Source organism: Curtobacterium oceanosedimentum, assembly GCF_020297365.1.
Taxonomy (GTDB): domain Bacteria; phylum Actinomycetota; class Actinomycetes; order Actinomycetales; family Microbacteriaceae; genus Curtobacterium.
In genome coordinates this window covers 1-56800 of the sequence record NZ_JAIXIG010000009.1, presented here as the reverse complement: position 1 = coordinate 56800, position 56800 = coordinate 1, and the positions used below count along the sequence as shown (strand labels likewise).

Annotated in this window: 55 protein-coding genes and 1 tRNA gene (1 of these 56 cut by a window edge); 31 read left to right on the top strand and 25 right to left on the bottom strand. The window is 69.0% G+C overall.

Annotated elements, in window-relative coordinates; genetic code table 11:
* Positions 1 to 67, bottom strand: partial view of an SGNH/GDSL hydrolase family protein gene (locus tag LEL83_RS05840; protein ID WP_225558108.1) — the 5' end (the start) only. Its footprint begins 899 nt before the window's first position; the window shows 67 of its 966 coding nt (coding positions 1–67); it begins with the start codon at positions 65 to 67; the stop codon falls past the left edge of the window.
* Positions 68 to 210: 143 nt separating this feature from the next.
* On the opposite strand from LEL83_RS05840, the gene LEL83_RS05835 reads away from it, so the two are divergent.
* Positions 211 to 300, top strand: a tRNA-Ser gene (locus tag LEL83_RS05835).
* A gap of 308 nt (positions 301 to 608) precedes the next feature.
* Positions 609 to 3614 (top strand): SIR2 family NAD-dependent protein deacylase, encoded by a 3006-nt coding sequence (locus tag LEL83_RS05830; protein ID WP_225558107.1) that lies wholly within the window; start codon positions 609 to 611, stop codon positions 3612 to 3614.
* Positions 3615 to 4280: 666 nt separating this feature from the next.
* Here the strand turns inward: LEL83_RS05830 and LEL83_RS05825 are convergent.
* Entirely contained in the window at positions 4281 to 4925 is a 645-nt protein-coding gene (locus LEL83_RS05825) for a hypothetical protein (protein WP_225558106.1), read from the bottom strand.
* Between the two features lie 729 nt (positions 4926 to 5654).
* Positions 5655 to 5936 (bottom strand): hypothetical protein, encoded by a 282-nt coding sequence (locus LEL83_RS05820; protein ID WP_225558105.1) that lies wholly within the window; start codon positions 5934 to 5936, stop codon positions 5655 to 5657.
* A gap of 421 nt (positions 5937 to 6357) precedes the next feature.
* On the opposite strand from LEL83_RS05820, the gene LEL83_RS05815 reads away from it, so the two are divergent.
* From LEL83_RS05815 to LEL83_RS05805, 3 genes are read left to right on the top strand one after another with little or no spacing between them, the layout of a single operon-like run.
* The gene (locus tag LEL83_RS05815; protein ID WP_225558104.1) at positions 6358 to 6930 is read left to right on the top strand and encodes a hypothetical protein; all 573 of its coding nucleotides are present in this window, start codon (positions 6358 to 6360) and stop codon (positions 6928 to 6930) included.
* Between the two features lie 25 nt (positions 6931 to 6955).
* Positions 6956 to 7576 carry a zinc finger domain-containing protein gene (locus tag LEL83_RS05810; RefSeq protein ID WP_225558103.1) on the top strand — a complete coding sequence of 207 codons (621 nt, stop codon included), beginning with the start codon at positions 6956 to 6958 and terminating at the stop codon, positions 7574 to 7576.
* Positions 7573 to 7749, top strand: a complete 177-nt coding sequence (locus LEL83_RS05805) for a hypothetical protein (RefSeq protein ID WP_225558102.1) — start codon at positions 7573 to 7575, stop codon at positions 7747 to 7749. Before LEL83_RS05810 ends, LEL83_RS05805 begins: the two co-directional genes overlap by 4 nt.
* Before the next feature lie 882 nt (positions 7750 to 8631).
* Here LEL83_RS05805 and LEL83_RS05800 read toward each other — a convergent pair.
* The gene (locus LEL83_RS05800; RefSeq protein ID WP_225558101.1) at positions 8632 to 9102 is read right to left on the bottom strand and encodes a hypothetical protein; all 471 of its coding nucleotides are present in this window, start codon (positions 9100 to 9102) and stop codon (positions 8632 to 8634) included.
* Between the two features lie 1807 nt (positions 9103 to 10909).
* Between LEL83_RS05800 and LEL83_RS05795 the strand changes: the two genes are divergently transcribed.
* Entirely contained in the window at positions 10910 to 12001 is a 1092-nt protein-coding gene (locus LEL83_RS05795) for a tyrosine-type recombinase/integrase (protein WP_225558100.1), read from the top strand.
* Between the two features lie 588 nt (positions 12002 to 12589).
* Here the strand turns inward: LEL83_RS05795 and LEL83_RS05790 are convergent.
* A complete protein-coding gene (locus LEL83_RS05790; protein WP_225558099.1) occupies positions 12590 to 13294 on the bottom strand; it encodes a DUF6338 family protein in 705 nt (234 codons plus the stop codon).
* A gap of 41 nt (positions 13295 to 13335) precedes the next feature.
* On the opposite strand from LEL83_RS05790, the gene LEL83_RS05785 reads away from it, so the two are divergent.
* Both LEL83_RS05785 and LEL83_RS15870 read left to right on the top strand, forming a co-directional pair.
* Positions 13336 to 13542, top strand: coding sequence for a hypothetical protein (locus LEL83_RS05785; RefSeq protein ID WP_225558098.1), 207 nt, complete (start codon positions 13336 to 13338; stop codon positions 13540 to 13542).
* The gene (locus LEL83_RS15870; RefSeq protein ID WP_263867245.1) at positions 13539 to 13670 is read left to right on the top strand and encodes a hypothetical protein; all 132 of its coding nucleotides are present in this window, start codon (positions 13539 to 13541) and stop codon (positions 13668 to 13670) included. Before LEL83_RS05785 ends, LEL83_RS15870 begins: the two co-directional genes overlap by 4 nt.
* Before the next feature lie 322 nt (positions 13671 to 13992).
* Here LEL83_RS15870 and LEL83_RS05780 read toward each other — a convergent pair whose 3' ends face one another.
* The gene (locus LEL83_RS05780; protein WP_225558097.1) at positions 13993 to 14256 is read right to left on the bottom strand and encodes a hypothetical protein; all 264 of its coding nucleotides are present in this window, start codon (positions 14254 to 14256) and stop codon (positions 13993 to 13995) included.
* Between the two features lie 124 nt (positions 14257 to 14380).
* On the opposite strand from LEL83_RS05780, the gene LEL83_RS05775 reads away from it, so the two are divergent.
* Positions 14381 to 15289 (top strand): S66 peptidase family protein, encoded by a 909-nt coding sequence (locus LEL83_RS05775; RefSeq protein ID WP_225558096.1) that lies wholly within the window; start codon positions 14381 to 14383, stop codon positions 15287 to 15289.
* 130 nt (positions 15290 to 15419) lie between these two features.
* The gene (locus tag LEL83_RS05770) at positions 15420 to 15893 is read left to right on the top strand and encodes a DUF6416 domain-containing protein (protein WP_225558095.1); all 474 of its coding nucleotides are present in this window, start codon (positions 15420 to 15422) and stop codon (positions 15891 to 15893) included.
* A gap of 130 nt (positions 15894 to 16023) precedes the next feature.
* Here LEL83_RS05770 and LEL83_RS05765 read toward each other — a convergent pair whose 3' ends face one another.
* The gene (locus LEL83_RS05765) at positions 16024 to 16431 is read right to left on the bottom strand and encodes a hypothetical protein (RefSeq protein WP_225558094.1); all 408 of its coding nucleotides are present in this window, start codon (positions 16429 to 16431) and stop codon (positions 16024 to 16026) included.
* Between the two features lie 304 nt (positions 16432 to 16735).
* On the opposite strand from LEL83_RS05765, the gene LEL83_RS05760 reads away from it, so the two are divergent.
* From LEL83_RS05760 to LEL83_RS05725, 8 genes are all read left to right on the top strand, one after another.
* Complete coding sequence (locus tag LEL83_RS05760; protein ID WP_225558093.1) at positions 16736 to 16873, top strand: hypothetical protein; 138 nt, start codon at positions 16736 to 16738, stop codon at positions 16871 to 16873.
* A 543-nt stretch (positions 16874 to 17416) separates the two neighbouring features.
* Positions 17417 to 17632 carry a hypothetical protein gene (locus tag LEL83_RS05755; RefSeq protein ID WP_225558092.1) on the top strand — a complete coding sequence of 72 codons (216 nt, stop codon included), beginning with the start codon at positions 17417 to 17419 and terminating at the stop codon, positions 17630 to 17632.
* Positions 17633 to 18362: 730 nt separating this feature from the next.
* A complete protein-coding gene (locus LEL83_RS05750; RefSeq protein ID WP_225558091.1) occupies positions 18363 to 19046 on the top strand; it encodes a hypothetical protein in 684 nt (227 codons plus the stop codon).
* 85 nt (positions 19047 to 19131) lie between these two features.
* Entirely contained in the window at positions 19132 to 20298 is a 1167-nt protein-coding gene (gene wecB / locus LEL83_RS05745) for a non-hydrolyzing UDP-N-acetylglucosamine 2-epimerase (RefSeq protein ID WP_225558090.1), read from the top strand.
* The gene (locus LEL83_RS05740; protein WP_225558089.1) at positions 20295 to 21503 is read left to right on the top strand and encodes an MFS transporter; all 1209 of its coding nucleotides are present in this window, start codon (positions 20295 to 20297) and stop codon (positions 21501 to 21503) included. The genes wecB and LEL83_RS05740 overlap by 4 nt, the downstream gene beginning before the upstream one ends.
* A gap of 17 nt (positions 21504 to 21520) precedes the next feature.
* Positions 21521 to 22789: an FG-GAP repeat domain-containing protein gene (locus LEL83_RS05735; protein ID WP_225558088.1), complete on the top strand. Its 1269-nt coding sequence runs from the start codon at positions 21521 to 21523 to the stop codon at positions 22787 to 22789.
* A 3-nt stretch (positions 22790 to 22792) separates the two neighbouring features.
* On the top strand, positions 22793 to 24523 hold the full coding sequence (locus tag LEL83_RS05730) for an FAD-binding oxidoreductase (RefSeq protein ID WP_225558087.1): 1731 nt from the start codon (positions 22793 to 22795) through the stop codon (positions 24521 to 24523).
* On the top strand, positions 24520 to 25689 hold the full coding sequence (locus LEL83_RS05725; protein ID WP_225558086.1) for an acyltransferase family protein: 1170 nt from the start codon (positions 24520 to 24522) through the stop codon (positions 25687 to 25689). The genes LEL83_RS05730 and LEL83_RS05725 overlap by 4 nt, the downstream gene beginning before the upstream one ends.
* Positions 25690 to 25748: 59 nt before the next feature.
* On the opposite strand, the gene LEL83_RS05720 is transcribed toward LEL83_RS05725, so the two are convergent.
* A complete protein-coding gene (locus LEL83_RS05720) occupies positions 25749 to 26633 on the bottom strand; it encodes a helix-turn-helix transcriptional regulator (RefSeq protein ID WP_225558085.1) in 885 nt (294 codons plus the stop codon).
* A gap of 218 nt (positions 26634 to 26851) precedes the next feature.
* On the opposite strand from LEL83_RS05720, the gene LEL83_RS05715 reads away from it, so the two are divergent.
* Together LEL83_RS05715 and LEL83_RS05710 are read left to right on the top strand one after the other, a co-directional pair.
* Entirely contained in the window at positions 26852 to 28237 is a 1386-nt protein-coding gene (locus tag LEL83_RS05715) for an MFS transporter (protein WP_225558150.1), read from the top strand.
* Positions 28238 to 28589: 352 nt separating this feature from the next.
* A complete protein-coding gene (locus LEL83_RS05710; protein ID WP_225558084.1) occupies positions 28590 to 29336 on the top strand; it encodes a 3-keto-5-aminohexanoate cleavage protein in 747 nt (248 codons plus the stop codon).
* 65 nt (positions 29337 to 29401) lie between these two features.
* On the opposite strand, the gene LEL83_RS05705 is transcribed toward LEL83_RS05710, so the two are convergent.
* The gene (locus LEL83_RS05705; protein WP_225558083.1) at positions 29402 to 30913 is read right to left on the bottom strand and encodes a glycosyltransferase family 39 protein; all 1512 of its coding nucleotides are present in this window, start codon (positions 30911 to 30913) and stop codon (positions 29402 to 29404) included.
* A gap of 68 nt (positions 30914 to 30981) precedes the next feature.
* Here LEL83_RS05705 and LEL83_RS05700 point away from each other — a divergent pair, with 68 nt between their 5' ends.
* Entirely contained in the window at positions 30982 to 32718 is a 1737-nt protein-coding gene (locus tag LEL83_RS05700; protein ID WP_225558082.1) for an AMP-binding protein, read from the top strand.
* A 114-nt stretch (positions 32719 to 32832) separates the two neighbouring features.
* Here LEL83_RS05700 and LEL83_RS05695 read toward each other — a convergent pair whose 3' ends face one another.
* The 5 genes from LEL83_RS05695 to msrA form a co-directional block, all read right to left on the bottom strand.
* Positions 32833 to 33240, bottom strand: a complete 408-nt coding sequence (locus LEL83_RS05695; RefSeq protein WP_225558081.1) for a hypothetical protein — start codon at positions 33238 to 33240, stop codon at positions 32833 to 32835.
* A 49-nt stretch (positions 33241 to 33289) separates the two neighbouring features.
* Entirely contained in the window at positions 33290 to 33817 is a 528-nt protein-coding gene (locus LEL83_RS05690) for a DUF6611 family protein (protein WP_225558080.1), read from the bottom strand.
* Positions 33814 to 34395, bottom strand: a complete 582-nt coding sequence (locus LEL83_RS05685; protein WP_225558079.1) for a hypothetical protein — start codon at positions 34393 to 34395, stop codon at positions 33814 to 33816. The genes LEL83_RS05690 and LEL83_RS05685 overlap by 4 nt, the downstream gene beginning before the upstream one ends.
* A 117-nt stretch (positions 34396 to 34512) precedes the next feature.
* Positions 34513 to 35421 (bottom strand): polyphosphate kinase 2, encoded by a 909-nt coding sequence (gene ppk2, locus LEL83_RS05680; protein ID WP_198657367.1) that lies wholly within the window; start codon positions 35419 to 35421, stop codon positions 34513 to 34515.
* A 135-nt stretch (positions 35422 to 35556) separates the two neighbouring features.
* The gene (gene msrA, locus LEL83_RS05675; protein ID WP_198657368.1) at positions 35557 to 36078 is read right to left on the bottom strand and encodes a peptide-methionine (S)-S-oxide reductase MsrA; all 522 of its coding nucleotides are present in this window, start codon (positions 36076 to 36078) and stop codon (positions 35557 to 35559) included.
* 319 nt (positions 36079 to 36397) lie between these two features.
* On the opposite strand from msrA, the gene LEL83_RS05670 reads away from it, so the two are divergent.
* Both LEL83_RS05670 and LEL83_RS05665 read left to right on the top strand, forming a co-directional pair.
* On the top strand, positions 36398 to 36613 hold the full coding sequence (locus tag LEL83_RS05670; protein ID WP_225558078.1) for a hypothetical protein: 216 nt from the start codon (positions 36398 to 36400) through the stop codon (positions 36611 to 36613).
* Positions 36614 to 36779: 166 nt separating this feature from the next.
* On the top strand, positions 36780 to 37367 hold the full coding sequence (locus LEL83_RS05665; protein WP_225558077.1) for a HEAT repeat domain-containing protein: 588 nt from the start codon (positions 36780 to 36782) through the stop codon (positions 37365 to 37367).
* Between the two features lie 71 nt (positions 37368 to 37438).
* Here LEL83_RS05665 and LEL83_RS05660 read toward each other — a convergent pair whose 3' ends face one another.
* The 3 genes from LEL83_RS05660 to LEL83_RS05650 form a co-directional block, all read right to left on the bottom strand.
* Positions 37439 to 38260, bottom strand: coding sequence for an aldo/keto reductase (locus LEL83_RS05660; protein WP_225558076.1), 822 nt, complete (start codon positions 38258 to 38260; stop codon positions 37439 to 37441).
* 190 nt (positions 38261 to 38450) lie between these two features.
* Positions 38451 to 38912, bottom strand: coding sequence for a DUF4383 domain-containing protein (locus LEL83_RS05655; protein WP_225558075.1), 462 nt, complete (start codon positions 38910 to 38912; stop codon positions 38451 to 38453).
* Positions 38913 to 38991: 79 nt separating this feature from the next.
* Positions 38992 to 39612, bottom strand: a complete 621-nt coding sequence (locus tag LEL83_RS05650) for a TetR family transcriptional regulator (RefSeq protein ID WP_225558074.1) — start codon at positions 39610 to 39612, stop codon at positions 38992 to 38994.
* A gap of 89 nt (positions 39613 to 39701) precedes the next feature.
* Here LEL83_RS05650 and LEL83_RS05645 point away from each other — a divergent pair, with 89 nt between their 5' ends.
* Both LEL83_RS05645 and LEL83_RS05640 read left to right on the top strand, forming a co-directional pair.
* Complete coding sequence (locus LEL83_RS05645) at positions 39702 to 40316, top strand: GNAT family N-acetyltransferase (RefSeq protein ID WP_225558073.1); 615 nt, start codon at positions 39702 to 39704, stop codon at positions 40314 to 40316.
* A gap of 85 nt (positions 40317 to 40401) precedes the next feature.
* The gene (locus LEL83_RS05640) at positions 40402 to 40758 is read left to right on the top strand and encodes a VOC family protein (protein WP_225558072.1); all 357 of its coding nucleotides are present in this window, start codon (positions 40402 to 40404) and stop codon (positions 40756 to 40758) included.
* Between the two features lie 92 nt (positions 40759 to 40850).
* Here LEL83_RS05640 and LEL83_RS05635 read toward each other — a convergent pair whose 3' ends face one another.
* The 4 genes from LEL83_RS05635 to aztB are packed head-to-tail and all read right to left on the bottom strand — an operon-like array spanning position 40851 to position 45044.
* Complete coding sequence (locus tag LEL83_RS05635) at positions 40851 to 42032, bottom strand: hypothetical protein (protein ID WP_225558071.1); 1182 nt, start codon at positions 42030 to 42032, stop codon at positions 40851 to 40853.
* Positions 42033 to 42058: 26 nt separating this feature from the next.
* Positions 42059 to 42964: a metal ABC transporter solute-binding protein, Zn/Mn family gene (locus tag LEL83_RS05630; protein WP_372454441.1), complete on the bottom strand. Its 906-nt coding sequence runs from the start codon at positions 42962 to 42964 to the stop codon at positions 42059 to 42061.
* Positions 42961 to 44154 (bottom strand): ABC transporter, encoded by a 1194-nt coding sequence (locus tag LEL83_RS05625; RefSeq protein ID WP_225558070.1) that lies wholly within the window; start codon positions 44152 to 44154, stop codon positions 42961 to 42963. Before LEL83_RS05625 ends, LEL83_RS05630 begins: the two co-directional genes overlap by 4 nt.
* Complete coding sequence (gene aztB / locus LEL83_RS05620) at positions 44151 to 45044, bottom strand: zinc ABC transporter permease AztB (protein WP_225558069.1); 894 nt, start codon at positions 45042 to 45044, stop codon at positions 44151 to 44153. The genes LEL83_RS05625 and aztB overlap by 4 nt, the downstream gene beginning before the upstream one ends.
* A 50-nt stretch (positions 45045 to 45094) precedes the next feature.
* Between aztB and LEL83_RS05615 the strand changes: the two genes are divergently transcribed.
* Positions 45095 to 45730, top strand: coding sequence for an ATP-binding cassette domain-containing protein (locus tag LEL83_RS05615; RefSeq protein ID WP_225558068.1), 636 nt, complete (start codon positions 45095 to 45097; stop codon positions 45728 to 45730).
* 18 nt (positions 45731 to 45748) lie between these two features.
* Here the strand turns inward: LEL83_RS05615 and LEL83_RS05610 are convergent, their stop codons facing one another.
* The 3 genes from LEL83_RS05610 to LEL83_RS05600 are packed head-to-tail and all read right to left on the bottom strand — an operon-like array spanning position 45749 to position 49183.
* Entirely contained in the window at positions 45749 to 46486 is a 738-nt protein-coding gene (locus LEL83_RS05610) for a copper homeostasis protein CutC (protein WP_225558067.1), read from the bottom strand.
* Positions 46483 to 48006, bottom strand: coding sequence for a M81 family metallopeptidase (locus LEL83_RS05605; RefSeq protein ID WP_225558066.1), 1524 nt, complete (start codon positions 48004 to 48006; stop codon positions 46483 to 46485). Before LEL83_RS05605 ends, LEL83_RS05610 begins: the two co-directional genes overlap by 4 nt.
* Positions 47999 to 49183 carry an ROK family protein gene (locus LEL83_RS05600; protein ID WP_225558065.1) on the bottom strand — a complete coding sequence of 395 codons (1185 nt, stop codon included), beginning with the start codon at positions 49181 to 49183 and terminating at the stop codon, positions 47999 to 48001. The genes LEL83_RS05605 and LEL83_RS05600 overlap by 8 nt, the downstream gene beginning before the upstream one ends.
* Before the next feature lie 227 nt (positions 49184 to 49410).
* Here LEL83_RS05600 and LEL83_RS05595 point away from each other — a divergent pair, with 227 nt between their 5' ends.
* The 5 genes from LEL83_RS05595 to LEL83_RS05575 all read left to right on the top strand — a co-directional run bounded on the left by LEL83_RS05595 (position 49411) and on the right by LEL83_RS05575 (position 55806).
* Positions 49411 to 51204, top strand: a complete 1794-nt coding sequence (locus tag LEL83_RS05595) for a peptide ABC transporter substrate-binding protein (RefSeq protein ID WP_225558064.1) — start codon at positions 49411 to 49413, stop codon at positions 51202 to 51204.
* 90 nt (positions 51205 to 51294) lie between these two features.
* A complete protein-coding gene (locus tag LEL83_RS05590; protein WP_198657380.1) occupies positions 51295 to 52254 on the top strand; it encodes an ABC transporter permease in 960 nt (319 codons plus the stop codon).
* Positions 52251 to 53144 (top strand): ABC transporter permease, encoded by an 894-nt coding sequence (locus LEL83_RS05585; protein ID WP_198657381.1) that lies wholly within the window; start codon positions 52251 to 52253, stop codon positions 53142 to 53144. The genes LEL83_RS05590 and LEL83_RS05585 overlap by 4 nt, the downstream gene beginning before the upstream one ends.
* The gene (locus LEL83_RS05580; protein WP_225558063.1) at positions 53144 to 54886 is read left to right on the top strand and encodes a dipeptide ABC transporter ATP-binding protein; all 1743 of its coding nucleotides are present in this window, start codon (positions 53144 to 53146) and stop codon (positions 54884 to 54886) included. The genes LEL83_RS05585 and LEL83_RS05580 overlap by 1 nt, the downstream gene beginning before the upstream one ends.
* Positions 54883 to 55806: an ROK family protein gene (locus LEL83_RS05575; protein WP_225558062.1), complete on the top strand. Its 924-nt coding sequence runs from the start codon at positions 54883 to 54885 to the stop codon at positions 55804 to 55806. Before LEL83_RS05580 ends, LEL83_RS05575 begins: the two co-directional genes overlap by 4 nt.
* Positions 55807 to 55896: 90 nt before the next feature.
* On the opposite strand, the gene LEL83_RS05570 is transcribed toward LEL83_RS05575, so the two are convergent.
* Positions 55897 to 56613 carry a type 1 periplasmic-binding domain-containing protein gene (locus LEL83_RS05570; RefSeq protein WP_225558061.1) on the bottom strand — a complete coding sequence of 239 codons (717 nt, stop codon included), beginning with the start codon at positions 56611 to 56613 and terminating at the stop codon, positions 55897 to 55899.
* Positions 56614 to 56800: the final 187 nt, after the last annotated feature.

The following is a 56800-nucleotide window of genomic DNA, read 5'->3' as shown; positions in this document are numbered from 1 at the left end:
CCGCGCCGACGACGCCGAGGCTGCCGACGACCGAGGTGAGGAGGGCGATGAGCGTGCGTGATCTCATGCCCTGGACGGTACGCCGCGCGGTCGTGGCGGCGGCGAGGGGCGGCTGTGGGTGTGGGGAGAGCGCCGGGGGCGACCGCTTGTGGAGGGTGAGCAGACCAGGGGTGGCGTTGCGTGCCTCTCGGATCGTGTAAGATCTTTCCCGGTACCGTGTCCGAGCGGCCGAAGGATCATGTCTCGAAAACATGTGTGGGGGCAACTCCACCGTGGGTTCAAATCCCACCGGTACCGCCACAGAAAACCCCCGTTTACGCGGGGGTTTTCTTGTTTCTGAGAGTGCCCGTGGTGCGCCTTTGGTGCAGATCTCGCTCAGGATGTCTCGTGCTGCACAGTCGAGGTCTCCCCGAACTCACGCAGGAGTCAGCTCCGTGTGTGGAGCATGCGTGGCGACGGCTCGCGGAGGAGTCGGGAACCACGGGCGCGTAGCCGTCGGCGCCCGTGGCACTGAGGCATACCCCTGAGCGACAGAACCCCCACCAGCCGCACGGCGCGCTGAGCGACACATGAGCAGCGAACGATCAGGTGATGCGCCATCATGAGGCATGATCGCCTTGCAGAAGCTCGCGGACGCAGTGAAGCGTCGCCAGTTAGTCGTTGTCACCGGAACCGGTGTCACCTCCGCCCTCACGAACAACGCGCCAACGAGCTCCTGGCTCGGTCTACTGGAACACGGTGTCAATCACGTGATTCAGTCGGACGCCCGCCGCGGCAAGCTGATGCAGGCAAAGCTTGACCTGTTCCTTGATGACCCTCGTGTCGACGACCTTCTCTCACTGGCGACCGACATCCGTTCAGAACTTAGACGCGCCACAAATGACCGGTATGGCAGGTGGCTTGCGACGACAATCGGAGCGCTGGACCCCAAGGAAAACGCTGTCGCAGATGCGATTGCCGACCTGGGTGTCCCGATTTTCACCACGAACTACGATGACGTCCTCGAGCAGGCACTGGGTCGAAGCTCTGCAACGTGGAAGGAGCCTGCGATAATGCGCGACATTGCGATGAACAACTCCAACGCGGTAGGCCATCTCCACGGAATCTACAGAGACCCCGACAGCGTCATCTTCAATGACGTTGACTATCACCGCATAATCAACGACTCGAAGGCGCAAGCCATCCAGAACGCGGCGTTCTCGATGCGGAACTTCTTGTTCATTGGATTTGGAAGCGGTCTAGACGACCCGAACTTCGAGCCGATGGTCAGTAGATTTGCCGATGACAACCAGACAGCGGCCTACTCCCACTTCAAGCTGTGCAAAGCAGAGGATGTTCGGCCCGGTTCTGAATTGGACGCGATTGTCGACGTCTCATATGGCGAACAGTACGATGAGCTTGCTGGCTTTCTTCGGTCCATCGCGCCCGAAGTGATTCGAGTAGGCCACGTAGATCGTCGAGCAAAGGGGGAGGAGCGCCTGCTTCGGCAGGTGCGTGAGAATTCAACCTTGTGGCGAGAAAACGAGGTACTGGACGAAAAAAAGTTTGAAGACCTCGTAATCCCTCCTATCTTCTTGCCCGAGCCACATGACCAGTACGCTACCAATAGCGTCATAGAAGCCGAATCCCGTCAAGTTGAGCCAATCAATATGGTCTCCTTGGTGGCGAATAGCAAGGTGCTTGTCGTAGCGGGTGGCGAAAACAGTGGTGTCACAACGGCGCTGGCCTGGGTGTTGCATCAGGCCGTGCGCGAGCGACCGGGTACTCACGGCGTCTTGCTCCCGAAGTATTACGGCGCGGGCCCGAGGCCAGTCACTAAGGCCGTGCAGACAATCTATTCGGACTGGGGTGTTTCGAAGGGGGAGGGGCAGGATGACCTTATCCTGGCGGTGGATAATCTGAAGTACGAGGCCTCGGCGCGATTTGACCGCGCTATTTCGGATATTGCCCAGAGTGACGCAACGATGAAAATAATCGGCGTGCAGCAATCAGACACCGTGGAGGTGGTTCGAGAGCTCGCCGATAAGGGAATACATGACGTTGACGTTGTTTACCTAGGGCGTTTCAGCGACGCGCAAGCCGCGGAAATAGCGAGACGTGTGGCGCCGGGACGCGAGAGCCGATTCGTCAGCACGGTGATGGTCATCATCCGAGATAAGCACCTGCCCCGGACGCCGTTTACAATCACCCTGCTCATGGAGCTTCTCAACAGCGGCAAGACTTTGAAGAACCAGGATTCGGAGATTGCCGTTCTTGACGAGTATCTGAACCTCCTGCTATTCGCCGACTTCCTTCGTGTGACGTCCGCGCCAAGGATGAGTCTACGGAACAAGCGGGTAGTTATCGAATTGATTGCCAGGAAGCTCGTTGAAGCTCGCGAAGATAAGGCCCCGTATGCCGACGTGGCGGGATGGATTTCTGAGCTTTTCGAGGAACTTGGGTGGTCCTACGAGGTCGACGTTGTTTTGGATGACCTCAAGCAGCGCCGTGTGCTCACGACCGGCCCTGGCAACATGGTGCGTTTCCAACGTGGTATCTACCTCGAGCTCTTGGCCGGAATTGCGGCAAAGAGTAATCCTGATTTCCGCCAGCTCATTTTCGCTTCGCCACTGGAACTAGCGTCGATTGTTCGCATGTATGCGGCGATGTCCCGCAATGACTTGGACGTACTCGATGTTGTCGAAACTGAGCTCGGACGAATCAATATTCAGCCTCCTTCCGGAACTATCCTGTCCAGTGTACGAAAGCGTGTAGCGCCCGAAGCATTGCTTCGCGAATCGACCGTTCCCGATGTTGACGACGAGCAGGCGGCGCCTGCGGACGACGCGGTCGATAGGGCGCCTGAACGAACCGTCTACTATGATGGTTCCGACGACTCAGATCGCCCTACGTTTCTGACGGCGCGAATCGAGGACCTGCCGCCCGCGCGCGTCGCTATGCTGGTGGTGGACCTAGCCTCACGAGTGTTGCGCGACTCGGATGAAATTCGGGATCAGGAGCGAAAGCAACAGTATCTCGGCAAGCTCCTCGAGGCGTGGGTGATGTTCATGGATCTTTATCAGGCTGAATTGTTCGCGCTGCCAAACCTCGACGAGACGGTACGTCGCATCTTCGACAAGACAGGTTTCCCCGAAAAGCGGTTCGAAAACTTCAAGCAATCGTTACTCCGCATGGTACCGTCGTACATCACCTACAGTGGCTTGAGCTACTGTCTGAGTTCACCAACTCTGGATCGTCTTCTCATGAAGTTCGAGGCCGACGGCGGCTCCCTAGGGGAATGGGCTGCGCTCCTTCGGACTTTGACGTTATTCGCGAGCGGTTCGACTTCTTGGGTTGATACGCTGGATGACTTTTCCGAAGCGGCCGTCCGAAGTTGGTTTTCAGCAACGTTTTTTGCGCGTTTTGCCGAATATGCCTTCGTGACGGACGGGAGACTCTCAGAGGCGCAGCGTAGCACCATTCGCCAGTACTTGAGGGATGTCATTGATGCTCGTTATGATTTCTCCTCGGTGGGACAGCGCAATTCAGCAATGAACAATTTTGAAGCGGATCTCCGTCGTGCCCGTCTTCAGGAGGAGCGTCGACCTAAGCGTGCTTTGACTGTCCTGAACTGACCGTGCTCTGTCGACCTGAGCTGACCTCCGGGCGGCCACAAGCCGCCGGGACATGACGAAGGCCGGCCGTCCTTCGGGGCGGCCGACTTCCGTCGTACTCGGGGGGCCGGAGTCAGTGTGCTTAACTGCGGGCGACACTTCCGGCCAGGTTGCCGCCGAGTGGGTCACCCACCTGCCGATGCGGCTTTTCTCCAAGCATGCCGCCATCTTTCGGGCAGTGTCGGAGACGCCGTCGCCCCGCTTCGGGGACGTGCGGGCCTGGCTCTCGATGTCGTCCGCTATCGGGTCGTACCCGCGGCGTCCGAGCACGGACACCATTCCGCGGTTGACCGAGTGGGTCTGCCATGTGAACACCTCGGTGATCGGCAGGTTGTCCAGAGCGGCCGCGAGCAGCCTGCAGGCGGAAAGGCCTCACCGGCCGGTTCGAAGGAAGCATCGCCTTTGTCGCCAGGCCTCCGAACGGGCTTCGCGCAGGAGGGATCGCTTCCTGCAGCTCAGCGCGGGCTGCGTCGATGCCGGGACTCGCCAACGCATCAGCGCGGGTGGGCTTTGACCGTAGGCGCGACAGCTTGACTGCATGACCACCACCGTGATCCCGATCAGCGTGATAAGAATTCCTATGGCCGTCGAACCGCGGACATTCGTCCCGAGGTCACGCGACTGCTGTCACATCAGGCGCCTGGCCCCAAGTATCTCAACCAAGGGCTGAATCGGATGCCCCCCGGCGAGCCATTGGACAGGGGTGCTCCGGATGCCGTCGATTCGTGTGGAGGAGTGCGGTGTCGTCATGAAGCCAAGGATCGACGCTGGGTGCATGTCAGCATCAAATGCTTCGATCAAGGTCGACAGCTGATTTAAGACCGGGCGGTCGGGGTCGTCCGTAAACTGCCACGCCGGGAACAGTAACTCGTCGTCCGCGACGAATGCGAACAAGTCCCCTGACGCGAGTCGCGCAAGTATCCGCGCAGTCCCCATCTCCAGCCAGTCGGATGCCTCCGCGAAGGTGATTGCGGCGTTCAGCGCGCTCTGCCTGACACTGCGTTCGAGCGCGTCAAGGTCGCCACGCGCCACGGAAGTCCTTGCTGCTTCGTATTGCTCATGCGTCCAAGGAAGGGACTCGAGGATCGCCTGCTCTTCGCGATGCTCTAGCCCCTGGGCGTCCCGCGGGTGCTCCAACTCTGGTGAGCGCCCGAAGTCGTGACCCGCGCCGTGAACACCCAGCAAGGGTGCCAGGTCTCCGCGCCACGGCCGCTGGCGGTCTTCGCGACCTCGGCCGGCTGCCGCAGTGTGTTCGGCGTCTGCGAAGTCCATCGCTGCGAGTTTGTGAACGCTGTCCGGCAACTCCTCGCCCATCCTTTCGGCGAGGGCAACGCGAGCCCGCGCTCGGGCGATCTGAAGACGTGTCGTCATACGGTCAACCGTCCTTATTCGTCTTGCGTATCGGTTATGGCTGGCCCCGGTGTCGTAGCGCTTCGTGGTTTGCCTCTTCGCTGATATACCGCGAGGCGGCAAGCCTGTCGGCATCGGCGTAGGCCTGGAGCACCTGCACGACCAATCGACGAAGGGCCTCCCGTTGCGCCAACGACGACTGTTCCCAGGCAGTGGGACACCCTGCTGGGTCCCCATCTGAGGCGTTTGCGAGGCATTGGGCGGTCAACTCGATGACATCTTGCCAGGGTGGCGGCCATCGATTTGAGAGAGAAGAGCCGACTTCGCGGCGGAGCTCTGGAGGCTCCGGAGGGACATAAGTCATGCGATCAGGGTGCCGCGCAGGGCGAGGCTAAGAGCGGAAGCGGGCTGGTCTTTTTTCTTGGACCGTTCCAAGTCCTCGAAGACCAGAACAATATGCGCGACACGCGGGGTAGGAGTGCAGGTCGATGCCGCGCAGCACTCGCTTGAGGTCGTTCAGCAGCAGTGGCGCCATGCGCCTGGTTGGCCGTGCGTTGTCGAGGCGGATGCCGGCGAGGGTGTCCTTGACCGTACGGTTCGCGCCCGGAGGGGCGAGGTTCTCGCGCTCGTGCGGACGTTGATCGAGGTGAATCACCTCGAGATCGTGCTCGGTGCGTAGACGTGGTCTCCGGTGCCCGGCTCGACGAGCGCCGCGCGGTCGGTGATGTAGCCCGCGACGGTCTGTGGCTGCGCGGGCAGGGCCCGCCGGCCATGGATGTCGCACCAGCGCTCGAACGCCGCCCAATCGCCTTCGTAGGCCCGTCTGGTGCCCGCGGCGCTCGCATGCGCCGTGTTCTCCGTGATGCCCTCGAGCAGCTCAGGACGGAGAGGCGCATCCGCGAGTCCGAGGCCGTTCCCGACGTACGTGATCACGCGCGCAGGGAGGGCCTGGGCGGGGAGTGGCAGCAGTTCGGTTACGGCGGTTCGAGCCTACGAATCACCCCGGACACGAGCAGATCCGACGGCTTCGGAGCACCAATCGAGTCGAAACCAGGCGAGTAGACCCCTCGCCGGATAGCTGCGATAACTGTGATTCTCGTCGGCTTGGATCCGGCTCCTTGAAGTGACACTGGGCTGAGCTTGTCGGCGGGTGAAGAGGACGACGATCAGCCCATTGGCGGCCGTCTGATGAGTCCGGCGCAGGGTGTACGACGACTTGACGTCGGCGGCAGCTGCGACAGGGGAACCTGGGTATACCTCTGATACTTCCTCGACAAGTGAGCGGGAGCCCCGGACGCTGGTCATCGGCGCGAGAACGCAGCACGATGGGGATGAGGAGCCGGGGAGGAATCAGGTGAACGACGCAGAGGACAGGCCCGCTGCCGCGGACGGTCATCCGCAGCCCGGTTCGGTGCAGAAGAACGGTGACCGCCGGTTCGGGACGACGGGGCTCCTGGCGAGTGTCTATGCCGGCCGCGGGACGCCGCAGGCGTCGAATCTCTACCGCTCGAGCGTGACCGAGCACATGCGTGGGGTGCGCTTGGGCGACGAGCTCTGTGTGCGGTGGGATGGAAGCCACTGGTGGGCGGCCTCGCCCGCCGGGACGGTCGGACGGCTCACCTGGTCGAAGAACCTCCGGGAGGCGACCGCGTACGTCGCTGACGGCCGGAGGCCGTTCGGCTTCCACGACGGGACGTTGCACGTGCAGAGCGTCACGATCAGCGCCGCCGGCGAGGTCGTCAACTGCGGCGGGTACGTGGTGCCCGACAACTACGTGCCGTCGGACTGGCCCATGGCGCCGATGCCGGACCCGGCGGAGCGAGAGCTGACCATGACGATCGGCGTTCCCGTGCCGGCGGGAGACTCCGAGGCGCGCGTCGCACCACCGCGACGTCGCGGGTGGCTCGGTCGGCTCATGGGACGATGACGATGACCTCGAGGGAGTGGTGACCATGAGCGATCAGGCAAGGGTGCCGGCGTCAGCAGTCGGGTACGTGTTCAGGACCGAACCGGCCGACAAGGCGTGGGCCTACATCGGTCAGGGCACCCGCCTCGACCCGAAGCGCGTCGATGGTTACTTCGGCAGCGGGGCCTTCATGACCGAGATGCTCGCGGAGCATGGCACCAGTGGCCTCACCGAGACGATCGTCGCGACGGCGGAGTCGCCTCTCGAACTGCACTACCTCGAGATGCTGCACATCGCCGGAGCCCGACGAAACGGTGTTCGCGTCGGCAACGGCGACTTCGGTGGTCCGCGACCGTTTCCGAACCTGCAGCGGGCGCTGTGGGAGGTCGCCCCGGCCGTGATGCGTGTGGCCGATGACCCAAAGCGGTTCTACGACGCGCTCGTGAAGCACCGCGATCTGGTCGAACAGGCGATCCTCGACTCGTCGAGTGTTCCGGTGGACGCGTTCTACGCAGGTATGGAGCGCGATCTTCACGCCACCGAGGACTTGTCCCACCCGTGCCCGTCGTGTGGCTCCGGAATCGGCGAGCTGTGCCGGACGAACTCGAAGTCGCTCACCAAGCCTCGGAACCCCGCGCGGAATCACTCGAAGCGGCCGCGCTCGTGACGACGTACACGCCGCGAGAGCTGGCGGCCGAGCTCGGCTACACGAATGAGTCGCGACCGGGAAAGGTGGTGCGGGAGTACCTCCGTGAGAAGTACCCGGAGCACACCGGACTCTGGGAGCTCGACGAGACACAGGCCGATGACGTGCGCGCGAACGTGCCTCGAGCGTCCTGACTCGGCGACAAGCGGCTCTGATCAACGCGATCCAGGGGAAATGAATAGGCGACATGACTGTTGCGAGGCGGTCGATCGAATGCCTTCGGCGAAGCATAGATTCCACGCAGCACAGGCCCTCGGACGGCGACCGAAGTGGCGTGACTGAACCGCTGCGGCGGAGAGCCGCACCCATCGTCGGGCACGGATGCTCACGCTCGCCAGCCAGTTCGATGCACTCAAAGGTTCGCCCGGACCACGTGTACCACTTTTGCGTTCGTAAACCGGTACAGGTTCGCAAGGCAGCTTTTCCCAGGTCACCCCGCTTTTCGAGGGCTCGTGCAGGGGTGGCTCGTGTACCACTTTTGAACTCCTATTTTCGAGAACCAGTACACGCTGTGAGCCCTACATCCCTGATTTTTCGAGGAAGTAGGAGGGTGGAAGAGCCGGTTGTACCGGTTGTACCGGTTTCTGCGGACCTTCGCGCACGCGCGCATGCGCGCACACGCACACACAGAGGTTCCTCGAAAAAAGCGGTACAACCGGTACAGGTCACACTTTCCCCCGATAAGGACCGCTTTCAGGCCGTTCCGCTTCCGGTACACGAAGTGGAACGGCACGCGCTTACGATCAGCGGATCGGCACGTATTCTCCTTCTGAACAGGGTTTTCTGTGGCGTCGCAGTGTGCGAGCCTGTACCGAGAAATCTGGTACGAACCGGTACGACGACGGATCCCCCGAGGAGCAGACGCTCCACGGGGGATCACTTGTGTGGTCGACGCCGGCACGGCCTGTTCGCACAGGCTGAGCGCGCCACCCGATGGTGACGTGGCCCGCTGCTCTGCCCACCGTTGGTGGGGGAGCTCATCGGGGTGGACTTGCCCCTAGCCCGTCAGTCACCAGTCACACCCCGTGCGCTGCGGAACCGGGCGGCGCCATCAGCTGCAGTTGCTGCGCCGCCTCGACGCGCGCGTGCGCCTCGTCGTCGGTCGCGACCCGGACGACCTCGACACCGCTATCGCGGAGCGCCGCGGTCAGCCACACCTTCGGCCGCATCAGGTACTGCTCGACCTCGGCATCGACGACCGCGATGACGAGCCCTGTCGCTTCGAGCTTCTGGCCGGCCCAGAGGAGCCTGAAGGCGTCCGTCGCGAGCTTCTTCGGCTGCCCGCCTCGAAGCGCACCGACATGCGCGTACGCCTCGACGAGGACCTTCCGGTCCTCGGATGCTCCGTCGAGCTCTACACGGACGCCGTCCTCGAACACGACGCGCGCCGGCGCCAGCGGCACCCCGACGTGCTCCGCGATCGCGGCGATGATCAACGGCTCGGCGTCGCGCTGAGCGAGGGAGTCGGACGCGTGCGCTGTGCTCACGGCCGCAGCGTACCGACCGGCGGCCGCCGGCGCTGAGCGGTCACGGCGCGGCCCACTGTGGCTCGTCCGTGGCCGGAGAGGGACCGCTGCGCTCCCGCTCACTGGCGCTCGATGGTCGCTGCAGACCGATCCGCCCACCTTCTGACCCAGACGTGGCCGCCGTACGGTCAAAGCGTGGCCATTCGACGCTAGGCGCGTCCGGGTGGCCCCCCTTTTTCCTCCAACGCGCCGTCGAAGGAGCTTCGGCGGTCGCCTCGCGGCCCAGAGAAGGCCGCCCCTGGTCAGGATTCGCCCACGAGCGGATCAGCCGTGACCAGGAAGGGGGCACAGAAGCCCGGTGCTGAACGCACCGGATGCGGCTCCCAACGTGAGGGCGCCCGGTCGCGCGGCTGGATCTGAGCCCGACCTGTTGTCACGAGCCCCTCGTTCACGTCCACTCCACAGTCGTGCCCGGTGGGGCGAGAGGAGAACCTAAGGGCGCCACTGAAGCGGCGGCAGCGGGACCCGCCACGGCGTCGTTCCTCCCCCGTGCCGATGTGGCGACGGCGCTACGCGAGAGGTCTCCGCGATGCTCCGACCTGCGCTGCTCTGAGGGCCAAGGCAGCCGCGTGCCCGCGTCTGCGTCGGGATTGATCAGGTGCTGATCCGCAAGCTCCTCAGCCCCTGGCGTCGCTGCGCTCCATGGGTTGATCCCCGGCGTCACGACGCCCAGAACCGTGGATCAACCCAAACCCCGACTTCCCGTGGCAAACGGATGCCACTTGATCACCACCACCAGGCTCGATCCTTCGGAGCTGGTGTTGATCAAGATGAGGCTGATCCATCCGTTTCCCCCGATCACAGCAGCAATTGCGACGTCGATCCGTCGCTGGAGCTCCGGATTTTCGCGGCAGAGAGAAAGGGCATAAGGGGATGTGACGCCGAGCTGCGTTTTCAGTCCGCTTCGCGACCTGGAAACTTGCTCGTCGGTCGGCGTAGCCGACACCTCTTCGGGAGCCCCTGAGACTCGCGCTGCGCTCGGTCTCTGGGTCCCCCTCACCGCTCGTCGCTGCGCTCCTCCTGCCCTTACTGCGTCGCTGCGCTCCTTGCCCTCCAACGCCCCATCGGGGGCGTTTTCGGGTGCCTTCCGCCGGTGCCGTTCCTCCGCTTCGCTCCCCCTCGGACACCTTCGGCTGACCACGCTTTCGCGGAGCGTGAACCACAGACGCGACGACGGTGCTTCGGTCCTCCCGGCGCTGGCTAGTACGTTCCGCATAATGATTTCAGCGCAGGCGGACCGGCACTCAGAGCGGGCGCTTCACGCCTGCTCCATGCACACCGATGGAGCCCTTGCCTCACAAGATGGCCGATCATGGTCGCGCCGTGCGCAGCCGTAGACGCGTCGTGGGCGACATCGTCAGCTGCTTCATCCGCGTACGTTTGTCACCAACTGGCTGGACGTGTATGGTCTGCTTCAGGTCTGAGTGATTGAAAAGGACCAGAGCCATTGCCGGCTCGACGAGCAGGTACGCCAAGCAACCGTTAACAGGTTCGGCTAAACGGCCTCCTCGAAAGCATCGACTTTCGAGGAGTACCCATGTCTCAGACCGCTCTCAGCCCGTCAGTTCAGCCCGGCGTCTTGCTCACCCCAGACGCCCTTGCTGCTCGACTCCACGTGACGACCCGCAACTTGCGCCAGTGGCGTGTCACGGGGGCAGGCCCGCGATTCGTCCGAGTCGGCCGATTCCCGCTCTACCGTCCGGAAGCCGTCGAAGCATGGCTGCTCGAGCAGGAGTACGCCAGCACCGCCGACGAACTGCGCTGATCGATGGGGACAGTCAAGTCCTACGAGACGAAGACCCGGGGCAAGCTTTACGAGGTCTGGTACAGCAAACCTGATGGGACTCGCGGTCATGACCGCGGCTTCCGCCGAAAGACCGATGCCATCAACTACCTCAACACAGTCGAGGTGTCGAAGTTGCGAGGTTCCTACGTCGATCCAACAGATGCGCGAGTGACCATCGGCGAGCTCGGGACAGCCTGGCTCGAGATGCACCGATTCAAGCTCACCCAAAGCAGCTTCCACTCCGTTGAAAGCTGCTGGCGCGTGCACGTCGAACCAAAGTGGGGAGGGTATGCCGTAGGCCGAGTCACCAAGCGAGACGTCCAAACGTGGCTGAACGAACTTGGGTATTCGCTCTCGCACACCTCCGTGGCGAGAGCCCGAGACCTGCTCGCTGGCATCCTCGATGAAGCGATCGAGGAGAACCGTGTGGTGAAGAACCCTGCGCGCGGCCTCACAGTCAAAAAGAAGCCGATCCCCGACGAGGTGTTCCTGACACATCGGCAGGTCAAGGCGCTGGCCTCAGAAGCCAGGTATGGCGAGCTTGTCCGGCTGCTTGCGTACACCGGGCTCCGATGGGGCGAGGCCACTGCCTTGCGGGTTCGTAGCGTTGACCTCGGTCGACGTCGCCTCAATATCCGAGAGGGAGTGACGGAGGTGAACGGTCAACACGTCCTGGGCAGCGTTAAGTCCCATGAAAGGCGCTCCGTTGCGTTTCCCGACTTCCTCGACTCTGCTGTTGCCGCGGCCTGTCGGGGCAAGCACCCCGACGATCGTCTCTGGTCGTCACCGGTCGGAGGTTTCCTCCGGCCAGGGCACTCCAGCCAGGGATGGTTCGCGAAGGCCGTCCAGCGGACGATGGCGGCCGATGCAAGCTTCCGCCGAGTCACACCACATGACCTCAGGCACACAGCTGCATCACTCGCGATCAGCGCTGGTGCCAACGTCAAAGTCGTCCAGCGGATGCTGGGCCACAAGTCGGCGAAAGTCACTCTTGACACTTACGCGGCGCTGTTCCCCGACGATCTGGACAACGTTTCCTCCGCGTTGAGTCGGCAACGAGCGGAACAGCTTTAGCGGTGGTCGTGGTCGTGGTGGCGGCCGCGGGCGCGAGCTCATCCGTCTTGATGCCCGAGCCCCATCGCACGACACCGTCTCGCATAGGTCACCTCGCCGGAATCAGTTTCGAACCAGCTATCTGAGACAGTCGGAGCCCCGGAAGTAAGTGGACGGAGACACTCGACGCTCCGTCTCGGTGAACGACCGGCTATCGAGACGAGTCGTCTCCCTCCGTGCTTCGCGCTCTGAAGAGCCCTTCCACGATCCAGCAGCCGACGCCGACCACGATCAAGACGATGACGATCCACAACCGGTATCGGTCGATCAGTCCCCGCGGTGCCCACGAAGAAGCTGGTGCCAAGCAGCACGAGGAATAGGCCTGCTCCACCGACGAGCGCAGCTCGCACCGTCAAGCGGCCTGCACCTTCTGGTAGGGGGGGCAAGGGAGGTGAGATCAGCCGCATGCCGCGGAGCATACGGCTCGCCCATCACTGATGGACCCGTGGCCGCAGGGACATGCTCTGAGAGCGAGCCGTGCCGGCGAAAGCGATCGGCTATTGAGACACCGAAGTGCCGCGCTACGCGACGCTGATGCGTGTGGTCCCGCTACACGCTCTGGCCGGGTTCAGTCGGGTCGTCAGCGTCAACCGGGATCTCGACCTGCACGAAGGCCGCGTGAAGCTGTTCGATCTCACCTGCCTCGACGACGATATAGTCAGCGCCTTCGATTGGGACAGCTTCGTCGCTGCCTTCGGGTCGGTACCGCGGCTGGGTGAGCACGATCGCCCTGTGCGGGTGCGGGTCGGGGTCGTTGTCGAACTCGTAGAGCGTGCCGCTCACCCATCCACCCGACTTCAGCACCAGGGCCACGTCAACCACCGCATCCTCCGGCGCATCGTTGAAGAGCCGTGCCCACGCCGAGGTGTTTCGGGGGATGGCGGAGTTCCAAATGAAGCTGAGTCCGTGTTGGTCAGCCCACTGTGAGCCTAGGAAGTAGCCGAGCAGCGTCGCGATCGTGGCTGCGCCGACCGCGATGAAGATCGACGGCGCCACGTTGCTCTGCGCCCAGCCGAGGTCCCCTGTGACGACCTCGTGGAGTCGGTCGCGAAGCTGCACCCACCAGATGGATAAAACCGCGACGACAAGTGCGACGAGCGCGTCACAGATGGCACTGATGAAGACCAAGGTCGCAGTCTCGCGCAGCGCGGATCGCTTGACCGCCGGCTGGTGCCCTTCGCGGGCGAAGATGAACGCGACCCCTGGGAAGAGGGCGAAGACGTAGAAGGCAACCCCCAGCGCACTTGTAGGCATCGGACCCCTCTCGCGGTCATAATGCTACGAGGAGGCGCAGCATGGCGAAGAGCAGCAAGAGCAGTGGCGGTTCATCGCGCAGTTCCGTTACGGGCAAGTTCGTGACGGCGAAGTACGCGAAGTCGCACCTCGCCACGTCTCGAGTGACCGAGCGTGGCATGCAGGCCGCGCACGTGCAGTTCCGTCCCTCAGTTCGCCCGTCCAGCTCGCGGATCCAGCCGCCGACGAATTCGCAGCCTGACTCGTGACCGACAACAAGTCGCGGGAGCCCGGCGGCCAGTTCGGCATCCAGCCCGCGAACGTGCAGCGACCGCCGGCCGTGCGGCCCCCGAACTCGCAGATCCAGCCGCCAAAACCGAAGCCGTCGCAGCAGTAGATACAAGTTTCAGGGTCGCCCGTACAGAGCACTGGCGGGAACCCGGACTTCGGATTCCCGCCAGTGAGTCACCGCTTCGCGGCGCTTGTTACTTGCTCTTCTTGTGCGAGGTCTGCGTGGTGCTGGGGTGCGACTTCGCGTACTTCGACGTCACGAACTTGCCAGTGATCGAGCTTCGCGACGAACCGCCGCTGCTCTTGCCGGACTTGGCCATGACTCCGCGCTCCTTCCTGCCGCGAACGAGTGGACGTTCCACCCCTCTTCGACACCGCTATAGTCGCGTAGCAATGGCGCATGTAGTGCTGCGACACGCCGTGGACCACTACATGTAGTAGTTGCTGGCGGTCATCGCCCGACACGAGATCGCCCGCGTCCTCGTCAAAAGCCTCACCACCCCCACCGCCTGCGGAAGACGTTCGAGCTCGTCGCCGACCATAGACCCGAGCAGGACGATCTCACACCAGTGTTCGATGCCATCCCGGCCGACCCCGACGACACTCTCGACGGCGCCGGGGACACAGTGGACCTGCCGCTGTCCGCAGAGCCAGCCAACGTTCGCGCAGATCTCGACGGAGCCCGCCGCCACTGACCCTCCGAGGCCTGCGGCCCAACCGGCGCTCGCAGTGATGCTCCCGCTCTGCGTCACGCCGTCCGGTAGGCCATCGGCTACCGAGACGCTGTGACGGAGGGGCTGGATAGGGTCCGGAGGCATGGAAGCAACGACGCTTGAACCGCGCACCCTGGTCCCCGGCGAAACCGTCGCGATCGTTTCGCCTGCCTCCTGGCCGGAGGACTCCGTGCCAGGTTGGATCGCCCAGCAGGTCGAGTCGTGGGGTCTTCGAGCAGTCATCGCGCCGCACGCACTCGACCACCGCGGCTACCTCGCCGGCACCGATGCCGACCGGATCGCCGACCTCAACAACGTGATCCGCGACCCGGCGATCCGAGCCGTCATTGCGTCTACCGGAGGGTGCGGCAGCTTCCGGATCGTCCCGGAGGTCGACGTCGACGCGCTCTGCGCCGATCCCAAGGTGCTGATCGGGTACAGCGACATCACCGCGCTGCACTGCGTGTGGGACGCGGCCGGCGTCCCGACGCTGCACGGTGCGATTGCCGGCGCTCACGCTGACCACGTCCGACGACTCCTCATGGAGGGCGCCCAGACCGTCGTCGACGCCGACACTCGCACCCTCTCCGCGGCGCTCACCACAGCGGGGCATGCGGAGGGGGCGCTCTTCGGCGGCAACCTCGAGATGCTGGCGCGATCGGTCGGGGTCGTGAACCTCGACCTCGCGGGCGGGATCTTCCTCCTCGAAATCAACCGCGCCGCGGGGCTGGGCATGGTGGATCGCGCGCTGACACAGCTGCGGTACTCCGGAGCGCTCGACGGCGTTGCCGGCGTCGCACTCGGGAGCATCGACCAGTTCGCCGACTACGAAGACCGGGGCTGGACGATCCTCGACACCCTCCGCGACCACCTCGACGCGCTCGGCGTCCCCGTCCTCGGCGGCCTGCCCCTCGGTCACATCGAGGACCTCGTCACCGTGCCCCTCGGCACGCACTCCATCCTCGACGTCGACCACGCACGCTTGAAAGTCTCCGCACCGTCCGGAACTTGATCGGCTGTCGAGAGGGCGGCGGAGAATGACGGGGCAGGGCGTTACAACCTACCTTGCAAGGGAGGTTGAATGGGGGCATGATCAGCAACAGCCCCAAGCGGGCTTATAACTTGGCTTGGAGGGCCCCAACATGATCCCCATCACCGTCCACGTCCCTGACCATCGCGTCGAGGACTTCTACATCCGCTTCGGCGAGTTCATCGCTAACACCGGTGACCTCGATAACCCGACTCGGCTCGACTCCGGCTCGGTCCCGTCCTGGGTGCTCACGGACGAAGCTGACGCGATCGCAGCCCACCTTTGGTCGGCGCTCTCGTTGCAGGGCAAGATCCTTCTTCACAAGCTGATCATCAACGCCGGGCGCCGGATGACACCGCAGGAGCTTGCCTACGCGTTCGGTCACCCCCAGGGCACGGCGAAGGTCGCGGGCGTGCTCGGCGGCGTCGGCAAGGCGATTCGTCGAGTCGATCTTCCGCTCTACAAGATGCCCTCGGGTGACGAGTGGCACTACGTCTGGGACTGGGACGGTGACCACTACTCGATGACGCCGGAGGTAGCCACGGTTCTGGGCCGCGCTCGGAGCCGGGAGGGGCGCAGCCAGTGAGGCTGCGACTCGAAGGTCAGCGAGTCGCAACCGCCCGCGGCTGACCTGTTTGCTCGGTCGAGACCGGGCAGACCCTGAAGGGCGCCGCCGGCAAGCAATGAAGAGCTCGCCGGCGGCGGTTCCTGCTGCGTTAGCGCCCGTGGAACGGGAAGAACGACTGAATCATCGTCGCGATGCCGTCCGGCGTCACAACGCCATTGGCGAGAAGCCAGACGATGACGAACAGCACACCTCCCACGACAGCAGCGAGGAAGATGAGCAGGACGCAGACCACGAAGACGACGAGGAGAGCGCCGACCACGGCGGCGACCACCAGCGCCCAGGTAGGACCTTCATAGCCAGCTCTGCCGAGCCTGCTGGTCCCGGGCTCGAGGGGGATGCCCCAGTCTTCGAGGGTCTGCTCGGTGCTGCGCCTCTCGGCTTCTGCCGCGCGTTCCGCATCCGCTGCTGCTCCGGCGGCGTCGGCGGCGCGACCTCGAAGCGCATCCACGATTGGTTGCCAAACTGGTTTCAGTCGTCTAATATAAGACAGGTTCACTTGAACTCCTTAGAGCTGCGACGGCATCCGGCGACCTACCACCGCCGCCGCAGCGGGTAAAAAAATTTCGCGAGAAGCCTCGTTCCTGTTGCACCAGGACCGGGGCTTTTCCATTAGGCGGTCTTTTCCTAACCTTTCAATACTACACCACTGGTATCCATATATCAACCATTCGAGGCACATCGGCGCTTTCCGGATACCAGAATTTCACTCAACGAGTATTGGTCAACTGGAGACATGCGGCGAACTCGTGGGGATGCCTCGACCTCGACAAGACGCGAGAGTGGCGGCATACACTGACCGCGTGAACGACGCCGACCGTGAAGCTCTGCAGTGGCTTACCGTCGACGAGCTCGCCGCCCGTCGACGGGCGCTCGTGCGTGACTATGACCGCGAGCTGCGCAGCGAGTATCCGGACTCGGATCGCGTTGCCGCGATGTGAGCTGAGGCGGATGTGATCGAGCAGGTGCAACAGGGTCGTCCAACCGCCGGCACGGGACTGACGTCTCGCGCGCGGCGATCAACGAGTTCCTGACCCGGCCGGCGCCGGTGACTCTGACCCAAGAGGAGATCGGCCCAGGTCCCGTCGTGGAGGCCCCGGGGGAGACCGTCGACGTCTGGCTTCACTTCGTCGAGATCCGCGTGCAGGAGCGTGCCGTGGTGCTCGCCTACACCGACCGTGCCGTGCGGGTCGAGGTGACCCGGCGAAACGGCTCGACCTGCCGTACCGCACTCACCAACTCATCGCCGCATCGATCCGACAGACCTGCATCTGCCACCGACGCGGCCGGTTGCTGCGGGCCATGCCCTCGGTCCGATCTCTGGCTCCGACAAGCGGTCCGTTTGAAGCGTCGAGCGCTGCCGTGAGGCACAACAGAGCGTCCACTCGATAATCTTTGCCCGCTACCGCTAGCCGGGTACTGGGGAGACAGCGCAGGTCAACCTTCGGGTTGCAAACAAGATGACTTCGAGTAGGGAAACGTGCATGGCTGCCGAAATTGACCAAGGTAGAGCCAACGAGGCAGAGCGCCGGATGCAGTTCGCGGACGCTGCCCAGGCGTTGGCCGGTCACGAGTTGTCAGACCAGCTGCTGCGCGAGTTGAGCCATCAAGTAGCCGCTGGCGCGATCCATGCCGATGACGCGATCAGTGCCGGCATGACGCATCTCGATGCTCAGCAGCCGTCCTCGCCTGTGACGTGACCAGCCGTCGGTTGCGCCGCTCAGCACTGGCGATGAGTAGCAAGGTCGCGGTGCATTTTGGTGCACCGCGACCTGGCTGCAGTGGGAGGCATGGGGCTCGGGTTGTCCCGAGAAGCCTGTTATTACAGCGATCAAAGGTGTTCTCCAAGATGCGCCAAGGCGCGGCGATGGGTTCAAATCCCACCGGTACCGCCATTGAGAGGGTGATGCACCGACCTCGTGCGAGGAACCGCGCGGGTCAGATGAAGCCCGGAACGAAGGCCCCCAGGGATCCCCTGGGGGCCTTCGTCATGTCGTGCGACGAGCTCTGCGCTGACCTCCGTGCAGAGAGGCCGTGCGAGAAGGGCGATGCGTTCCGCACTTCGGCCCCCGTGCTCCTACTCCCTCGCGAGCCTCCGGGACAAGTTCTTCGCCAGCTGGAGGCCGAACCGCCCCAGGCCGGTCACCGAATGGAAACGGGAGCTTCACACCGGATGACCCGACGGATCCCTCGGCGCTGCAACGCGCGCGACTACCAAGTATTTCTGTACTGAGTCAAGCAACGCGGCCGGAGCAGCCTGTCACTGCCAGGGAGTGGATGCCGGACGTCGGCGACTGCTGTCATTGCCTCACTGCGGGACGAGGAAGTTTCACGGGTCAGTCGATGGTCTTCCTCGCCCCGCAGTTTCCTGTTCAGGATGGGGGTTCAACAGGGGACCTCTGCCTGTCGTTGCACGACTTGGGGGTCGTCATGAACGTCATCACTGCAGAGAAACTGAACTTCGACAGCGAGCTCGCATCCGCGGTCGTCCTCCGGGAAGTGGTCGAGTTCCCGATCACGGAGCGCACCGTCGTCGTGAACCTCGCGCAGACGGACGCCTTCACCGGGACGGCGCAGCTGGGGCCGCTGCCGCCGCTGAGCTCCACGAACCTGGTGAGCGGGACGGTCACCGGGGAGCTGTTGCTCGCCATCACCGCCCACGACGTCGGTGACCAGGAACAGCAGGCGCGAGCCATCGGCTGGCAGGACTTCTACGGCGATGGGGGACCGGTGCTGCTGAAGTCTCCGCAGGACACCATCGGCACCGTCACCCTCGACCGCCGCACCGTGCTGCACCAGCCGGCGCTCGACCCGCAGCCGGAAGCATTCGTCGTGAAGGCCAACCTCTGGTTCAGCCCGGCGGGGACCGACTGCGGGATCCACAACGTCCACCCGTTCATCGAGGTGCACACCCAGATCACGGGGACGGGTCGGATGCAGAAGTTCGACGACAAGCGCCACGACACGATCTACGAAGACCAGCAGCTCAGCCCCGGTACCACGAACCCGATCCCGTTCTGCATCGACCTGGACGGCGAGTTCACCTACCCGTGGCACCAGTACCGGGCTGACAGCGACTGCATCTGGCTCGCGCTCGAGTACCACGCGAGCTGACTCCCGCACCTCCCACCATCTCCCGACGTCGGCCGGTCCGTCACCGGTTCCTCCGGCGTTCCCGAAACCAGGCAGGAGCACCACCATGAAGACCCTCGGCATCGTCTTCGGCACCCGACCCGAAGCCGTCAAGTACGCCCCACTCATCCACGCACTCCGCGGCGACGACCGGTTCCGCACCGTCCTCATCTCCACCGGTCAGCACCGGGAGATGCTCACCAGCACCCTCGAAGAGTTCGGCATCGTCCCCGACGTCGACCTGCGCATCATGCGTGATGGACAGACCCTCTCCGAGGTCACGCACCGCATCCTTGAAGGGCTCTGCTCAGGCGGACACCTCGACGGCCTCGACGCCGTCCTCGTCCACGGGGACACCGCCACCACCCTCGCCGGAGCCCTCGCCGGCCTCCACGCACAGGTGCCCGTCATCCACGTGGAAGCCGGGCTCCGCTCCGGCAGCAACGCATCACCGTTCCCGGAGGAAGCGAACCGGAAGCTCGTCGGGCAGATCGCAGCGCTGCACCTCGCGCCGACCCCGGGGAACCACGCCAACCTCATCCGGGAAGGGATCCGCGAGAGCGCCATCACGGTGACGGGGAACACCATCGTCGACGCGCTCGCCTGGGGGATGCAGAACCTGCGCTCCTACGGGGACCCGAGGCTGGAGGACCTCGACACCGACCCACGGCGGGTGATCCTCGCGACGACCCACCGGCGGGAGAGCCACGGACAACCGATGCAGGAGATCGCGGAGGCCCTGGCCGACATCGCCACCCGCGACGACGTCCGCATCGTCGTCCCGCTGCACCTGAACCCGAAGGTGCGGGCGGTGATGCTGCCGGTCCTGTCCGGGATCGACAACGTGACGATCGTCGACCCGCTGCCGTACCTGTCGTTCTGCCGGCTCCTGCGCCGGAGCGACATCATCCTGTCCGACAGCTCGGGGGCAGAGGAGGAGGGACCGGCGCTCGGGAAGCCGACGCTGGTGCTCCGCGAGGTCACCGAACGCAGCGAGTCCATCCTCACCGGGTCGTCCCGCCTGGTGAGCCGGCACCGCGGCCAGATCGTCGCCGAGGTGCAGCGACTGCTGAACGACCCGGACGCCTACGCGGAGATGGCCGGCGCCATCAACCCCTACGGCGACGGCCGGGCGACGGAGCGCACGATCGCGGCGATCGCGAACTACTTCGGTATGGGTCCCGCGGTCATGCCGTTCGTGCCCGGCGCCGACACGGTTCCCTCCCTCGCATGAGCACGGGCGGGAACGTCCCCGTCGGCCTCGTCGCGCTCGCGCTCGGCGGGTTCGGCATCGGCCTGACGGAGTTCGTCATCCTCGGGCTCCTCCCCGAGGTCGCCGCCGACTTCTCCGTCACCATCCCGCAGGCCGGGTACCTCGTCTCGGGGTACGCCGTCAGCGTCGCGTTCGGTGGGGTGTTCGTGACGGCGGCCACCGCCTCCATGCGGCCGAAGACGGTGCTGAGCTCGCTGATGGTGCTGTTCATCATCGGCAACCTGTTGTCGGCCGTCGCTCCCACGTACTCCGCGATGCTCGTCGGCCGTGTCGTCGCCGCGCTCTGCCACGGAGCGTTCTTCGGGATCGGATCCGTGCTCGCGGCGTCCCTGGTGCAACCGGACCGGCGAGCGCGGGCGATCTCGACGATGTTCCTCGGCCTCACCGTCGCGAACGTCCTCGGGGTCCCACTCGGGACGTTCCTCGGTCAGGCGCTCGGGTGGCGGTCGACCTTCTGGGCCATCACCGGGATCGGCGTGGTCGCCCTGGTCGGGCTGCTGGCGTTCATCCCCGGACAGGAGGCGGAACACCGGCCCGCAGGGCAGCTCCGCCGGGAGCTCGCCGCGTTCCGCAGCGGGCAGGTGTGGTTGTCGATCTGCGTCACCGTGTTCGGTTTCGGAGCCATGTTCGGGACGTTCACCTACATCGCACCCATCCTCACCGACGTCGCCGGGATGCCCACGACGTGGATCCCGTGGATGCTCGTCCTGTTCGGGAGCGGCCTGTTCGTCGGGAACCTCGTCGGAGGCCGAGCGGCCGACCGTGACCTCGATCCGGCGCTGCTGACGTTGCTCGCTTCGTTGACCGTCGTCCTCGTCGTCTTCAGCGTCGTCGCATCGAACCCGTGGGCGGCCGGCGGCGCGCTGTTCCTCCTCGGCGCCGTCGGGTTCGCGTCCGTCCCCGGCATGCAGATGCGGGTGCTCCGCTTCGCCGAAGCGGCGCCCACGCTCGCCTCCGGGGTGAACATCTCCGCCTTCAACGCGGGCAACGCCATCGGGGCGTGGCTCGGGGGACTGACCATCGCGGCCGGGCTCGGGTACCGGTCGCCGATCGTCGTCGGTGCGCTGCTCGCGGCGACCGCGTTCGCCCTCATCGTCATCGCATCGGGCGCCCACCGCCGTCGCGTCGTGACGCATCCGCCACAGACCACCACCATCACCACCTGACCCAGGAAGGCACCACCATGAGCACACAGATCGTGCCGGGCACGGCTGCACCGACGCTGCCGGTCACCGTCCCCTCCTTCTCCACCGAGACCGTCACCGACTTCCTCCGTGACGGGTACTGGCTCGAAGCCGCCGACGTCGACGGTGACGGCAACCTCGACCTGATCGGGTACGGGCTCACCGTCGGCGAGATCTACTGGTACCAGGCGCCGACGTGGGAGAAGCACCTCATCGTCGACAAGATCAAGGAACCCGTCGGCGCCGGGACCGGCGACATCACCGGCAACGGCCTGCCCGACCTCGTCGTCTGCTACCAGCTGTACGGGCCCGGCGGGACCATCCACCACGCCGACGGCGAAGGCGGGAAGATCGACTGGCTCGAGAACCCCGGCGACCCGGCGATCAGCCGCGAGAACTGGAAGCGCCACTACATCGGTCGAGCAACCGGGATGCACCGTCTGCGCGTCGGGCACTTCTCGCGGACCGACCGCATCCAGGTCATGGGCTTCCCCATCGTCGCCGTCGAGGACGTCCACGCCGTGCTCCCCGTCATGCTGTTCACCCAGCCGGACGACCCCACGCAGGAGTGGGACGCCGAGGTCATCAACCGGACCGACTTCCGCATGATCCACGGTGTCGCCAGCAAGCCGGGCCTGATCCCCGGATCGGCACTGGACAGCATCCTGATGGCGTCCGACGAGGGCGTCACCTGGTTCTACTACGACGAGGACGACGACCGGTTCGTGCGGGAGCACATCGGCGACGGTGAGACCGGCCAGTTCGAGCAGACCACCTTCAAGGGCTCCGGTGACGTCGACGGCGGCCGTGTCGGTGACGACCCGCTCGCGTACGTCGCCGCCATCGAACCGTTCCACGGCAACACGGTGGCGGTGTACACCCGGACGACCGGCGACACCGAGGCGTCCTCCTGGCGGCGACACCTGCTCGACATCTACGGCGACCCGAACGAGAACGGCGAAGGGCCGGGGCACACGGTCATGTGCCGCGACTTCGACGGCGACGGTGACGACGAGTTCCTCATCGGCCTCCGCGGACCCGAACCCTGGCAGGGCGCCTACTACTACAAGGCGCTCGACCTCGAGAAGGGGATCTTCGCCAAGTGGAAGGTCTCCGCCGAGTCCATCGCCCGCATCGTCGCCGGCGACTTCGGCAACCGCGGGGTCGACGACTTCGCCACCATCTCCTACTCCGTCCCGCACTACTTCGTCGCGCCGAAGGCGGAGATCACCCTCCACCGCAACCGCACTCCGCAGCAGGAAGGCTGACCGATGCCCACGAAGGACGACACCACCACACCGACGAGCAACGTCGGCCGCAGAGCATTCCTGTTCGGGTCCGCCGGCACCGCAGCAGCGGGCGCGATGGTCGCGCTCGAGAAGGCGAGCCCGGTCGCGGCGTCGCCCTCGGGCACCGGCACGGCAGGATCCGCGGCCGCTCCCACGGGGACGGTCATCGCGCCGGGTGACTCCCGCTACCTCGACATGATGACCGGCAACAACGTGCGGTTCGTGGCGAAGCCGGACTACATCCGCCTCATCGGGTCCACGAAGGACGCCGAACAGGCGGTCCGCACCGCCGTCCGCGCCGGGAAGAAGGTGTCGGTCCGCAGCGGCGGGCACTGCTTCGCGGACTTCGTCTGCAACCCCGAGGTCGAGGTCATCCTCGACCTGTCCGCGATGAACCAGGTCTCCTACGACCCGGTGATGCGCGCCTTCGCCGTCGAACCCGGAGCGCGCCTGCTGAACGTGTACGAGAAGCTCTTCAAGGGGTGGGGAGTCACCATCCCCGGGGGCATCTGCTACAGCGTCGGCGCAGGAGGGCACATCGCGGGCGGCGGCTACGGACTCCTCACGAGGGCGCACGGCCTCGTCGTCGACCACCTGTACGCCGTCGAGGTCGTCACGGTCGACGAACGGCGGAGGGTCAGCACGCACATCGCGACCCGCGACTCCACGGGTACGCTCGGTGACCTGTGGTGGGCACACACCGGCGGGGGTGGCGGGAACTTCGGTGTCGTCACCAAGTACTGGTTCCGCAGCCCTGGCGCCACCGGGTCGGATCCGTCGAAGCTGCTCGTCAGGGCGCCCTCCCGAGTGCTCGTGAACGCCCTGTCGTTCCCGTGGGACAAGGTCGACGAGACCGAGTTCCGCCGGCTCATGACGAACTGGAACGCCTGGCACGAGCGACACAAGGGCCCGGGGACACCGGAGTCGAACCTGTCGAGCTTGTTCAACCTGAACCACAGGGCCCACGGCAGCCTCGGCATGTTCACGCAGATCGATGCCGACGCCCCGGACGCAGCCGGAGTGCTCAGCCGGTTCATCGCCGCGATCACCGCCGGGGTGAACGTCGCCTCCGAGCCGATGACCACTCCGAGCGGAGAGCTGCCGGCGCTGCCCGACCTCCACGAGACGAAGGAGCTCTCGTGGATGCAGGCGACCCGTACCGTCGGCACGAACAACCCGACGATCACGAACCCGACCAGCCGTGGCGCGCACAAGAGTGCCTACTTCAAGAAGGGCTTCAGCAGTCAGCAGCTCCGCGTCATGTGGAAGCAGATGACGCGCGCGGACTTCACCAACCCGGACACGATGATGGTGGTCTTCTCCTTCGGCGGCCAGGTCAACGCGGTCGCGGAGGACGCCACTGCCAACGCCCAACGGGACACCATCTTCAAGATCTGCCTGCAGACATTCTGGCAGGACGAGAAGGACGACGCCTTCTACCTCGGCTGGGAACGGGAGACGTTCGAGGGTCTGTTCCCCGCCACCGGCGGCGTCCCCGTACCGGGGGCGCAGATGGACGGTTGCTACATCAACTACCCGGACGTCGACATGGCGGACCCGAAGCACAACCGGTCGGGCGTCCCGTGGTCGACCCTGTACTACAAGGGCAACTACCCCCGGCTGCAGCGCACGAAGCAGGAGTGGGATCCCACGGACTACTTCACCCACAGCCTCGGCGTCGAACTGCCCGCACGGAAGGACAGCGAGCGATGACGATCGAAGCGCCGACGACGGAGCGGCCCCCGAAGCTGCCGTCGCTGACCGGACTTCGGTTCTTCGCGGCGTTCCTGGTGTTCGGGTTCCACATCACCCTGTCCGCGTCGCCCATCCCGCCGAACGACCCGATCAGCTTGTTCGCCGACGCGCAGGTCGCCGACGCGACCGAGAAGGTCTTCGTCACGACCGGCTACATCGGTGTGTCGTTCTTCTTCGTCCTCAGCGGGTTCCTGCTGGCGTGGGCGGCGCGGCCGGGCGAGAAGATGACGTCGTTCTGGCGGCGCCGCATCGTGAAGATCTTCCCGAACCACCTGGTCATGTGGGTGCTGGCGATGGTGCTGTTCGCCGCGTCGATCACCCCGACCCACGCGGCGGTGTTGAACTTCTTCCTGCTGAACTCGTACTCGCCCGACGGAGCGGTCAACGTGGCCGTGAACCCGCCGTCGTGGACGCTGTGCAGCGAGCTGCTGTTCTACATGCTGTTCCCACTCATCATCCTCGGGTTGCGACGCATCCCGGGGAACCGACTCTGGTTCTGGGCGGCCATGATGGTCGTCGGCATGGTCCTGGTGCAGGTCGTCAACCTCACCGTCGTCCCGGACGAGCCGAAGTCCGCGCTGACCCCGGTGTCGTCGTTCCAGTTCTGGTTCGGCTACATCTTCCCGCCGACCCGGCTGTTCGAGTTCGTCCTCGGGTCCATCCTCGCCCGCATCGTCATGGAGCAGCGGTGGCCGGCCGTCCGCATGTGGCACGCGGTCGTCCTCTGCGTCGTCGGCTACGCGGTGGCGAACGTCGTGCCGTTCGTGTGGACGTTCAACGTCGCGACGATCGTCCCCATCGCCGTCCTCATCGCGACCGCCGCAGCAGGGGACGCAGCCGGCCGGCCGACCTTCCTGCGATCGCGGCCCATGCAGTGGCTCGGAGACACGTCGTTCGGGTTCTACCTCTGCCAGGGCGTCGTCATCTTCTGGGTCCGTCAGGTGATGCACAACGCCACGTTCGAGACCCCGATGGCGCTGCTCGTCATCGCCGGGTTCCTCGGGCTCACCATCCTCGGCGGCTGGGCGCTCTACGCGCTTGTCGAGAAGCCGATGATGGACCGGTTTGCCAGGCCGAGACGGAAGGCGCCGGCACCCGAACCGGCCGCCGTCCCCACAGCCTGAGCAGACGGCAACGGCCCGGATCTCGATGAGGAGATCCGGGCCGTCGTCGTTCCGGTCGGTCAGTGGCTGCGCTGCGCGGTCCTGGTCGGTGTGCTGTCCACGTCGCGGCTGAGCAGCTCGAGTGCCCCCTCCGCCGCAGACCCCGGATCGGGCGTGTACATGAGCACCCGGTGGCCGGAGTCGTCGGGAGGCGTCAGCACCTCGAAGTTGAGGTCGAAGTCGCCGACCTCAGGGTGCCGGAACGCCTTGATGCCGGAGACACAGTTCTCCACCGGGTGCTTCGCCCAGAGCTTGCCGAACTCGGCGCTCTTCACCGTCAGCTCCCCGACGAGTGCGGTGAGCTCGGGATCTTCGGGGCTCCTGCCGCCGAGCACACGCAGGGAGGACACCGCTCGGACCGCTTCTTCCTCCCACCGCGCGTACAGCTCCTTGGTGTGTGCGTCGAGGAACAGCAGCCGCGTCATGTTCGGACGGTCCTGCAGCCGTTCTGGGCTGTCGAAGTCGACGTGTCCGGCGACGAGGCGGTGGCCGAGCGCGTTCCAGCCGAGCACCTCGCTCCGCTTGCCGATGACGACCGCGGGGGTGTCGGTGAGCGAGTTGATGAGTCGCACGGTGCCGGGTCTGGCGTGGTCGGGTCGCGCCAGGGAACGCCGCTTGGGTGCGGAGCGTTCCGGGCGCGCGAGGTTGAACAGGTGCGCCCGTTCGTCCGTCGTCAGGTTCAACGCCCGTGCGAGTGAGGCGATCACCGCTTCGGAGGCGTTCGTGCTCAGCCCCTGTTCCAGGCGCGAGTAGTACGTCGGACTCACCCCGGCGAGCATCGCGAGCTCCTCGCGACGCAGTCCCGGAACGCGGCGCACACCGTAGCCCCGCAGCCCGACGTCGCCGGGTTGCAGAGCGGCGCGACGGACGCGAAGGAAGTCCCCCAGCTCGTTCGGACCGTTCATCCCCTCATTGTGTGCCCAGTGGACCGATCTGTCCTGTCCCTGGTAGTGACAGGCACGACGGGGAGTGGCTGCCGATCCGCCGCCTCGGCAGGGTTGCCCACACCACCACTGAACGCGGACCCCGTCCGCCCGTGCACGAAGAGAGGGTTCCCGTGACCACGGACCGTACCGCGGACGTCACTCCGTCGACCGCAACAGCAACCCCACCCGCCACCGCGATGAGCGGCAAGCAGCGCATCGCGTTGACGGTGCTCCTCACCGCCAGCTTCACCCTCGCGGTGGACTTCTCGATCCTCAACGTCGCGCTGCCGACCATCGGTGCCGACGTCGGGTTCGCCATCGAGAACCTGCAGTGGATCGCCACCGCGTTCGCGCTCTGCTCGGCAGGGTTCACCCTGCTCATGGGCCGTGTCGCCGACATCGCGGGCCGTCGGCGGATGTTCCTCATCGGCATGGTCCTCCTCGGGGCCGGATCGCTCGCGGGTGGCCTCGCCACGTCCCCCGGGATCCTGTTGGCCGCTCGGGTCGCGCAGGGGTTCGCGACCGCGATCGTGGTCCCCGCGGCCCTCGCGTTGCTCCTGCACGCGTTCCCGGAGGGGCGACTGCGCGACAAGGCGCTGGGACTGAACGGGTCGTTGATGGCGGCTGGCTTCACGACGGGTGCCATCCTCGGGGGGCTGCTGACCGACCTCCTGTCGTGGCGGTGGGCGTTCTTCATCAACGTGCCCGTGGCGGTCGGGGTGCTCATCGTGGCCCCGATGGTCCTGCGGGACAGCCGTGCGCCGCAGCGGACGCGGCTCGACGTCCCGGGAGCCATCACGGTCACGCTCGCGCTCCTGGCGCTGGTGTTCGGTCTGACCCGCGCGGCCGAGACGTCCTGGACGGACCCGCTGAACCTGGCAGCGTTCGCCGTCGCGGTGCTGCTCCTGGCCGCGTTCGCACTCGTCGAACGGCGTGCGGCGTTCCCGTTGGTGCCACTCGGGATCCTCGCTCGATCGAACGTGTCCTGGGGGAACATCGCCGGGATGCTCGCGTTCGTGACCGAGACGTCCCTGGTGTTCCTGCTGACCCTGTACCTGCAGGAGGTGCTGGGGTACACCCCGCTCGCCGCCGGGCTGTCCTTCGCGGTGCTCGGCATCGGCACCGTCATCGGCGGGCTGATCGGGCCTCGTGTCATCGGCCGCTTCGGCAACAAGGCCGCGATCGTCGGCGGGTTCCTGGTGCAGGGGGCGGCGACGCTGCCCCTGGTGCTCATCGGTCCCGCGGCTTCGTCGATCTGGCTCGTCCTGGTGGCGACGTTCGTGGGTGGTGTCGCGAACCTCGTCGTCATCGTCGGGTTCATGGTCACCGCGACGTCCGGGCTGCCGGACGGGGAACAGGGTCTCGCGACGGGGCTGACGACGATGAGCCAGCAGGTGGGCATCACGATGGGAACGCCCATCATGAGTGCGGTCTTCACCGCTGTCGTCCTCGGGAGCTCGCTGTCGACGGCCGCGGCGGTGCTCGACGGCGTGACGACCGCGATCTGGGTGAACGGCGGCATCTGCATCGCCGCCGCCGTGGCCGTGGCACTCTTCCTCCGGGGGCGGGCGACGACCGCCTGACGACCAGGCCGCCGGACACGGCCCGGGTGTGCCACCCCTCGAGGGTGTTGCCGCCCGGGCAGCCGTCTGCCCTCCGTCAGCCACCGAGCCCGGCCGACGACCGGATCATCCGGTGCACGCGGTCGTCACCGCCACCGCCACCGTCGCCCTCGCCGTCGGCGCCGCGGTCGCGGCGCACGGCACCATCCGTCGTGCCCGTGCTCGGGACCGCGCTCGGACGCCCGGTCAGGGGTGACCGCCGGACGACTGGGGGCGAGCGCCTCGGAGCTCGCCGAGGCGCTCGCCGCTCCGTCCCGGACGACGCGACGTCCGGCGGGCGGAAGGTGCCGACGGCGAGGTGTAGGCAGGGTCGGTGCCCCACCTGCAGGCCGCTCCGGCCGGTCCTCCCACCCACCCGTCGGTTCCCCGCACCCCGGACACCATCGCCGCAGAGGCCGCCGCCTGCGTCGCCGCCGGTGCGACCACGTTCCACCTGCACGCCTACGACGACGACGGGGCGGAGACGCTCGAGGCCCGGCACGTCTCCGCCGTCCTGCGTGCCGTCCGCCGAGCCTGCCCCGGTGTCCCGCTCAACATGACGACCTTCGCCGAGATCGAGCCCGATCCCGACCGCCGCTCCGCCCTGGTGGCCGGGTGGACGGACCTGCCCGACCTGGTCGCCGCCAACCAGGGCGAGACGGGCATCGACGAGCTCAGTGCGGCGCTCGTCGACCGCGGCGTGCGTGTCGAGGCGTGCCTGCTGTCCCTCGACGACGCGCACCGGTTCGCGCGGTCGACCGGCTGGGAGCGGTTCGCCCGCGTGGTGATCGAACCGCTCGTGGACGACGAGGACGCGGCCGTCGCGCTCGACCGTGAGATCGAGGCCGTCGTCACGGGCGCGGGCATCACGCTCGAGCAGCTCCACCACGGCATCGGGGACGCCACGTGGGCCGTGCTCCGGCGGGCCGCTGTCCGGGGACACGGCGTGCGGGTGGGGCTGGAGGACGTCCTGACCCTGCCGGACGGGACGGACGCCCCGTCCACCGCCGCCCTGGTCGCCGCAGCCCGCGTCCTGGTCGCGAGCACACCGCGGGCCGGTGCGGAGCAGCACGCCGACTGAACCGCCACGCACCCGCGCGTCCGCGCACCCGCGCTCCGCACCGCGCAGCAGCTCGTGTGCCGGGCTCAGCGCTCCCAGGCCTCGACGGTGATGCCCCCGAAGTCCCGCTCCACGACGCGCTCGTACCCGGCCCCGAGCAGCTGCGCACCCGTCGCCCCCGGGCGGGTCCCGTCGTTGCCGACCAGGACCCAGACGCGGTCGTGCCGCAGCTCCGCCCGGGCGGTCGCGGCACGGGGGAGCAGCCGGTCGCTGTACGTGCCGGTGCCCGTCCACGACGACCGGAACGCGACGTCGTCGAGCCCGGCGAACGCCGCGGGGTAGGCGGCCAGGGCGATCCGGGGCCGCAGGGACACCGTGCCGGTCGTGCCGAACACGACGGCGTCCCCGGACCGGGCGTGCTCCTGCACGAAGGTGGCGACGGCCCGGAGCGGCTGCCCGCCGGGTTTGGCGGTCTCGCCACGTGCCGTCAGGAAGGACGGGACGGACAGCGCGATGAGCGCGGTCGCGACCACGGGCCTCCACGAGCCGCGAAGCGCTGCGATGGACGACCCGACCAGGCCGGCCACCGCGGGCACGACGATGGTCAGGTACCGCGGCGTGAACAGCGGGCCGAGGGTGACGGTGGCCGCCACGAGCGCCAGAGTCGGCACGGTGACCCAGAGCAGGAACAGCAGCCAGGCCGGACCCGGTCGGCGACCGCGGCGGACGGCCACGACCAGGGTGGTCACGAGCAGGGCGAGGACGCCGGCGGCGAGCCACCAGGCGTCGAGGAAGACGCTCTCGACGCCGACCGTCCACGGGTTCACGGGTTGGTCGCGCAGCCACGCCACCTGCCCGCGCTGCGTGGCGGCCAGGACCACCAGGGGCGAGGTGACGGCCAGGGCCGCGGCGCTCGCGAGGGCCGTGCGGACGGCGATCCGGCGCCGGTCCGTCCGCTGGCAGAGCGCCCACGCGACGAACGCCGGGAGCACGAGTGCCGAGTACAGGAAGAGCGCGACGGAGGCGGCGAGGCCGAGGGCCAGCAGCACCCACTGCCGCCCGCGGGACGGCTGGCGTGCGGCGGTGACGAGCGCGACGGCCGACCACGTGAGGCAGGCGGTCGCGAGTGCGAAGGAGCGGGCGTCCAGGCCCGCCGCAGCCGCGCGGGGCAGCAGGAGCACCGCGATCGCCGCCGGCAGCGCTGCCCGGGGTGCGTCGAGCCGTCGCAGCAGCACGAACACCGCGGCCGCCGTCGCCCCGACCGCGATCGCGGACGGCAGCCGGACGGCGAACTCCGTCTCGCCGACCGCGATCGCGGACGGCAGCCGGACGGCGAACTCCGTCTCGCCGAACACGGCGGTCCACCAGTGCAGCAGCAGCGCGTAGACGGCGTGCACGGCGTCCTTCTCCTGCACGAAGCGCAGGATCTCGACGGGGTCCAGGCGGGCGAGCCGGAGACTCGCCGCCTCGTCGTTCCAGTACGAGGGCTGCCACGAGCCGACCGCGGTGAGCAGGGTGCCGAACAGTGCGATCGCGACCGTGGCTGTCGTTGCGCGTGCCCGCGGCGTGCGGCCGACGGTCGGTTCGGGAGCGGGCATGACGGGTCTCATTCTGCACGACCGGCCAACCCGGACCCGGTCGCACTCGCATCCGGCATGATCGTCGTGTGCCCTCATCCTCCGTGACCACCGCCTACCGTGCTGCGCGCGACCAGCTCCTCGCCGCCGACTCCGCAGCGACCGCCCGCAGCGGCTTCGCCTGGCCGGACCTGGGCGACACGTTCAACTGGGCGAACGACTGGTTCGACGTCATCGCGCAGGACAACGACCGCACCGCGCTCTGGATCGCGGGTGCCGACGACGAGCAGCGGTTCAGCTACGCCGAGATGGCCGCACGCTCCGACCGGCTGGCGGTGTTCCTGCACGAGCACGGCGTCGCGAAGGGCGACCACGTGCTCGTCATGCTCGGCAACCAGCTCGAGCTGTGGGAGACCATGCTGGCCGTCATCAAGCTCGGCGCGGTGATCCTGCCGACGTCGACGATGCTCGACACCGCCGACCTGCAGGACCGCGTCGACCGGGGGTCGGTGGCGCACGTCGTCACGAACGTCGGAGAGACGGCGAAGTACGCGGGCGTGCACGGGTCGTTCGGGCGCATCGTGATCGGCGGCCCGACGGACGGCTGGACGGCGTACCCGGAGGACCTGGGCGAGCCGGCGCCCTCGGGGGAACCCACCCGTCCCGTGGTGGAGACCCGCACGTCCGACCCGTGCCTGGTGTACTTCACGTCCGGTACGACGTCGAAGCCGAAGATGGTCGTGCACACGCAGACCTCGTACCCGGTCGGGCACCTCAGCACGATGCACTGGCTGGGTCTGCGTCCCGGCGACGTGCACCTGGCGATCAGCTCGCCCGGCTGGGGCAAGCACGCGTGGAGCTGCTTCTTCGCCCCGTGGATCGCCGAGGCGACCGTGTTCGTGCACGACACCCCGCGGTTCGACCCGGTCGGGCTGCTCGCGAAGCTCGACGCGGCCGAGGTCACCACGTTCTGCGCGCCGCCGACCGCGTGGCGGATGATGCTGCAGGCCGACCTCGGAGCCCGGCCCCGTGCACTGCGCGAGGTGGTGTCCGCGGGTGAGCCGCTGAACCCCGAGGTGATCGCCCGCGTGGCCGCCGCCTGGGACCTCACGATCCGCGACGGGTACGGGCAGACCGAGACCACCGCGATCATCGGCAACGTGCCCGGCGACCCGGTGACCCCCGGTGCGATGGGCACACCCCTGCCCGGCGTCGACGTGGTGCTGCTCGACCCGGTGACCGGTCGAGCCAGCGACGAGGGCGAGGTCTGCCTCGACCTGACGGAGCGGCCGGTGAACCTGATGGCCGGCTACCTCGGCGACCCGGAGCGCACCGAGTCGTCGATGCGCGACGGCTTCTTCCACACCGGGGACATCGCGGCGCGCGACGCCGACGGGCAGCTGACGTTCATCGGCCGGACCGACGACGTGTTCAAGTCGTCGGACTACAAGGTGTCACCGTTCGAGGTCGAGAGCGCCCTGCTGCAGCACCCCGCCGTCGCCGAGAGCGCCGTGGTGCCGGCGCCGGACGACGCCCGGCTCAACGTCGTGAAGGCCTACGTGGCGCTCGCCGGCGGGTGGGAGCCCACCGCCGAGACCGCGCGCGCCGTGCTCGAGCACGCCCGGACGGCCCTGCCGGCGTACGCGCGGGTCCGCCGGGTCGAGTTCGCCGAGCTGCCGAAGACCATCTCGGGCAAGATCCGCCGGGTCGAGCTGCGCGAGCGCGAGGAGCAGGCGCACGCCGGTGGCACGCGGCCCGAGGGGGAGTGGCGTGACGACCAGTTCCCGGAGCTGCGCACGCGCCGCCCGGGCCCGACCGCGGACTAGCCCGGGCCCGACCGCGGGCTGGCCCGCGCCCGGACGGGGTCCGGCCGCGGGCTGACCGGGGTACCGACGAGGGCGCGGCCCGCCCGCCCGGTCGGCGAGGCGGGCACCCCGGCGTCAGCGCTCGGCGTCGTCCTCGTCTGCGGCGTCCGCCCCGTCGGCATCCGCCGCCGGGTGCGCCCCGTCGGCGTCCGCCGCCGAGTCCGCGACGTCCGCCAGGTCGTCCCGCGAGTTGGCGTGGATCGGCTCGCTGTGCCCGAACGTCTTCGCCGCCGCTCGCAGTCGTGCGACGAAGTCGCCGTCGTCGAGCTCGAGCTCGTCCTCGTCGGCGTCCTCGATGACGATCTCGCTCGACGGACCGATGAGGACCTTCGTGGTGGTCATCGTGCCGTCCTCGGCGACCGCGGGCACCTCGACGGTGTCTGCCCGGTCCCCGCCGGCGAGTGCCGCGGCGTACTCGATCACGGCGTCGGCCACGTCGTCACCGACCAGGATCGTCGTGCTGTCGTAGCGGATGTGCTTCATCAGGTACTCCTCCCCACCTCAGTGAAGCGCCGCCCCGGCGAGACCCGCTTCAGGATGGCCGATGGACGCGGTCCGGTACCGCGGCGGGCAGGTCGTTCCACACGTCGGCCCAGACGAGCTCGAAGTCGACGGGTCGGATGCGGTGCGCCCGCAACGCCCGCTCCAGGATCGAGAGGGCGTCGAGGGACCCGGCGAGCAGCCGTTCGTCGCCGTGCACCTCGCGTCGACCGTCGCCGAGGAACGTCGTCACGGAGACCGAACGCACCCGCGGGCGCACTGACCGCGTGAACCGGGCCAGGACCGCGAAGCCGCCGCCGTAGGCGAGGAGCGCGGTGGTAACACCGACGGCCGGCACCTCGGCGGCGAGCACGAGGGCGGCGAGTGCGACGAGCGCACCGACGGCGGGCCAGACGTGCCAGGCGCGCAGGAGCAGGCGCTCGCGGGTGTTCGTGCCTGGCGGGTACACGACGAGGGTGCGCGAGCTCCACATCGTCCGACCGACGGGTCGGATCGTGTACCGACCCCAGACGTGCACGCCGTCGAGCAGGCGGCTGCGGACGGACAGCGCGGTGGTCATCGCTCGGCCGGCGCGAGCTCCGCGCGCACCGGCGCGAGCTCCGCACGGACCGGTGCGAGCTCCGCGCGCACCGGCTCGACGACGTCGCGGTGCCGGACGTTCGTCAGGCACGGGAAGCAGACGAGGTCGCCGTCGCGCACGTCGGCGGGCAGCGGGGCCGGGAGGCGGTGGAACGGACCGTCGGCCTGACCGTCACAGCGGGTGACGACGTACATCGTGGCGAGGGGAGCGGTGCTCCTGCGTCCGATCAGGCGCACCTGGTCGAGCACGGCGCAGGTGGGCAGGACGGCGTCGAGTTCCAGCAGCACGACACCCGGCCGCGGACGGCGAACGCGGGTGACCGAGGCCACCGCGACGCTCACGTCGCGCGGCGTCCACCCGCGGGGGCGGTACCGCGGCGGGGACTGCTCGGCGGTGTGGACCGTCGGCGTGCCGGTGAGGTCGGCGAGCCGCACCATCGAGATCGCGGCGACGAGCAGGTCGTCGGTCGTGGCCTCGGTGTGGGCGGGCCAGAGGTGCGGGTCCATCGGATCGGGGAGCGACGCGCGGAGCGTCGGCATGATCGCTGTCAGTGTCACGGTCCCCACACTCGCGCGCGGTGCCACGGGCCGGAAACCCGCGCTCACGGAACCCCTACGGCGCGGAGCGGACTCCTGACGGTGTCCTCACCGGCCCCGGCACCGCGTGCCCCGCGGTCACTCGACGTCGACGTCCCGCTTGCCGCGCCGGACGATCAGCGGGTCGGGCTTGCCGATCACGTCGACCGCCTTGTCCGGGTAGTCGAACTGCGTCAGGAAGTACCGCATCGCGTTGAGTCGCGCGCGCTTCTTGTCGTTCGACCGCACGATCGTCCACGGCGCGTACCGCTTGCTCGTCCGTGCGAACATCTCGGTCTTCGCCGCCGTGTAGTCGTCCCACCGGTCGAGCGACAGCAGGTCGATGTCGGACAGCTTCCACTGCCGCACCGGGTCGAGCTGCCGCATCGCGAACCGGGTGCGCTGCTCACGCCGGGTCACCGAGAACCAGAACTTCGTCAGGTGCACGCCGGAGTCGACGAGCATCCGTTCGAACTGCGGCACCTGGGTCATGAACGACTCGTACTCGTCGTCGCTGCAGAAGCCCATCACGCGCTCCACGCCCGCACGGTTGTACCAGGAGCGGTCGAACAGCACGATCTCGCCGGCCGACGGCAGGTGCTGCACGTACCGCTGGAAGTACCACTCACCGCGCTCCCGCTCGCTCGGCTTGCTCAGCGCGACCACACGCGAGGTCCGCGGGTTCAGGTGCTCGGTGAACCGCTTGATGGTGCCGCCCTTGCCCGCGGCGTCGCGGCCCTCGAACAGCACGACGGCCTTCTGCCCGGTGTCCTCGAGCCAGTACTGGCACTTCAGCAGCTCGATCTGCAGCAGGTACTTCTCGAACTCGTACTCTTCGCGCGGCAGCCGTTCCGCGTAGGGGTAGTCGTCGCGCCAGGTCAGCACCGGGTTGCCGTACGGGTCGATCAGGTCCGGGTCGGCCGTGTGCCCGTCCGCCACGCTGTAGCCCTCGGTCCGGAGCTGCTCGATGTACTCCCGGAGCGGTTGCGAGTAGGGCGCTGTGTCCACCGTGTCCTCCTGTGCCTGCCGATCGAGCGTCGGCCCGGTCCCATCCTGGCCTGGTCACCCGCAGAGCCGCCCCAAGACGGACGGGAGGCACGGTGCCAGCTGGCACCGTGCCTCCCGTCCGTCAGGTCGTCGCGATCAGACGGCCGCGGTCGCCTCGTCACGGTGCGGGAGCTTCCAGCCCGGGCGCACGAAGTGGCAGGTGTAGCCGTGGGGGTTCTTCTCGAGGTAGTCCTGGTGCTCGTCCTCGGCCTCCCAGAACGGGCCGGCCTCGGTGACCTCGGTGACGACCTTGCCGGGCCAGATGCCCGACGCGTCGACGTCCGCGATGGTGTCGAGCGCGACCTGCTTCTGCTCGTCCGATGTGAAGAAGATGGCCGAGCGGTAGCTGCGGCCGACGTCGTTGCCCTGGCGGTCCTTCGTCGACGGGTCGTGGATCTGGAAGAAGAACTCCAGCAGGTCCCGGTACGAGATCTGGGACGGATCGAAGACGATCTCGACCGACTCGGCGTGGTCGCCGTGGTTGCGGTACGTCGCGTTCGGCACGTCGCCGCCGGAGTAGCCGACGCGCGTGCTGACGATGCCGGGACGACGACGGAGGAGCTGCTGCGCTCCCCAGAAGCAGCCGCCGGCGAGGATGGCGGTCTCGGTGGTGCTCATGGTGGCCTCCTGGGCTCTCGTGTCACTGGCTGCGACACCGTGTGGTGCAACCGGCAACAGGTGCGTTCTGTTCCCGCCGTCGGGTCCGCTGTGGGGCACGGACCCACCCGGGTGTGCGGTCGGTACGACTCGTACCCTACGAGCACGTGCTCCGTGTCACCCCTGCGGTACGGTCAGGCCACATGAGGCGGTCATCCATGCGCGACGAGGTCCGGCCCCGACGGGAGACGAACGCGGCCGGTAGCGGCGTCGTCGCCGAACTCCTCGGCAACGCCGGTACCGCAGCCGGTGACTGCACGACACGTCTGCGATCCGCCCGATGAGCCAGCAGGCCTGGCAGGTCCTGTTCAGCATGCTCGTGTTCGGGGGCGCTGTTGCGTCGGGTATCGCAGTCCTGAGTTCCGCTCGGCGTGCACGGAGTCAGCCGCGAGGGCAGAAGCATCGCAACACCCTGACCGAGATCGTGCTGATCTGCCTCGCGTTCGCCTGCATCGTCATGGCGTTCTCCATCGCAGTGACGAAGGCTTACGCATGACACCGGAGCGCTGGCGTCTCGACTCGACCTGTCCAGCATCTGGATCCTCGTCGCGTTGGGGGATCGTCGCAGGGGCCGCCCGTGAACTTCTGTCTTCGAGAGGATTCCATTCCGTCGTCGTCCTCGTCGTAGACGCAAGCCAGACGGATCGGCAAGAGGGGTGCTGATGCCACTTTCACCAGAAGAAACCGCCGAGCTCTCGGCGATCCTCGCCGACCTGCGGGAGCTCGGCTATGACTTCCCGAGCCTGTCCGCGTTCGCTCAGGCCCCCATCCGGTACAAGGACGCGGTGCCGCTGCTGATCGAGTGGTTACGGAAGGTCCGGACGCCGGCGATGCAGCGGGCAGTCGTGCGAACACTCACGAACCCATCCGCGAAGGGAACCGCGATGCCCGCGCTGATCGATGCGTTCCGGAACTTCCCCGATGAGGCGGACACGCGCTGGGCGGTGGGGAACTCCATCGAGACCGCGTACGTGGACACGTACTTCGACGACGTGGCAGCGCTCGCACTGGACCGCCAGTACGGTGACGCCCGCCAGATGGTGGCCCTCGCGCTCGGCAAGTCGAAGCGGCCCGCAGCGGTCGACGTCCTCCTGCAGCTCATGGACGACCACGACATCAGCGGTCACGCGGTGTCGGCGCTGAGCAAGCGGCCGAACCCGCGGGCGCGGGCGGCCTTCGAGGAGAAGCTGACCGACGACCGCCCGTGGGTGCGGAAGAAGGCGGCGCTCGGACTGAAGAAGCTCGAGTGAAGCCAACCACCTGACGGACCGGAGGCGCGGCGCCAGCTGGCACCGCGCCTCCAGTCTGGGCTGGGGTCGCGTCAGTTCGCGGTGTCCTCGAGCGCGTCGAGCGCGGCGACGTCCTCGGCGGCCAGGACGAAGTCGACGTCGGCGTTCGCGGCGATGCGCGACGGGGTCGTGGACTTCGGCAGCGGCAGGACGTCCTTCTCGAGCAGGTAACGGATCGCGACCTGCGCGACGGACTTGTCGTACTTCGCTGCGATCTCGGCGATCTGCTCGTTCTCGAGCAGTCCGCCGGTGGCCAGCGGGGAGTAGCCCTCGGTCAGGATGTCGTGCTCGCGGTCGAAGGCGCTCGTCTCGTCCTGGGTGTTGCCGATGAACCAGCGGATCTGGTTGGCGTGCGGGACGACGTCGGTGCGGCCGAGCAGGTCCTCGAGGTCGGCGACGGCGAAGTTCGAGACGCCGATGCTCTTGGTGCGGCCGGCGTCGTGGAGCTCCTCGAAGACCTTCCAGACCTCGACGTTGCCGTCGCGGTGGTCGGAGCCCATGTCGCTCCAGGGCCACGGCGCGTGGATCAGGTACAGGTCGACGTGCCCGAGGTCGAGGTTGCGGCTCGACTCCTCGAAGGCGTCGCGGGCGCCGGACGCGGTCTTGACCTCGGCCGGCAGCTTCGTGGTGATGAAGAGCTCGTCGCGGGGGATGCCGCTGTCACGGACGGCCTCGCCGACGCTCGCCTCGTTGCCGTACGCCAGGGCGGTGTCGATGTGCCGGTAGCCGAGTTCGAGCGCGGTCTTCGTGGCGTCGTACGCCTCGGAGCCGGACGGGATCTGCCAGGTGCCGAAACCGATCTTCGGGATGTGCAGACCGTTGGACAGGGTGAACGTGTCGGTGAGTGCAGGCATGCGGCCGACGCTACGCCGGCGGTTCGAGCGGGCGTCGAGCGCCGCCGCCGCGCACCGCGCCCCGGTACGGGCGTCGCGCCCCGACTCAGTGGGGCGCGATGCCCACCAGGGGGCGCGAACGCGGGCAGCAGACGGACGGGAGGCCCGTGGCGGTGTCGCCACGGGCTTCCCGTTCGGTCGCGCTGGTGGGTCAGCGCGCGGTGCGCGTACCGATCCGCGGCAGCACCAGGCCGAGCACGATCATCGCGACGGCGAGGAAGGCGTGCAGCACGTTGTCGGCGCTGTTCAGCGGCACGAAGTTCGCGGGGTCGGCCATGCCCGCGGTGAACAGGCCGTAGATGAACAGCACGAGGTAGATGACGCCGCCGACGAGCAGGTAGAGCCGGGCCGAGGCTGCACGGCGTGCGGCGACGAGCCCGACGATGCCGAACAGCAGGTGCACGATGTTGTGCAGGACGGACACCTGGAACAGCCCGAGGAGCAGGGCCATCGAACCGTGACCCGCCATCGACATGGAACCCATGTCCATGGTCAGGCCGGGGATGAAGCCGGCGATGCCGACGATCAGGAAGACGACTCCGAAGACGAACGCGCCCCGCTGGGTCCACGTCGTGGTCGAGCCGGTACGGGGGCTTGCTGCACTGCTGGTCATGGTGAGACCTCTCTCTCGCAACACGTCGCAGTGTGCGGCGCTCATGACATTCGGAGCCGATGCCCGGTCGGTTTGCAGATCAGTTCGCCGTGGCCACCGCTCGCGCCAGGCCCCGCACGAGCAGTTCCCGGGATCGGGCGGTCGTCGCGTCGTCCGGAGCCCTCGATGCGGCGCGTGCCAACCCGTCGACCAGCGCGATGACGGCGTCGGCGACGACGGGGACGGGTTCGGCCGGTGCTGTCCCGTGCCGTGCGGTCCACCGCTCGATCCCGGCCACCACGCCGTCGCGCCAGAGCTGTCGCTCGGCGTCGAGCAGGTCGCCGTCGCCGTCGGCGGCGAGGCCCGTCGCACTGAGCGCTTCGAGCAACCGGAACCGCTCGGGCTCACGCCGCACCAGGCCGAGGTACGTCGAGATCCCCGCCTCGAGTGCGGCGGCGAGGTCGTCGTGCTCGTCGGCGGCGGCGAGCACCGGCGGCAGGACCGCGCGTGCCTGCCGCTCGAGCAGTGCGACCACCAGGTTGTGCCGTGCGCCGAAGACGTAGTGCACGACGCCGTGGGCGACACCCGCGCGGGCGGCGACCGCGCGGGTGGTGAGACTGCGGAGGCCGTCGTCGCGCACGACGAGCGCGGCGGCGTCGAGCAGCTCCGCACGCCGGTCCTGTCGGCTGCGGTACCCGCGCGGCTGGTGGTCGTCGGTCATCACAGGAAGCGTACGGGGCACGTGCAGCGACCACCGTCATGATGAAGTCGGCCGAGCGGCCAAATCGTCATCGAACCCGAGGAGTCACCATGGAGATCGTCGTCCGGGCAGCACGACCGGCAGAGCTCGGCGCGGCGGCGGCCGTCCTGGCGGAGGCCTTCGCCGACGACCCGGTGCTCGCCGAGATCCGGCCGCCCAGGGCCCGCGAGGACCGCCGGGTCGTGCTGACCGAGCTCTTCGCCGCCCTCATCCGCTCGGTACCGGCACCCGGCCGGCGCGTCGACGTCGCCACCATCGCGGACCGGGTCGTCGGCGCCGCCTTCTGGCAGGCTCCCGGTCGTCGCTCCGGTGGCGTGGGCGCCTTCGTGCGGCAGGTGCCCGCGTTCCTGCGGGTCCTCGGGATCGCTGGGGCCCTGCGCGCCCTCACGCACCTGCGGCGGATGGGGCGTGCTCGGCCCGAGACCCCGCACTGGTACCTCGCCGAGATCGGGGTGTCCGCAGCGGCGCGGGGGCGCGGTGTCGGCGGACTGCTGCTCGGACGTGCGCTCGAGCGGGTGGACCGATCCTCCGCGGGCGCCTACCTGGAATCGTCGACCCCGCTGAACCGGCGGCTGTACCGGCGCCACGGGTTCGCGGACGGTGCCCCGATCGCCGGGTTCCGGGCGGCGCTGCCGATCAGCATGTGGCGGCCGGCCCTCGGCTGACCGGACACCGGGGGACACCCACCCTGTGCTCCCGTGCACGGCCGCTGCCTACCGTCCAGGGCACACCACGACGAGAGGAAACACCATGGCAAGTGGAGTCGCAGCAGTCTGGGTCCCGGTCGGCGACATGGAGCGCGCGGTCGCGTTCTACCGCGACACGCTCGGTCTCACGGTGAAGGACCAGTCCGACGACTGGAGCGAGATCGACGCCGGTGGGCTGATGATCGGTCTGAACGGACGCGAGTCGGCCAGCGGGTCGAGCGACGGCGGCGCGGTCGTGTCGTTCCAGCCGGACGGCAGCATCGAGGACGAGGTGGCCGAGCTGAAGAGCCGCGGCGCCGACATCCAGGGTGCGATCAGCGAGCACCCGTGGGGCAAGATCATCCCCTTCAAGGACAGCGAGGGGAACGACCTGCAGCTCTACTCGCCGCCGCAGGGCTGAGTGCCGCCGCGCTGACGCGCGCGGACGACGGACGGGAGGCCCGTGGCGGTGTCGCCACGGGCCTCCCGTCCGTCTCGTGCTGGTGGGGACCGCTACGCGACCGCGATCTCGTTGGGCACGCCCGGCAGCTCGTCACTCGAGGCGATGACCTCGCCGGTGGTCAGGTCGACCGCGTGGACCTTCTGCTCGGCCGGGTCGGTGACGTAGGCGACGTCACCTTCGACCTTCAGCGCGGGGTGGGCGTCCTGCCACTCGGTCGGGCCCTCCCACGCGTCGATCACCGGGTACGACTCGAGCTGCTCGCCGGAGGTCTCGTCGAAGGTGTGCAGGGCGCCGTCGGAGCCGAGCACGACGGCCTCGTCGCCGGGGCCACGTGCCAGGTCGCGGAAGGTGAAGCCGACGTCCTCGGGCATGTCGGCGACGGTGTACTCCCCCGACGCCGCGTCGATCAGGGCGATCTGGTCGAGCAGGTAGCCCTCGCTGTCGGGATCGTCGTTGTAGTCGCCGACCGCGACGGACGAGTCCTCGGTGGTGAACAGGTTGCCGGTGCGGCCGTACTCGGTCGGGGCGTCGATCTTCTCGAACGCGCCGTCGTCGTAGACCAGGGCGCCGTCGGTGCAGCCGAACACCGCGACCTCGCCGGTCACAGCACCCTCGCCGTGCACGTCGGGGCACTCCTCGGAGCGTGCGATCTCCTCGCCGTCGGCGTCCAGGGCGCGCACGCCGGAGCGGCTCTCCTCGGTGCCGATGGTGGTCAGGAGCGTGCCGTCCTCGAGCTCGATGGCGACGCCGTGGTGGGCGGCCTCGGACTTCGTCGTCTCGACGTCGGGCAGGTCGGCCCCGTCGAGCTCGGTGTGGTCGAACGTCGTCACGTCGCCCGTGCCGTCGGCGAACAGGGCGGTGGTGTCGCCGTGCACGACCGCGTGGCCACCGGCGTCGGCGGGGAAGACGGCGTCGGTCAGGGCCGGGTCGGCGGCGGTGTCGAGCACCCGGAAGCCCTCGGGCACGGTCACGAGCACGTGGCGACCGTCACCGGCGGGGTTGACGCGGGTGAAGCCGTCGATCGCGTCGTCGGCCACGACCTGCAGGTCCTGGTCGAGGGTGAGCAGGCCGCCGTCGTAGGTCAGGGTGATGCGGGTGCCGTCTGCCGTCGGGGTCGCGCTGCTGTCGGACCCGGCGTCGGCGGTGTTCGTCGCGCACCCGGTCAGGGCGAGGGCTGCGGCGCCGAGCAGGGCGGCGGGCCACACGGCCCGGAGCGTCTTCGTGTTCGTCATGCTGCTCACTGTATTGATTCTCATTCTCATTTACCAGTCGACAGGCCGTCGACGATCGCCTGCGTGTTCGAGCGCATCATGCCGAGGTAGGTCGACGCGTCGCCGTCCTCGGTCAGCGACTCGGTGGCCAGGGGGCGGATCTCGACGTGCACGTCGACCTCCTCGGCCAGGACCTCGGCCAGTCGCGCGGGCTGTGAGGCGTCCGCGAAGATCGTCGGCACGCCCGCTTCGTCGATCGCGTCCGCCAGGTCCCGCAGGTCCGCTGCACTCGGCGAGGCCAGGGTCGTGCCGCTCGGGATCACCGCGCCGACGACCCGGAAGCCGTACCGGTCGGCCAGGTACCCGAACACGTGGTGGTTCGTCACGAGGGCCCGCCGGTCCTCGGGCACCGTGGCCATCGCGGTCGTCATCTCGTCGTCCAGGTCCTGCAGCTCCGCCAGGTAGGCATCGGTGCCGGCGGGCTCGATGCCGACCTCGCGCAGGTCCGCGTCGAGCGCCTCGACGACGTCGGCCATGCGTCCCGGGTCGGTCCAGAAGTGCGGGTCCGGCCCGCTGTCGTCCTCGGTGGTCCACTCCAGTGCGTCGACGGCGTCACCGGCGGTGGTCACGGGCACACCGTCCTCCGCCGCGGCCTGGACGTGCCGGGCGACGCCCTCCTCGAGCCCGAGGCCGTTCTCGACCACCAGGTCGGCGCTCCGGAGTCGTGCTGCCTGCTGCGCCGACACCTCGAACGAGTGCGGGTCGGCCCCGGGCGGCATGAGGACCATGACGTCGGCCTGGTCCCCGACCACCTCGGTGACGACGTCGCCCAGGATGTTCGTGGTCACGGCGACGAGGGGGCGGTCCGAGCCGGCGGGGGTGCACCCGGCGGTGGTCACGGTGAGCGTCGCGGTGACGACCACTGCGGTCAGCAGTCGCGTCGTCGCCCTCACAGCCCGACCTCCGCGAACGCAGCGGGTGCGACCGGCAGGTCGATGGTGCGGGCGACGCGGGCGTCGTCGGCGAAGTCGATCTCGTGCACCGTGCCGCTGGCGGGGTCGGCCAGGTAGGCCCGCTGGGCGTCGAGCTGCAGCAACGGTGCGGCGTCGGCGTCGATGAGGGGCTCCGTCGAGGCGGCCGTGCCGTCGTCCGGCGTCACGACGACCACCCGGCCGTCGGCGTCGACCCCGACCACGTGCTCGTCCTCGTCGTCCACGGCGACCACGGCGCGCAGGGGCCGCTCGGTCGGCACGTGCCGCCACGAGCCCTCGCGCACGTCGAGCAGCCAGAAGCCGGTGTCGCCGGCCAGCCCGGCGACCGTCGGACGCCCGGAACGGGCAGCGAAGGCCGTCGGGCGCTCGGCGTCGTCCGGCAGGTCCACGAACGACGTCGCACCGGCGTCGTCGACGACGACCGCGCCGTCGGCGCAGCCCACCACCGCACCCGCGCGGGTGACGATCCCGCCGGCCGGGTCGGTGCAGGCCTGCGCGTCGGCCGACGCGGTGCCGGACGGGTCGCCGTCCGCGTCGAGCACCCGGACGGTGTCACCCTGGGCGGCGACGAGCTGCTCGCCCACCGGCAGCAGGACCGTGGCGTCGACCCGCGCGGTCTCGTCGACCTCGCCCTGGCCCAGGGCCTCGCGGTCGAGCACCACGGCCTCGCCGCGGTCCGGCCACGTCAGGGTCGTCATGGTCTCGGACGAGTGCACCTCGACCGGGCCGCCGCGGTCGATCGTGCCGACGACGCGGGGGTCCGCCGCGTAGTAGTGGGTGTGGTCGCCGTGGTCGACCGTCCACGAGCCGCCGTCGACGATCGTCGTGCGGTCGCCGTCGCTCGTCACGAGGAACCGGCCGTCGGTGGCGGAGTGCTCGGGGGCGTCCACCCCGTCGAGCTCGGTGGACTCCTCGGTGAGCAGGTCGTGCAGCGCCGTCTCGCCGGTCGCCGACACGGCCAGGAGGCGCACCTGCGGTTCCTGGGACTCGGTCGCCCCCGCCACGTAGCCGTGGGGGCGGGCGCTCGCGGTCCCGTCGTCGGCCGACGGGGTGCCCGTGGAACAGGCGGTCACGGTGAGGGCCAGGCCGGTGGCCAGGCCGATGGTGGACAGGATGCGCGCGGGTGCGCGGCGGGTGGTCGAGTGCGTCATGCTCCCTCTCGGTACGGTGCGGCGGATCGTGGTGCTGCCGGCGCGGCCGCGCGCGCCGGTGCCGGGGTCGGGGTGCGTCGCAGGACGACGGCGGCGGCGGCCCGCGAGACGACGACGCCGCCGACCGCCACCGCGGCGATGCTCGCGCCGGCGGCGGTGCCGGCGTGCCACGAGACGAGCAGGCCGACGAGGACGGCGGTGGTGCCGATGGCGGCGCCGAGCAGCATCGTCGAGGCCACGTGCCGGGTCCACGCGCGTGCGGCTGCGGCGGGCGCGAGCAGCAGGCCGACGACGAGCAGGGTGCCGACGGCCCGGTACGAGGCGACGACCGCCAGGGTCACGAGGCCGATGAGCACGACCTCGGCCACCCGTGGGTGCAGCCCGAGCGTGGTGGCCTTGCGGACGTCGAAGGCCAGGGCGGTGAACGGCCGGTGGAACGCGACCGCCACGGCGAGTGCCACGGCCACGGCGACCGCGAGCCCGCCCAGGTCGGCGCGGGTGACCGCCAGGACGTCGCCGAACAGGATCGCGGTGACGTCGGTGGCGAACGAGCGCGAGGACGACACGATGATCACCCCGAGGGCGAGCATGCCGACGAAGAGCAGGCCGATCGAGGTGTCGTAGGACAGCCGGGCGCGGCGGCGCAGTGCCCCGACGCCGAGGACCATGACGCCGGCGCTGACCGCGGCGCCGAGCACGGCCGGGATCCCGGTCAGGGTGGCGATCGCGACGCCGGGCAGCATGCCGTGCGACAGTGCCTCGCCCAGGAACGCCATGCCCCGGACGAGCACCCAGGTGCCGACCACGGCGCAGAGGACCGCGGCCAGGGCGCCACCGACGAGGGCGCGCACCATGAAGTCGACGGAGAACGGATCGGTCAGCCAGGTCACGGTCCGAGACGCTACATGAAAACGAGTATCGATACTGATAGCGTGCTCAGGTGCCTCCGACCGCTCCGACCGATCCCCGGACCGCCGTCCACCTGCACCGCGTGACCGCCGTGCGCGGTGACCGGACCGTCCTCGACGGCGTCGACGCGACCTTCGCGGCCGGGGTCGTGACCGCGCTCACGGGGCCGAACGGATCCGGCAAGTCCACGCTGCTCGACGTGGTGGCGCAGGTCGTGACGCCGACCGGCGGACGGGTGACGGGCCTCCCGGCGGACGGTGTCGCCTACGTGACCCAGTCCGTGCCGCCGACCACCCTGCCGCTCACCGTCCGCGCGGCCGTGACGATGGGGCGGTGGCGGCACCGCGCGTGGTGGCGACCACTCGGGCGCGGCGACCGGGCGCTCGTCGACGCACAACTGGAGCGGATGGCGATCGCGGACCTGGCGGACCGGCCGATCGAGGAGCTCTCCGGCGGCCAGCGGCAGCGCACGCTCGTGGCGCTCGGCCTGGCGCAGCGTGCGCGGGTGCTGCTCGTCGATGAGCCGACCGCCGGGGTGGACGCCGACTCCGCGGCGCTCGTGGTCGATGCGCTCGCCGCCGAGGCGGCAGACGGTGTCGTGGTCGTGCACGCGGCGCACGACCCGGTCGCGATCGCCGCGGCCGACCGCGTCGTCACGCTCGGCTGACCCGCGTCGGTGCTCGGGTCAGGCGTCGAGTGCGCGACGGGCGGCCGCGACGACCTCGGCATCCGTGACGAAGTGCGCGGACCCGTCGTCGCCGGCACCCATCGGCACACCGGCGTGTGCGCTGTCCGCGGCGGGACGCTTCGCCGACAGGTGCACGGCGGCGGCACCGGTGGCGACCAGGGCGCGGACGTCGGCGGGGGTGACGCCGGCTCCGGCCATCACCTGCACGGGACCGGCGGCCGCGACCATGCGCGCGATCGTGTCGGCGCCGGCGACCGCGGTGGGGGCACCGCCCGAGGTCAGGACCCGTGTGAAGCCGACCGCGGCGAGCGACCCGGCCGCCGCGACGGGGTCGGCGGCGTGGTCGATCGCCCGGTGCAGGGTGACCTCGGCGGTGGCACTGACGGAGCGGGCGGCCTCGACGAAGCGGCGGAGGGCGTCCTCGTCCAGGGTGCGGTCGGCACGCAGGGCCCCGACCACGACCCCGGCTGCCCCGGAGCGCAGCACCGTCCGGACCTCGCGCACCATCAGGTCGACCTCGTCGGGCGTGTGCACGAAGCCGCCCGGACGGCAGCGGACCAGCGCGTGCGCCGGGATCCCGGTCTCGTGGGTCGTCTCGACCAGGGCCTGGGACGGGGTGAGCCCGCCGAGCTCGAGACCGACGCAGAGCTCCACGCGGTCGGCGCCGCCGTCCCGCGCGGCGACGGCACCCGCCGGGGACGTCACGGCGATCTCGAGTGCGGCGGTGGTGCTCATGCAGGGTCTCCGAGCGGTTCGGTGGAGGCGGGGACGATGCGGGCGCTGAGGTCCGGCGCCGTCGGGAACACTCGATCGTAGGGGAACATCGGCCGCTCGATCCTGTGGTGCCCGAGGCGTAGCAGGTCCTGGTCGACGCCGCCCGGGGTGAGCGCGAGCATCCAGTCGGCGGCCATGTCGAACAGCTCCGGCTCGAGGTACCCGATCTTCACGACGACGACGTCGGCATCACGCGGTGCCAGGTCGAGGTCGGTGAAGTCGTGCTCGTGGTGGTACGGCTTGCGCAGCTCGGTCAGGATCGCGAAGACGCTGCCGACCTGCAGCACGACCTCGGTCACGGCGTCGCGGTCGCCGTGCCCGATCGCGTGCACCCGGCCGGTCATCGTGACGGGGCCCGCGTGCACGTGGTCGACCGACGCACCCGCGGTCACGGTCACCGTCGCACCGACACCGGCCTCCACCGCGGTGGCGACGGCGTCCGGTCCGGGCACGCTCGCGTAGATGACGGTCGGGCCGGACGGGTCCTGGAACTCCGGACGGGCGAGCACCTGCGTCAGGCCCCACGTCATGTCGCCCGAGCCGCCGGCCGTGGGGTTGTCGCCCGAGTCGGAGACGAAGTAGGGCTTCGCGGCGCCCGGGGCGAGCGCAGCGTCGAGGCACTCGTCGAACGTGCCGGTGGGGGCGACGAACACGAAGTCCTCGCGGACGTCCCAGAACGCCGCCGCGAGCCGCTCGGCACCGGCGGCGACGGCGGTCTCGTCCCACCCGGTGACCACGGTGACGGCCTGGTCGCGGGGCTGGTCGGCCCACGCGTACCCGACCCAGATCGCGGCGTCGAGCACGCCCTCGGTCGCCTCGACCTCCGGCACCTGCGCGTACAGCGACCTCGCCGGCTCGAGACGGGTCGAGGTCTGCTCGCCGGGCAGCAGGACGGGGATCGGGATCCAGGCCTTCACGGGCCGCTGCGCGCCGACGGGCCGGGTCGTGAGCACGTCGACGAGGTTCCGGACCGCGCGCTCCTTCGTCTCGAGGGCGTCCTCGTGCGGGGCCATCCGGTAGCAGGTGACGAGGTCGACCTGGTGGGCGAGCTCGCGCGTGACGTTGCCGTGCAGGTCCATCGACGCGGACACCACGACGTCCGGGCCGACGACCGCGCGGATGCGGTGCAGCAGGTCCGTCTCGGCGTCGTCGAGCCCCTCGACCACCATCGCGCCGTGGATGTCGTACCAGAGGCCGTCGACCGGGCCGAGTGCACGCAGGCGCTCCACGATCTCGTCGGCGAGTTCCTCGTACGACGCCCGGTGGACGATCCCGCCGGGCAGCGCGTGCCCGATGAGCGCACCCCGGAAGTCGGCGGCGTCGGCGTACGACGCCAGGAACGGGTACCGCGCCACGACCTCGTCGCCGCGGTCCGGGTGGAACGCCGCGGCGTGCGTGCGGGTCGGCGTGAACGTCGACGTCTCGATGGCCAGGCCGGCGATGGCGACGACCGGGCGGCGGTGGGTGCGGGTCTCAGACACGGACGCTCCTGTTCCTGGTGGTGGACTGCGGGATGGGGGTGGACAGCTGCTGGAGCGAGGCGGCGAGGCCCCGCTGCAGCGCGAACTGCCCGGCACCGACGAGCCCGGCGTCGGCACCGAGCGACACCGGCTCGATCGCCAGGTGCTGGGTCATCAGCGGGTGGCAGCTCTCGTACAGCTGGCTCCGCACGGCGGCGATGAACGGGTCGAGGGTGGACAGGATGCCGCCCAGGTAGACGGCGTCCGGGTTGAAGAAGTTGACGTTGGCGGCGAGCACCTCGCCCAGGTACCGGCCCGCCATCCGCACGGCACGGGTGGCCTCGGGGTGCGCGTCCGAGGCGAGCCGGACGACGTCGGCGGTCGAGGCGACGTCGACCCCCGTGTCCGACAGGATGCGCACCAGCGCGGCCCCGGACGCCACCGTCTCGAGGCACCCGGTGTTGCCGCACGAGCACGGGGTGTCCCCGGCGGCGTCGATGCGCACGTGCGTGATGTCCCCGGCCGATCCCGTCGAGCCGCGGTACAGCCGTCCGTCGATGACGATCCCGGCACCGATCGCCGATCCGGCCTTGATCGTGATGGTCTGGCGTCGACCGGGGTCCTGCACGGTCTGCTCGCCGGCGGCCATGCAGTTCGCGTCGTTGTCGACGATCGCGGGCAGCCCGAACCGCTCGCTCAGCCAGGCGGCGACGGGGAACCCGTTCCAGCCCGGCATCCGGCTCGGCAGGTCGACCACGCCGGCCTCGACGTCGACGGGCCCGGGCAGGCTCAGGCCGACCCCGCGCAGTCCCTCGCGACCGCGCTCGTCGGCGAGCCGCTCGAGCAGCGCGGCCAGGCGCTGGAGCCCCGCGGTCGGGCCGTCGGACAGGGCGAACGGGACGTTCGAGACGGACTCGAGCGCGCCTCCCGGCAGCACCACGCCGACCCGCGCGTGCCCGCCACCGACGTCGGCGGCGACCGCGTACTCGTCGACCCCGCCGATGCGGAGCACCTTGCGGGGGCGGCCGCCCGTCGACACGTCGGTGCCCTCCTCGGCGAGCAGGCCGTGGGCCAGCAGCTGCGCGACGACGTGCGACACCGTCGACGGGGCCGCGCCGAGCAGCGTGGCGATCTCGGTCCGGCTGGCCGCCTGTCCGGACGCGACGAGCTCCAGGACGCGGGCGCTGAGGTCGGCCACGACTTTCTCCAATACCGGCGGAACAGCGGCGGCACACCGGATGGTGGACCGTTCTGCGGCGAGCCTAGGCGGCGGATCGGAGCGCCGACCCTTTCGTCGGTTCGGCAGTAACGCAGTTTTTACATCGAGATGTTTGTTTTTCCAATCGCTTTGGTCCTTGACTGTCCCCGTGCCGCACGGCACCCGTGCTCCACCTCCCCGACGTCCATCGCACAAGGAGACACCGCATGTCCAAGCCCCGCCGCTGGGCGCTCCTCACCGGAGCCGCGATCGCCGTGAGCGCCCTGCTCGCCGGTTGTTCGGGTGGCGGTTCCGCCGCCACGAACGACACCGACGAGATCGACTACGCGCTCCCCGCCAACTTCACGCCGAACTGGATCCTGCCGATCGGCACCGCCGCGCACCTCAACACGAACAACGGCTCCATCGCCCAGTCGCTGTACGAGCCGCTCGTCGCGTACGACGGCTCCACCGGCAAGATCGCGTGGAACAAGGCCGGCTCCGTCGCCACCGACGCGCTGTTCGCCGACGACGGCAAGAGCGTCACCATGACGCTCGGCGACCGGCACTGGTCGGACGGTGAGGCGATCACGAGCCGCGATGTCGGCTTCTGGTTCAACCTGATCAAGGCGAACAAGGACCAGTGGGGCTCGTACTCCAAGGGCAAGGCGCCGGACAACTGGACGTCGTTCAAGGCGGTCGACGACACGCACTTCACCATCACCTTCGACAAGGCCTACAACTCGGACTGGATGCTCGCCAACCAGCTGAGCCACATCATCCCGCTGCCCCAGCACGCCTGGGACAAGACCAGCGCGACCGCGGAGGTGACCGACGCCGACGAGACCACCGCCGGCGCGAAGCAGGTGTGGAAGTACCTCAACACCGCCGCCGGGAAGATCTCCGACTACGCCACCGACGACCTGTGGAAGACGATCTCCGGCCCGTACGGCGTGAAGACCTTCACCACGGCCGGCAAGGTCACCCTGACCGCCAACGACAAGTACGACGGGGGCGAGGAGGCGTCGATCGGGACCGTCAACCTGCTGCCCTTCACCACGGCCGACGCCGAGGTGAACGCGGTCCGCTCGGGCGAGGTCGACTACGGGTACATCAACGCCACGGACATGGACCAGAAGGCGTCGTTCGAGGCGAAGGACTACACGGTGCAGCCGTGGACCGGTTGGGCGATCACGTACATGCCGTACAACTTCAACAACCCGGACATGGGCGCGGTCTTCAAGCAGCTCTACGCCCGCCAGGCCGTGCAGATGTCGATCGACCAGGAGTCGCTGTCGAAGGTCGTCTTCAACGGCACCGCGACCTCGACCTACGGACCGATCCCGCAGGCGCAGGAGTCCGACTACGTCTCCGACGTGCAGCAGGACAACCCGTACCCGTTCAGCACGTCGAAGGCCAAGGACCTGCTGACCAGCCACGGCTGGGAGGAGCAGGGCGGCACGATGGTGTGCACCGACCCGGGCACCTCGGACAGCCAGTGCGGCGAGGGTGTCGAGGAGGGCACGAAGTTCTCGATGCAGGTGCTGTCGCAGTCCGGCTCGACCGTGACCGACAACATGATGAGCGCGATCCAGTCCTCGCTCGCGAAGACCGGGATCGACTTCACCATCAAGACCGCACCGGTGTCGAGCGTGCTGTCGCAGACCCCGACGTGCACGTCCGACGAGGCCAGCTGCGACTGGGACCTGTCGTTCTTCGGCACCGCGGGCAGCTGGTACTTCCCGGCCTACCCGACCGGTGAGTCGCTGTTCCAGACCGGCGGCTCGGCGAACTTCGGCAGCTACTCGAACGAACAGGTCGACGCCCTGATCGACGCGACCACCACCTCGACCGACGCCACCGCCGTGCAGGACTACAGCGCCGCGCTCGCCGAGGACCTGCCGGTGATCTGGCTGCCGAGCCCCGACTACCAGATCTCGGTCGTCAAGAAGGGCCTGTCCGGGTTCGACCAGGACTCGCTCGCCAACTTCCACCCGGCCCAGTGGAAGTGGACCAAGTAGGACCGTGACCATCTCAGGAGGCGCGGTGCGGGTCCGCCCCGCACCGCGCCTCCGCCCCGGATCACGCAAGAACCGACCATCGGAAGCCGCATGACCACAGCTCTCTTCCTCACCAGGCGCGTCCTGCAGGCGCTCGCGGTGATCCTCATCGTCACGATCGTGGTGTTCTGCCTGCTGCACGCGCTGCCGGGCGGCCCCGCCCGCGGCGTGCTCGGCGTCTCCGCGACGCCCACGCAGATCGCCCAGTTCAACCAGGCCCAGGGCCTCGACCAGCCACTGCCCGTGCAGTACCTGCGGTTCCTCGGCCGGCTGCTCACCGGCGACCTCGGCACCTCGTACACGCTCAACGAGTCGGTCTCGCAGCTCATCGCCGAGCGCCTGCCGAAGACCCTCGTGCTCACCGGCATCTCCGCGGTGCTCGGCCTGGTCGTCGCGATCCCGGTCGGCATGCTGCAGGCCGCACGCCGCAACGGCGCGGTCGACTACGCCGCCACCGCCCTGGCCTTCGTCTTCTACTCGACGCCGGCGTTCTTCCTCGGACTCGTCCTGATCATCGTGTTCAGTCAACAGCTGCCGTGGCTGCCGTCGCAGGCACCGAGCGGCACCACCCTGACCGAGGTGTTCCAGGACCCGGCCGGACTCGTGCTGCCCGTGGTGACCGGGGCGCTCGCGATGATCGCGGTGTTCAGCCGGTACATGCGGGCGTCGACGCTCGAGAACCTGCAGGAGGACTACGTGCGCACGGCCCGCGCCGGGGGAGCGTCGACGACGACGATCCTGCGGCGGCACGTGTTCCGGAACTCGCTGACCCCGGTCGTCGCGATGCTCGGCTACTACCTGCCGGTGCTGTTCGGCGGTGCCCTGGTGACCGAGCAGCTGTTCAACTACCCCGGCATGGGGCTGCTGTTCTGGAACGCGGCGCAGTCGTCGGACTACCCGACCCTGCTCGGCTGCGTGCTCGTCATCTCCGTCGCGACGGTCGTCGGCACCCTGCTCGCCGATGTCGCGCAGTCCCTCATCGATCCCCGAGTGAAGGCAGGCCGCGCATGACCGCCGTCCAGATGGCCCCCGAAGCCCCGGGCACCCCCGTCACCGTCGCCGCCACCGGGTTCCGGCTCGCCGCACGCCGGTTCCGGAGCAACACCCTCGCCGTCATCGGCCTCGCCCTGATCGTCGTCATCGTGCTCTTCTGCTTCGTCGGCCCGCTCCTGTACCCGACCGACCAGACGCACACGATGCTCGAGCAGGCGAACCAGGAGCCGAGCGCCGCGCACTGGCTCGGCACCGACGCCGTCGGCCACGACGTCCTCGGCCGCCTGATGTATGGCGGCAAGGTCTCCCTCATGGTGGGCATCGCCGCCGGGGTCCTGGCGACCGTCGTCGGCACCCTCTGGGGCTCCGTCGCCGGGTACGTCGGCGGTTGGGTCGACGCCCTGATGATGCGCGTCGTCGACGCCGGCATCGCCATCCCCGCGCTGTTCATCCTGCTCGTCATCTCGGCGATCACGAACCCCGGGGTCGGCGGCCTCATCGTCATCCTCGGGTTCGTGTCGTGGCTCGTTCCGTCCCGCCTGATCCGCGCCGAGACCCTGACGCTCAAGAACCGCGACTACGTGCTCACCCTGCGCGCGATCGGCGGCTCGCACGCCCGCGCGATCGGCAAGCACCTGCTGCCGAACTCGGTGTCGACGATCGTCGTCGCCGCGACGTTCCAGGTCGCCGACGCGATCCTGCTCGTCGCCTACGTCTCGTACCTGGGGCTCGGTGTGCAGCCGCCCGCGACGGACTGGGGCGGCATGCTCTCGGCGGGACTCACCGCCGCCTACTCGGGACACTGGTGGCTGATCGTGCCACCGGGTCTGGCCGTGATCCTGGTGGTCTGCGCGTTCAACGCCGTGGGCGACGGGCTCCGGGACGCCTTCGACGTGAGGGGCCGCTGATGACCACCGAACCGATCCTCGCGACGACCGACCTCGGCGTCGCCTTCCGCACCGAGTCCGGCACCGTGGACGCCGTGCGCGGCGTGTCCCTGTCGGTCGCCCCCGGCGAGACCCTCGCCCTGGTCGGCGAGTCCGGCTCCGGCAAGTCGACCGTGGCGCTCGCCGCGATGGGGCTGCTGTCCGGCAACGCGACCGCCACCGGTAGCGCCGTCGTCGCCGGGCACCAGGTGATCGGGGCTCCAGAACCCGCACTCCGCGCACTGCGTGGCTCGACCGTCTCGATGGTGTTCCAGGAGCCCGCGACCGCGCTCGACCCGCTCACCCGGGTCGGTGCCCAGATCGCCGAGGTGATCCGGAACCACCGTGACGTGTCCGCGTCCACCGCCGCGGCCGAGGCCGTCGACCTGCTCCGCCGGGTCGGCATCCCCGACCCGGAGTCGCGCACCCGCTCCTTCCCGTTCCAGCTGTCCGGTGGGCAGCGGCAGCGCGTGGTCATCGCGATGGCGATCGCGAACGCGCCGAAGCTGCTCATCGCCGACGAGCCGACCACCGCCCTCGACGTCACCGTGCAGGCCGAGATCCTCGAGCTCCTGCGCGCGCTCGCCGTCGAGACCGGCACGGGGGTGCTGCTCGTCACGCACAACATGGGGGTCGTCGCGGACTTCGCCGACCGGGTGGCGGTGATGCTGCAGGGCGAGATCGTCGAGACCGGTGGCGTCGAGGACGTCCTGCTCCGTCCCGAGCACGAGTACACCAAGCGGCTGCTCGCCGCGGTGCCGCGGCTCGAGACGCCGGCGTCTCACGGACACGCCGCCGAACCCGCAGAACGCCTCCGGATCCGGGGGCGTGATGCGCAGACGCCGGCGTCTCCGGGGCTGGGTGTGTCCGACACGTCGGACGGGAGGCCCGGTGCGGCCCCGGTGGTCGACCTGCGGGACGTCTCGGTGACCTTCGGGCGCGGGGCGCGCGCCGTCCACGCGCTCGCGGGCATCGACATCGCGGTGCACGCCGGTGAGACCGTCGGTCTGGTCGGCGAGTCCGGCTCCGGCAAGTCGACCGCGGCCCGGGTGGCGCTCGGGCTCATCACGCCGACGTCCGGCACGGTGTCGCTGTTCGGGCAGGACCTGCGGACCGCACGGCGCCGCGACCGCCGGGCGCTCCGGTCCGGCATCGGTGTCGTGCTGCAGGATCCGGTGGCCTCCCTCGACGCCCGGATGTCGGTCGCCGAGTGCATCGCCGAGCCCCTCGCCGTGCACCGCCGCGGGATGTCGTCGGCCGACCGCCGCCGCCGGATCGACGAGGTGCTCGACGCCGTGCGGCTGCCGACGGCGCTGGCGTCCCGGGCCCCGCGCGAGCTCTCCGGCGGGCAGCGCCAGCGCGTCTCGCTCGCTCGGGCACTCGTGCTCGAGCCGCGGTTGCTCGTCGCCGACGAACCGACCTCGGCGCTCGACGTCAGCGTGCAGGAGACCGTGCTCGAGGTCCTCGGCGAGCTGCAGGACGACCTGGGCTTCGCGTGCCTGTTCGTCTCGCACGACCTGGCCGTCGTGCAGCACTTCGCCGAGCGCGTCGTGGTGATGCGCCAGGGGCGGGTCGAGGAGCAGGGCACCACGGGCACCACGCTGCTGCACCCCACCACCGACTACACCCGACGCCTGCTCGCCGCCGTGCCGGTGCCCGACCCCGTGCTGCAACGGCAGCGGCGGCAGGAGCGCCTGGCCTCGCTCGCGGCGGTGACCGCGTGACCCGGGTGCTCGCCGGGGTCGACGTCGGCGGCACGAACACCAAGGTCGTGCTGACCACCCCCGACCTCGACGTCGTCGACCGCGTCGACCTGCCGACGCCCGCCCACGCGGGCGGGGCGGCGATCGTGACGGCCGCACTCGGGGCGGTGACGGGCCTGCTCGACACGCACCGGGCCTCCCTGGCGGGTGTCGGAGTGGGCGCGGCCGGCGTGGTCGACCGGACCACGGGCACCGTCCTGGTGACGGGCAACTCGTTCACCGGCTGGGCCGGGTACGGCGTGACCCGGGCGGTCAGCGAGGCGCTCGACGTGCCCGCGACCCTGGACAACGACGTGAACGCGTTCCTGCTCGGCGAGATCGCCACCGGGGCCGTCGTGGGGGAGTCCGACGTGCTCGGCATGACCCTGGGCACCGGGGTCGGTGGGGCGCTCGTGCTCGGCGGGCAGCTGTTCGCCGGGCCGCGCGGTGCGGCCGGCGAGATCGGGCACGTGCCGGGCTTCGGCGACGCGGTGTGCACCTGCGGCCAGGTCGGCCACCTCGAGACCATCGCCGGCGCACGCGGGATCGCCGACCGGTACGCGGAGCGGGCCGGACGGATGCTGTCGGCACAGGACGTCGCCGCGGCCGCTCGCGGCGGGGACCCCGACGCGGCCGCCGTGTTCGCCACGGCGGGGTGGGGCCTGGCCCGTGCCGCGCTGCTCACCGCGGGGATCCTCGACGTCACCACCGTCGTGGTCGGTGGCGGGATCGCGCGGTCCTGGGACCTGCTCGAGCCGGCCGTCGCGGCCGCGATCGCGGCGGAGCCCCCGGTCAGTGGGGCGACGATCCGGCTCGCGCAGTCGACGCTCGGGTCCGACGCCGTGGCGCTCGGCGCGGCGGCGCAGGTGCGGGCACGCGTGCTCGAGGCGGAGCTGGCGTAGGTCACGGGCGTCCCGGCACGGCCGGCCCCGCTCGGCCGTCCCGCTCGGACGCGGGCGTGCTGCCGCGTGGCGCCCGGTGTGGGCGACGGGTCAGCGCACCCAGACCACGATGCCGCGCAGGTCGTGGAGCACCGCGGCCAGGCCGGCGCGGAGCGCACGGTCCGCGCGCTCCCGGGTGAAGGTGGCCGGGTCGTAGTGGCTCGACGGCCCGAGGCCCTCGCCACGGAAGCCGCCCCCGGTCCAGTCGGCGGCCGTGACGTTCGACGTCGGCTCGGCGATCTCGGCACCCACCACCAGGAACTGCTGGTGGAGCGCCGTCGGCGACACCGCCGCGAGCGGGTCGACCATGTGGTTGCCGACGCTGATCACCAGGTCGGGTCCGGCGTCGACCGCCCGGGTGACGGCCGCGATCCGGTCATCCGGGGTGGCCGCCGTGACCGACTCGACCGTGACGCCCTCGTCGTCGGCCCACGACTCGACGGCGTCGACCAGGGTGCGGGTCGGTGCGTCGTCGGCCGCGTCCCCGGCGTCCGACAGGAGCACGACGTCGTAGTCCGCCGGCGCGTGCACGCCGGACCACGAACCGGGCTCCGGGCGGATGGTGGCCTCGGGGGCGGGCGGCTGGTCCGGGTCGGAGAACCCGGCGCCGAGGGCACCCGCCGAGACGTGCGGCGAGGCCGTCGCGGTCGGTCCGGTCCCGGAGCCGCCCACCGACGCCGCGGAGCAGCCGGCCAGCAGGGTCGCGCCGGCTCCGACGAGTGCGACGGCGGTCAACAGGGCGGTCGTCCGGGCGGCGAGGCGGGTCACGGGGTCTCCTGGTGCGGGTGGGTGCGGCGCGAGCCGCGTGGATCGGGACCATGCAAGCACGCCCGACGCCCGGATCGGGCTCGTCGGGGGACCTGTCCGGCCCCCGTCCCGCTGCCGGTCACCGGCTGTTCACCTGCTGGTCGTCCGCGGGCCGGATCGTCTGCGCGTGACCTCCGGAACCACCGCT

Bases quoted from the DNA above. Each gene is read 5' to 3' on its own strand.
- LEL83_RS05785 (WP_225558098.1), top strand. From the start codon at position 13,336: ATGGCGAAGAGCAGCAAGAGCAGTGGCGGTTCATCGCGCAGTTCCGTT.
- LEL83_RS05810 (WP_225558103.1), top strand. From the start codon at position 6,956: ATGAGCGATCAGGCAAGGGTGCCGGCGTCAGCAGTCGGGTACGTGTTC.
- LEL83_RS05670 (WP_225558078.1), top strand. From the start codon at position 36,398: ATGAGCCAGCAGGCCTGGCAGGTCCTGTTCAGCATGCTCGTGTTCGGG.
- wecB (WP_225558090.1), top strand. From the start codon at position 19,132: ATGAAGACCCTCGGCATCGTCTTCGGCACCCGACCCGAAGCCGTCAAG.
- LEL83_RS05735 (WP_225558088.1), top strand. From the start codon at position 21,521: ATGAGCACACAGATCGTGCCGGGCACGGCTGCACCGACGCTGCCGGTC.
- LEL83_RS05645 (WP_225558073.1), top strand. From the start codon at position 39,702: ATGGAGATCGTCGTCCGGGCAGCACGACCGGCAGAGCTCGGCGCGGCG.
- LEL83_RS05715 (WP_225558150.1), top strand. From the start codon at position 26,852: ATGAGCGGCAAGCAGCGCATCGCGTTGACGGTGCTCCTCACCGCCAGC.
- LEL83_RS05720 (WP_225558085.1), bottom strand. From the start codon at position 26,633: ATGAACGGTCCGAACGAGCTGGGGGACTTCCTTCGCGTCCGTCGCGCC.
- msrA (WP_198657368.1), bottom strand. From the start codon at position 36,078: ATGAGCACCACCGAGACCGCCATCCTCGCCGGCGGCTGCTTCTGGGGA.
- LEL83_RS05725 (WP_225558086.1), top strand. From the start codon at position 24,520: ATGACGATCGAAGCGCCGACGACGGAGCGGCCCCCGAAGCTGCCGTCG.
- LEL83_RS05650 (WP_225558074.1), bottom strand. From the start codon at position 39,612: ATGACCGACGACCACCAGCCGCGCGGGTACCGCAGCCGACAGGACCGG.
- LEL83_RS05795 (WP_225558100.1), top strand. From the start codon at position 10,910: ATGGGGACAGTCAAGTCCTACGAGACGAAGACCCGGGGCAAGCTTTAC.
- LEL83_RS05585 (WP_198657381.1), top strand. From the start codon at position 52,251: ATGACCGCCGTCCAGATGGCCCCCGAAGCCCCGGGCACCCCCGTCACC.
- LEL83_RS05770 (WP_225558095.1), top strand. From the start codon at position 15,420: ATGATCCCCATCACCGTCCACGTCCCTGACCATCGCGTCGAGGACTTC.
- LEL83_RS05790 (WP_225558099.1), bottom strand. From the start codon at position 13,294: ATGCCTACAAGTGCGCTGGGGGTTGCCTTCTACGTCTTCGCCCTCTTC.
- LEL83_RS05705 (WP_225558083.1), bottom strand. From the start codon at position 30,913: ATGCCCGCTCCCGAACCGACCGTCGGCCGCACGCCGCGGGCACGCGCA.
- LEL83_RS05590 (WP_198657380.1), top strand. From the start codon at position 51,295: ATGACCACAGCTCTCTTCCTCACCAGGCGCGTCCTGCAGGCGCTCGCG.
- LEL83_RS05580 (WP_225558063.1), top strand. From the start codon at position 53,144: ATGACCACCGAACCGATCCTCGCGACGACCGACCTCGGCGTCGCCTTC.
- LEL83_RS05690 (WP_225558080.1), bottom strand. From the start codon at position 33,817: ATGACCACCGCGCTGTCCGTCCGCAGCCGCCTGCTCGACGGCGTGCAC.
- LEL83_RS05635 (WP_225558071.1), bottom strand. From the start codon at position 42,032: ATGACGAACACGAAGACGCTCCGGGCCGTGTGGCCCGCCGCCCTGCTC.
- LEL83_RS05640 (WP_225558072.1), top strand. From the start codon at position 40,402: ATGGCAAGTGGAGTCGCAGCAGTCTGGGTCCCGGTCGGCGACATGGAG.
- LEL83_RS05730 (WP_225558087.1), top strand. From the start codon at position 22,793: ATGCCCACGAAGGACGACACCACCACACCGACGAGCAACGTCGGCCGC.
- LEL83_RS05830 (WP_225558107.1), top strand. From the start codon at position 609: ATGATCGCCTTGCAGAAGCTCGCGGACGCAGTGAAGCGTCGCCAGTTA.
- LEL83_RS05660 (WP_225558076.1), bottom strand. From the start codon at position 38,260: ATGCCTGCACTCACCGACACGTTCACCCTGTCCAACGGTCTGCACATC.
- LEL83_RS05750 (WP_225558091.1), top strand. From the start codon at position 18,363: ATGAACGTCATCACTGCAGAGAAACTGAACTTCGACAGCGAGCTCGCA.
- LEL83_RS05625 (WP_225558070.1), bottom strand. From the start codon at position 44,154: ATGACGCACTCGACCACCCGCCGCGCACCCGCGCGCATCCTGTCCACC.
- LEL83_RS05695 (WP_225558081.1), bottom strand. From the start codon at position 33,240: ATGAAGCACATCCGCTACGACAGCACGACGATCCTGGTCGGTGACGAC.
- LEL83_RS05755 (WP_225558092.1), top strand. From the start codon at position 17,417: ATGGCTGCCGAAATTGACCAAGGTAGAGCCAACGAGGCAGAGCGCCGG.
- LEL83_RS05665 (WP_225558077.1), top strand. From the start codon at position 36,780: ATGCCACTTTCACCAGAAGAAACCGCCGAGCTCTCGGCGATCCTCGCC.
- LEL83_RS05740 (WP_225558089.1), top strand. From the start codon at position 20,295: ATGAGCACGGGCGGGAACGTCCCCGTCGGCCTCGTCGCGCTCGCGCTC.
- LEL83_RS05775 (WP_225558096.1), top strand. From the start codon at position 14,381: ATGGAAGCAACGACGCTTGAACCGCGCACCCTGGTCCCCGGCGAAACC.
- LEL83_RS05610 (WP_225558067.1), bottom strand. From the start codon at position 46,486: ATGAGCACCACCGCCGCACTCGAGATCGCCGTGACGTCCCCGGCGGGT.
- LEL83_RS05825 (WP_225558106.1), bottom strand. From the start codon at position 4,925: ATGGACTTCGCAGACGCCGAACACACTGCGGCAGCCGGCCGAGGTCGC.
- LEL83_RS05595 (WP_225558064.1), top strand. From the start codon at position 49,411: ATGTCCAAGCCCCGCCGCTGGGCGCTCCTCACCGGAGCCGCGATCGCC.
- LEL83_RS05655 (WP_225558075.1), bottom strand. From the start codon at position 38,912: ATGACCAGCAGTGCAGCAAGCCCCCGTACCGGCTCGACCACGACGTGG.